Source organism: Myxococcales bacterium (assembly GCA_016703425.1).
Lineage (GTDB): Bacteria > Myxococcota_A > Polyangia > Polyangiales > Polyangiaceae > JADJCA01.
This window is the reverse complement of record JADJCA010000015.1, coordinates 226639-283773: the sequence shown is the minus strand read 5'-3', so window position 1 is coordinate 283773 and position 57135 is coordinate 226639. Positions and strand designations below refer to the sequence as shown.

The window sequence follows — 57135 nt, the reverse complement described above, 5'->3', positions numbered from 1 at the left end:
GCAATGGTGCAACGCTGGCGGCTGCACGATGAGCCCGTCGGCAGGAGCGTGGCTCCAAAGCTCGCAGTACCGCGCGAACGGTGGATGGTCGCCGGTGCACAACAGCCAGCTCCACGACGCGCGCTGTGATTTTGCCGTCCCGGCAGGGAGCGACTGCCATGGGAACCAATACGTCGCGTACGTGGGCATGGTGCGCGCGGTGCACTGCTACGCGCCCGCGACGCCCATTCCGGCCGACGTGAACGGCGACGGCCTCCTCGACGTCATCGAGGTCGACGCCAGCGGAAGCTTCTGGGTCAACGTCGCCCAGGGCCGCGCCAGTGACGTCGTCGTCAAGATCAACGACGGCATCGGCCAAGAGCACCAGCTCGACTACGCGGTCATCACCGATGGCGATCCGCTCTACTCACGCGCGACCGAGTACGCGCTCAGCCCCGTCGGCCGTGACATCGAGGTCGTCAAGCAGGTGCGATCGAGCAACGGCGTCGGTGGGCTTCGCGCCGTCTCGTACAACTACGAGGGCGGCAACATCGACCCGAACGGGCGGGGCTTCTTGGGCTTCCACAAGGTCACCTCCACCGATCACTCGACCGGGCACGTGACGGTCAAGACGTTCCATGGAGGCTTTCCCGTCACGGGGACCGAAGCGTGGGAGGGCCTCTACGTCGGTGGCGTGCTCGTCCGCGCGACCGAGCACCAGACCGCATGGACCGGCGCTGCGCCGTTCGTCCTCACGCGCACACAGACCCAAGAGTGGGTCAGCGAACTCGATGGGAGCCCCGCGCGATACGTGCGCACGTCTTACGGTGGTTACGCATTCGGGTTCCCCGGCACGGTCTCCGTCGAGACGCGCCGCGCCTCGGGTGACACGAGCGAGGTCGTGGCCTCGACCACGACCAACACCTACGTGCACGACACCGCGAGCTGGATCTTGGGTCGCCTCACGCGCGCGACCGTGACCAAGTCGCGAACCGGCGCTCCGACCGAAACACGTACCTCGGCGTTCACCTATCAGGTGGGCAACGGATTGCTAGCGTCGGAGACCATCGAGCCCGACGACGCGTCGCTTCGTCAGGTCACCACGCACGGCTACGATCTGTTCGGTAATCGCGTGTCATCCACCGAGACCGCGGGCGCGCTCTCGCGCACCCAGTCGCGGAAGTTCGATGCGAACGGTCGCTTTGTCGTCGAGGAGACCAACGCGCTCGGCCATCTCACGACCTACGTGAACGATGCGCGCTTCGGAACGCCGACGCGCCTGACCGATCCGAACGGCGCGGTCCGGACGTTCGTCTACGATCCGCTCGGTCGCAAGATCGGCGAGTCCACGGCCGACGGCCATGTCAGCGCGATCTACATCGAAGGTCCGGGCGCAGGTGATGCGGCCGGCGCGGCGCTCGTCACGCGTACGGTCACGAGCCACAGCGGCACGACGCGCGCCGTGACCGACGCCCTCGGTCGCACGCTCCGCAAGACCACCGACGGGTTCGGCGGGCGCCTCGTGCACGTAGACACGGCGTACGGCGCGAGTGGCCTAAAACTGCGTGAGTCCCGGCCGTACTTCACGGGCGAGACCCGATACGATCACGTGTTCACGTACGACGCGCTCGGTCGCGAGCTCTCCGCGACGTCCCCCGACGGCAAGGTGGTGCTGTTCGCGCACCAAGGGCGAACCGTCGCCGAGACCGATCCGCTCGGCCGCGTGAAGACCAAGACCGAGACCGTCGACGGCAAGTCGCGCACCGTCGCCGAGGTCACCGGCGGCCGGACGCTCACGCTCACCCATGCGTACGACGCGCACGGCCAGCTCGTCTCCTCCACCGATCCGACGGGCATACGCACGACGATCGCGTACGACCGCCGCGGCCGCCGCACCTCGATCACGGAGCCGAACGCGGGCACCCGCACGTTCATGGTCGACGGCTTCGGTCGTGTCACGCGCGAGGTCGACGCCAAAGGCCAGCGCATCGACTTCGTGCTCGACGCGCTCGATCGCGTCACGAACCGCAAGGAGTACAACGCGGCGGGCACGCTGGTGCGCGAGAGCTCGTTCACGTTCGACACGGCCGTTTCGGGCGCCAAGACCATCAAAGGCGCCCTCGCCAGCGCATCGGTCAGCGAGCTCAAGGCCGGCGCGATGGCCGCCTCGACGAGCCGCGTGCTTGGCTACGACAGCCTCGGTCGGGTCACCAGCGAGACCAAGACGGCCGAGGGGACCTCGCTCCGTTGGGCGCGGACGTATAGCGGCCCGCGCGTCTCGCTGTTCGTCTACCCAGGCACGCTTTCGACCGAGGGCATCAAGCTCTTCCCGGTGTACGACGCGCAGGGACGGGTCGTTGAGGCGCGCCTGTCGACCGCGACCGGGCGTCTCTTCTGGCGCGCCGACGCCGCCGACGCGTCGGGCAACATCCTTCAAGAGCGCCTCGACAACGGCCTCACGACGTACCGCACGTTCGATCCAACGAGCGGTCAGCTCCGGAGCATCAAGACCCCGCGCGCCGACGGGCTCGCCTGCGTGCCGGCGGTGTGCACGCCCGACATGGCGACGTGGAATATGTCGACCAAGCGCGACGCGAGCGGCTGCTTCGCCAACGCCGACAGCGGGCGCAACGAGCGCCTTCCCGCCGGCTGCTCGGGCGAGACGCCGCAAGACATGGAGTTCGTGTTCGACGCGCTGGGAAACCTCACGTCGCGCAAGGACAACGTCACCGGTCTCTCGGAGAGCTTCCAATACGACGCGCTCGACCGGCTCACACGCGTCAGCGGCCCCTCGGTCAAGACGCTCGCCTACGACGACGCGGGCAACATCATCTCCAAGAGCGACTTCGGCGACTACTCGTACGACGCCACGCGAGGTCACCTCGTGACGAGCGTCAAGAAGGGCGCGACCACCGTCGCGACGTATGCGTACGACGCCAACGGCAACGTGACGTCGGGTGGCGGACGGACGTTCACTTGGAACGGGTTCGACAAGCCCTCGCGCATCGATCAGGGCACGCGCTACGTCGAGTTCGTCTACGACGACACGAACGGTCTCGCGGTCCAGCGGTCGAACGCAGGTCTGCGGTTCTTCGGCGACGACTTCGAGCTCCTCGTCAACGCCAACGGCTCGCGCGAACGGCGGACGTTCATCAAGGTCGGCGGCCTCGTCCGCGCTGTCCACACCGGCACCGTTGCCGCGGGAGCGACCACCGAGACGAGCAGCACCACGACACTCCTCCACGATCACCTCGGCTCGACCAGTGTCGTCCTGAGCAGCTCGCAGGTCGTTCGGCAGCGTCTCTCTTACGACGCGCACGGAAAGCGCCGCTTCACGATCGGAACCGACGACCCGGGCAACCTCCTCGCGGGAAAGGTCATCGACAAGGGCTTCACCGGGCACCAGATGCTCGACGATCTCGACCTCGTCTTCATGGGCGCTCGCGTCTACGACCCCATGCTCGGGCGATTCTTGTCGGCCGACCTCATCGTGCAGTCGACGAGCGACGTGAACGGCATCAACCGCTACGTCTACGGAGGCAACAATCCGATCAGCGTCATCGATCCGAGCGGGCACTTCTTCAAGAAGATGTGGAAGGCCATTCGCACCATCGTGAAGATCGTCGTCGCGGTCGTCGTGACTGCCGTGGTGGCGTGGGTGGCTCCGTATCTGTTGCCCGCCATCGCCGGCACGATATGGCAGCCCGTCGTAGTGGCTGCGGCGAGCGGCGCCATCATGGGCGGTATCACCGGCGGCGTGAAAGGAGCGTTGATAGGTGCACTGACTGGCGCGATCACCGCCGGCATCGGCGTCGCTGGTACTGGCATCGAGGACAGCTTCGTGCGAACCGCGTTCAAGTCGGTCACCCACGGGCTCGTCTCCGGCGCACGCGACGCCCTCTCCGGCGGAAGCTTCGTGCACGGGTTCATCTCCGGCTTCGTGCACGGCGGTACCGAGCGTCTCATCGATGTGGGCGATAGCGTCTTCGAGCGGGTCGCGCTGTCGGCGGCGATCTCGGGAGCCGCGAGCAAGGTCTCTGGCGGAAGCTTCGAGAACGGCGCGATGTCGGGCGCGTTCGCGCAGCTGTTCAACCATGAGATGACCCGCATGTTCCAGGATGGCGAACCGTTCTTCCGCCAGTGGCAGACGCCCGCGGGGACGATCAACGTCGCGGTCATGTCCGTTCGCGCGGATGGCACCACGCTCGTTCTCCACAACCTCATGGTGTATCGCGCTGGTGAGGAGACGCACCCCCTCGCGACGCGAGAGGGGATGCGGGTGCTGCGGGACATCCAAGGGATGGCCCGTGGCCAAGGATTTACGGAAATCCACATCACCGGAACGCAGCGGATGAGCGGTGCGCGGGCTGGGCTTTCCGAACAGGCTCAGCGCGTCGACATGCGCATCTCCACCAGCGCCCGCAGCGTCTACGACCTCAGCACGGGCCGACCCATCTCCGCGAACAGCTTGATGCGCGCAGGCGCCGCGGGGGCCATCATCGGCATCGCTCCCGGTCGAGAGTGAGCGTAGTGATAACGCCGCATGCATCCCGACAAGTTCAGGAACATCCTCGCGTTCGACGCGCCAGGTCGTTACGACTACTTCGTCCGAAAGGTTTGCGACTTCGAGGCGATTTGGGGCTTGTACAAAGAAGGCTGGGCGACCGGCATGACGGAGCATCAGGCGTCCGCGATACCCGTCTGGCCCGAGCGGGAATTTGCAGCATGTTGCGCCACCGGCGAATGGGACGGCTTCACTCCGAAGGCGATCGCGCTCCACGACTTCCTGGATTCGTGGCTTCCCGGAGCCACCGCCGAAGGCAGAGCGTTCGCGATCTTTCCGACGCCGAGCGAGAAGGCGGTGACGGTCGAGAGTGACAGGCTCCTCAGCGACCTCCGATCCGAAATGGCGTCTTACACTTGAGTGACGGCCTCCAGATCCTTGCCGCCCCGAGTCTCGTGCGCCGCTCGCCGGGCGCGGATTCGATCCCCCGTCCGACCCACGCTCCAGCCGCCGCGTGTGGTGCGAGCACCACACATCGTGCCTTCCTGTTCACGAGGTCGACGTGCGAGCCACCTTCTCACGCAAAATCGGCGCCGGGCTGGCTGGCATCGCGCGTGCTCTGCCAGCGTCGATGCATCCTTCATCGTCGCCCGCCCCGCGGCTCCGCGCCGCGCGCTCGGAGGCGCTCCGCGGCCTTCTCCTCGTGGCTACGCTCTGTGGACCGCTCGCATGCTCCGTCGGCGAGACGCGCGACTCCTGCAGTTGCGGGACCCTGCATGGATCGGGGTCCCCCGGCGGTTCCTACACGACGGCGGGCGACCATGTCGATGCGGAGCTCGCGCTGCTCGATGGCACGCTCCTCGATAACGGATACGGCTTGCGGAATGCCGACGTGTCGCCCGACGAGACGATCCTGGTTGCGGCCCACCTCGCGGACCGATCCATCACCTTGACCTTCGCTCCGACGAGTGGTGTCGACGCGGGACGTGACGCCGCTCCTGATGGGGGGCGAGATGCCCGCCCAGATCCCGAGGTCGACGCCGGCGCCGACGGCGGTGACGCCGGGCCGGGTGTCGTCGACGCTGCCCAAGGAACGGACGCCGCCATCGACGCCGAGGCGGGCCCCGGAGCGGCCGGCGAGGCGGGCACGCTCGGAGATGCCGCGATCACCGCCCGCGACGAGGCCGGAGCGGATGGCGACGCCGCCGTGGACGGCGATGGCGACAGCGCTTCGGTGCCACCGGAGCTCGCCGCGCTGATCACTTGGGATTCGTCGACCGCGACCGATGCCCAGCACCCGTTCCAGGTCCTGACGTGTCCGCGGCGATCGATGCGGCTCGTGGCGGTCGCGTCCTCCGTCGAGGCCGACGCTCTCTGCCGCGGCCGCGCCGGCGAGCTCGAGCCGGCAGTCTCCTTCGTCGTCGAAGGGAGCGTGGAGGCCCAAGGTTCGTTTGGCGGAAAGCTGCTCTTCGAAGTCAAGATCGACTCGCCACGCGTCCGGCTGCGCGCGTCTCGGAAGACCTACACCGGGTACAGTCCGGCGCACGGACCGGAATGTTATTGAGCGCTGGCGGGCGGAGGTGGATGTGGTGCGCTATTCGCAGTGCCGAGGCGAGCTGCGTGCTCGTGCCGCACGCCGGAGACTCGTGCAGCTTGCCGACGGAGGGAAGTCGTCGCGTGTCCCGTGGATGACACCGCCGTCTCGGCGCCCCTCCGCCCGCCATCGTGGAGCGCGGCAAGCTCCGCGACACGCTCATCATCGAGGCGCTCCGCGACAAGTTCATTGAGCGTTCGCCCATCGAGCGGCAATGCACGCGCCTCGAGCGCTCCGGCGGCAATCGTCCGGGCTGCTGGCACACGGGCGTAGACGCTTCGTCGAAGCCGCTCGCGCCGGCGACACCATCGCTTCGAAGGCCACTGCCGGTCGAGGTGACCGTGGAGGGGTTACCCAAGAGCCGGTGGTCCGTGTAGGACGCACGCTCTAGTCGACAATCATGAGCCGAAAAGCCCGAGCGTCGCGCGCCGCCTCAGCCAGGATTCGCTCGCAGAATGTCAGTTCGTCCAAGAGTGACTCGGGCCAATGCTGCTGGGACGCGTCCGGCGTCCAGCGGAGGCTTCCAAAATCCTCCCGGAGGACCGCGTGTAGGGTCGTCATGGACTCAAGCCCCCGGTTCGCATCGAACCACGTCGGGTTGGCGTGCTCCTCCACGGGGAGCAGCGGGGAGTAGTCGTAGAACGCGGATGGTTGCGTGACACCCAGCCTCTTGGCCAGCGCGTCGAGCTGATCAGTGAGAGCATGAAGGACGGACAAGTCTTCATGCGTCTCAGCCCCTGGGCGGTCCCGAACCTCGATCCAGATCGTGTTGCCCACAAGCTACCTTCGCGAGGACAAGAGCCCGTGTCGAGTCGATATCGACGATACACACGACCCTACCACCGCACTCGCAATGGTGCCTAGCGCCCGCGTGTGTCGCACGATTCGAGCGCACCTGACGAGGGCGGGGAGCTGCCCCGCGGCCGACTGGGCTTTCCGAACAGGCTCAGCGCGTCGACATGCGCATCTCCACCAGCGCCCGCAGCGTCTACGACCTCAGCACAGGCCGACCCATCTCCGCGAACAGCTTGATGCGCGCAGGCGCCGCGGGGCCATCATCGGCATCGCTCCCGGTCGAGAGTGAGCGTGGTGATTCAGCGCTCAGCCGGTGGGCGAGCTCGGACGCGCTCCAGATCGCAGGCGGCTTCCTCGGCCAGGAAGCCATCGCGACCATGCGGCCCAACCTGGACCTTGGCAAAACAGCAAGGGCAACCTGTACGTCGCCGACACTCGCTCGAACCACCGAGTCTTCATCCGCGTGCTCAGGGGAGCGTGCGTGGGTATGGCTTCTCGGCGAATGGAATCGCGCCGCGCCTGTAGAGGATCGGCTTGTCGAGGGGAGGAACGACTAACTCGGTGACGCCACCGGGGCCCGTCCTCTCCGTGAGCATGAGCGTGTTCGTCGGGTTGGTTAGTGGGGTTAGTCGATCGATGAGGCTCACCAGCCGGAAGTCGTCGGAAGACTCGACGCGAAAGGTCGACGGCGTGAACGGCCCAAGCCCCGCGGGATAGCTCCCGTCCCTCGGCGGCGGATGGATGAGCCCGCCGGTCCCGAACACGCTGATGCCGTGCGAGTTCTTGATCCAGAGCGGCGTCGCCTCGTCTCCTTCGGCCTTGAAGCCGAAGATCGCCACGTTGTCGGCGTTGGCGATCTCCACGAAGGCATTCGTCAGGTCTGCGTGCTCCGGGTCGAGGTGATAGAAGCGCAGCGGGCGGGTGGTGCCGCGCACCGCAAGGATTCGATAGTCGGGTGAAAGGGCGGTGGTGGTCCCCTCCTCGAACGCATACCAGCGGCCGCCGCCGTGCGCCGACACCTGCACCAGTGGCACTGGCCGAGGCAACAGGTCCTGCTTGCCGTACCCGTTGATCGGAAATAGCCGTGCTTCGGTCTGTCGCCAGATCGAGCCGTCGCCGACGCGCCAGTCGACCGCGAAGGCGCCTTGAAAGGCGAATGGGACGTAGACTCCGATCCCCGAGAGCACCGTCTTCCCGTCCTCGTCGTCGGCAGTCTTCACGACGGGCTTCGGAAGGGTGGCGTCGTTGAAGTCGCTTCCGCTGCCCCCGAGGGCGACCAGTACCGAGAGCTGTCGAGCGACACCGACGAGTTTGGTGTGGGGGCGGAGCATCAGCGTCTTCGAGAGGCGGTAGTAGCCCTTGGGAAGAAACACGACGTCGTTGTCGTCTACTGCCTTCTGCAAGGCTGCGCTGTCGTCGGTCGTTCCGTCCCCCTTGGCCCCGTAGGCCGTCTTGACGTTGACGGCACCAGGCGACTCGGGTCCAGGGAGTGAAGCTCCCCAGACGTGTCTGCTCTGCAGGTCTGCGGGCGGAGCCGCGCCGGCAGGTCCCGCCAACAGACGTGCGGTGTCTGTCAGGCGCACGCCCTCTTCGTAGATCGGGGATTCGATCTGGACCGGTGTCCCGTTGATGTTCTTCGGTGGGGGACGGACGCTTAGCGTGTATTCCTTGACCCAGGACCATTCGGTGATCGGCTGTTGTGCCTGGAGCTTGCCGGCGCCGCCCGCGTCGACCAGCGTCGCCGCACCCTTGATGAAGACGTTCGACAGGTGAAGGCTACGACCGGTCGTGAGGGCCGTCGCAGCACCAGCGAGCTCGATCCGACTGTCGATGATCGTCGTGAGCCCGCTGTTGGCGCCAACGGCCGAGCTGACGATGGCGGGGTCGCTTCCTGCCGCTGTGCGAATGTTCGCGCCCACGAGAACAAGGGTCTCGGCCACGTCCCTGCCCTGGAAGATGGCGGAGCGCTTCTGGTCGGTGAGCGTGAGTCCGGTCAGCGTGGGTACGGGCCGGCCAGCGGCGTGCGCGTCCGCGTAGACGCCATAGTCACCACCGTCCACGGACAGGTTCACGATGCTGCCGCCGGACGCGAGCACACCGCTGACCCCCGCGAAGGCGCCGTGTGCGTCGACAGAGACATCGTGGATGAACGTTCCCTGGGCGCCGACGAGATCGAGGCCGACTGCGGCAGGGTTGTTGCCAAGCACGACGTCGAGGTTCTCGACGCCGTTGTTGTACGTCGAACAGAAGTCAGGGGTACCCGGAGCTCCCGTCGTTCCGTAGCCCCAGAAGTAGACGACGGCCTTCGGACTCGAGGGATCGCCAAACCCGACCGCCCCGTCGACGAGAACGAGCCGTGGACGTGCGCCGATTCTCGAACCGATGAGCATGCAGGCGCCCTGACGGTCGCCTCCCACGGTGCCCGTGTTCCTGCGGTAGCTCCCCTCGGCGCACGAGATCGTCCTGCTCACGCGAAAGGTGCCGGACGGGACGAACACGGCGAGAAAGTTCTTGCGCGCGTAGTCCAGGGCGTCGGTGAACGCCGTGGTCGCGTCCGCCACTCCTGTCGGGTCAGCGCCGAAGGGCGCCCGGGTCACATCGAGGTAGCCACACCTGGCCAGGGGCTGATCGGAGAGCTCCGGGACGTACAAGGAGACGCCGTTCACGATGGGCGACTGGATGGTCGTGCGAATCACCCCGCCGTCCTCGAACGCGCTAACGCCAACGTTGAAGGGGCTCGCGTCGCGCCCGATCGACGCACACGTCGAAAGTCCGTGTGTGGGTGGTGGGGCGCTGGCATCGAGCGACGCGTCGACAGTGGCATCGATGTCGGAATCGGCGTCTGCATCGGCGGGCCCAGCGTCCGTGGTCCCACCATCGGTAGCGGGGTCGGTCGCAGGACCGGGAGCGCACGCAGCAGCGCTCGAGAGCAAGATGGCTGCCCAGCGGAAGAGCGGCGAAGTGCGGAACATGGAAGCTCTCCTGTCTGAGGAGCTCGACGACGCGAGCGGGCCACTCGTGGGTGGCCAGCCCCGACCGATCCCGTGAAAAAATCGTCGCGGTCGGTTCGCCTCCCGATCTTGATGTAGGCCCGCCTCGAGGCGGTGGAGCGCGCGCACGCGAACGCGGTGGAGAACCTGGTAGCCTGGACCGCGGTCATGAACGGGGAGAGGCCACGCACGGAGGAGGCGTTCCCGGCGCAGCTCCTGATCACTCACGTCTCGGTCGCCCGCGGGCGCGTCGCCGCACCTCTCCTCGGCGCGATTGCCGTCCTACCAATCTTGCACTTCGTCGTCGCGCTCCTCCGCGGACCGATCTCGGACATCGGCCCGTACGCCGCGGCGCTCCCCATCTCGGCGATGACCGGCGTGCTGTCCGCAACCATCGCGAAGCGGCGCGTTCGGATCATGACGATCGAACGTCGCCGCGACGAGGTGATTCTCGAAATCGCGGGGACGGAGGTCCGCCTGAGATTCCCCCCCTCCTCGCAAGACCCCCTCCCCGCGCGTGAGCGCCACGACGGCCGTCATCCGCAGCGAGTCTCCGTCCAGTCCGTGCGGTCGTCAATCGAGCAGCGATTCGATAGCGTTCGCGAACGGGACCGTACGGAACCAGCCTGATCTGGCGCCGGTGCGCCTACGCCGTCGCGGCGGTCGCCGAGCGCTCGTGCAACGGGCTCTCACGTCCGGCTCCGACGAAGTCGATGATCGCGTCCGCAGCACCGGCGGCGCCGTCGGTGCCCGCGTAGAGCTCGCGCATCCGCGCGGCGTCCTCGCGGAAGCTGGGCTCCTCGAGCAGGCGCCGCACGGCGGCCGTCATGTCGCTCTCGCCCGCCAGCTTCGGCGAGATGCGGATCGCCATGCCCTTGCGTTCGGCGAGCGCGACGTTCAGCTCCTGCTCGCCGTGGTACGGCATGCCGACGAACGGCGTGCCGCTCGCCATCGCCGTCTGTACGCTGCCCTGTCCGCCCATGATCACCGCCGCGGCGACTCTTGGCATGACCAGATGGTTCGGAAGCACGTCGGCGACGACCACACCGTCTGCCGTGAGGTCCCCGACGTCGTGGATCGTCGCGGCGACAAGGACGCGCGCCCCGGCGGCACGCACCGCGGGGACGAGCGTGCGCAGGAACGACGCGGAGACGCTCGTCGGTGCGACGAGCACCACCTTCCCCGGCTCCCCGAGGAACCGCTCGACATGCTCGGGCACCGGACGATCGAGCTTTGCGTAGAGCGGACCGACGTATCGCATGCGCGTCGACGGCCAGAGCTTGCGCGAGCGCGGACGCCACGCGGCCATCTCGTCGCGCGGGATGCCGAGCACCTCGGGGATCTCGGTCACCAGCGTCAGGTCAGCGCACATCATGGCCATGAAGCTCGCGAGCTTTGGCACGCCTAGCTCTTCGGCGATGCGGTTCAGGTGGCGCGTTGGCCCTTTCAGCAGGTAGGGCGCGTTGTGGACGAGCCAGCGCTGCACGAACTTGGGTAAGCGAGCCATCTCGGGCTTCGACGGATTCACCGGGAGCGGACACAACCCTCGCTCGAGGACCGGCGGGAGGAACGAGCCGCCGTGCGAGGCGGCAAGCGGGATGCCCGCCACGCGCGTCGAGAAGTACGTCGTGAGGTTGAAACCGATGACCGCGAGCTTCGCGCCGACCTCGCGGAAGTGGTCAGCCTCCGCCCGGATTGCCCTGCGCATGAACGCGTCCTCGTAGAACGGCCTGTCATCGACACCGATCGAGAGCAACGCGTCGAGGAAGGCTCGATGCTCGGCCTCCGTCATCGTGGGCTCGAGCGCCGTCCACGCGATCCCGGCCTCGTCGAGCAAGTGAGCGTACGGACCGCCGTGCGAGGCGACGGAGGTTTGAATCCCGCGCGCCGCGAGCGCGCGCGCGATCGCAATCATCCGCGATGTCTCCGAGAGGAACCCGCAGTGGGGGACGAGCACGATCATGCTGTGACGCTCCTTCGGAGATGGGTAATATATTACCTATGAGCGTCACGCGCGCAAGCGTGCTCGGGGCCGATCTCGAGGGAGTCCGTGAGTCGGTCCGAACGCGGATCATGCTGTTTCGCCTCCTCATCGGCCTCGCCGGTCGCCTCCGGACGCTCATGGACCGCCAGCTCGAGCCCACGGGAATCACCACGCAGCAGGCGGCCTGCCTCATGATCGTAGGAGCCGCGGAGACGCCGCTCGCTCAGGGTGAGCTCGCGCGGCTGCTCGGCGTCTCGCACCAAAACGTCCGGCAGCTGACCACTGCGCTCGAGCGAAAAGGGCTCGTCCACGTCGACGTCGACCCGCAGGATCGGCGCACGAAGCGCATCCGCGCGGCGAAGGCGGCGAAAAAAATCTTCGAGCGGAGGAACGCCACGGACTACGAGGTCGTCGCCGGATGGTTCGGCTCGGTCGACGACCGGGACGCCGACGAGCTCCTCCGGCTCTTGCTACGTGTCGCGGGTGGTCTCCCGGATCGCGACCGAGCGCCGTGACGCACGCCGGCGACGCTCAGGTGTACTGCCAGAACGCTATCGCGCTCTTCTCGTCGTCCCGGACGAAGACGTAGACGCAGCCCGAGAGACCGGCGTCGGGCCACTCCTTCGCGGTCGGGATGGCGTCGAAGTCGAGCTGGGCGACGAGCTTGTGGCCCTTCATCGGCACATCGCCTTGGAGGAATCGCGGGAGGCCGCCGAGCTTGTCGTGCACGTTCGTGGCCTGCAGTCCCTTCGCGCTGCCTAGTCGCTCCAAGGCGGCGCCGAGCTCGGGATCGCTCGCGCCCAACGCTTGCGCGCGCTCTTCGTCGATCTCGCTCTTGGGAGCCTCCGCGCGAAGCGGTCGCATCGGGAGCGTGGGCACGCCGTCGGGCGGCTCGTGCGTCTTCGCGAGCGCGGCGCTATCGAGGAGCACGACGACGTTGTCGTCCGGCTCGTTCGTCGCTTCGCCGTCAAGGGCGCAGAAGACCGCGATGCCGGCGTGCTTCTTCAAGAGCTCCCCGGTCTCGAGCTGAAAGAGAAAGCCCATGGGCTTCTTTCGAAGCTTCGGCCACTTCGCCGTCGGCACCGACGGGGTTCCGCCGATGCGGCTCGCGGGCGGCGAGCCGGCGCGCGTCGGCTTTCCCACCACGAGCTCGCAGCTCGGCAGGCCCACGAGCGCGACGAGGTCGTCGCGAGAGAGGTCCGCCGCGCGAACGAAGCCCTTTCGTTCGCTCGTCGCGACTTCGAGCTTGGCGAGCGCTCCGGGTTTGACCCGATAGAAGCGCGAGGGCACCGCCGCCTTCGACGTTCCCCCCTTTGGGAGCGTGCGAGGTCCAAGGGCCTTCGCCTTGTCGAAGAGCGGACCGAGATCGAGTCGGTAGGTCCCGGACGCATCCTCTTTCACTTGCGCGTAGAGCGCGCGGGTCTTGGCGTCGTAGCTGAAGGTCTGCGCGAGTGCGTGGAAGGCGGCGGGGTCGTGTTGCTTCTTCGGCGCGAGCTCGGCCGGGTATTCGATCGTCGCGAGCGGCACGCAGCGCCCCAGATCGAAGCGGAGCACCTGCGCCGGCCGCGACGCGGGCTTGTCCCATGGGCTCGTGCCCTGGAAGTCGATGAGGAGCGTCTCACCGCTCTCGGCGTCGTGAACCGGGACGTGCCCCCAGCGTCGCGGTCCGACGTTCTCCTTGTAGCCCTTCGGTGCGATCGGCTCCCAGGTCTCGTCGGCGCCGAGCACCGCCACGTCCTCGAAGCCGAAGCGAACGAACGTCCCGAGCGCGCTGTCGAAGATCGCGTGCGTGTCGACGTAAATGTCGTCCTTCTTTCCGTGCTTGAAGTCGGCCGGTTGGGGCGATGCCTTCTTCACGGCGCGCCACCGGCCCTTCTCGAACAACAGCGAGTCATTGAGCTTCCGCCCCTTCGCCTCGCCGCCCCACACCAGGATTCGGCCGTCCGGTGCCGCCGCGAGCGCGAAATCCGTCCGGTCCTTGAACGCGGCGTCCTTGTTCGCCACCGCCGCCCACTGGCTCCCGTCGAAGGAGAAGACCGCACCCGTCGCCATGACCGCGTGGAGGCGTCCCTTCGCGTCGACGAGCTCGGAGAGCTCCCAGCCGCCGATCTTCTCGCCGTCCTCCTTCGACGTTACCGTCGCCCATTCGCCGCCCGTGTACCGCCAGGTCTGGAGCGAGTGGGTGCCGAGCGCGTACCAATCCCCGTTCGCGTGGACGACACGCGGGTTGCCGTAGGAAGCCTTTGCGATCGGGGAGTGGACGACGGAGACGCCCTGCGTCGTCCATGCGTCGCCCTGAAGGACGAAGAAGACGGCGTTGTAGTCGCTGCCGCCTGCGCCCTCGTGCTTCCCAGGTCCCAGCACGAGCGCATCGTGCTTCGGGTCGAACGCGATGTGCGCCTTCGTCATCTTCGGGGGCGAGTCGCGGGTTTCGGCGAGCGGCTTCCAACCGGAGTCGGTCGACGCGAAGAGCGTGTTGCCGCCGGCGTGGAGCACGGTCCCGTGCTTCGGGTGTCCCGTGATCGCGACGATCGGATCGAACAAGCCGATCGTCAGCTTGGGGAGGCCGGCCATCGACAGCTTCTCGAGCGTTGTCCCGTTCCACGCGAGGACGACGAGCGCGTACTTGTCGGCCTTGCCCTGCACCAAGAAGACGGTGCGATCGTTCAGCGGATCGTAGACGCCCACGCCGCTCTCGTGCTGCCACTCTTGGGGGATCGGTCCGGTGTCGGCGCGCTTCGTCCACGCTCCGTCGCCATCGAGCTCCCAGACGCCGCGTCGCGTGACGCACACCCAGACCTCCCGCCGTCGATCGAACGCGAGCATCGCGTGCTTGTCGAAGGTGCCGAGGGCATCGCTCTCGCTCTCGGGCTCGATCAGCGGATCGTCTCCGTGCGTCGCCACCGGATTCGCGCCGCCCGCAGCGAATGAGATCCCGTGGACGCGCCAGCGATCGGCCTTTCGATCGTACGTGGCCGTCCAACCGACGACCGCTCGGCGGCACGAGTCGTAGGCGCCGCCGAGGAAGCTGTGCTCCATGCGGTGGGCGTCCTTGGTCTCGCGGTGCCATGCCGCACCATCGAAGGTGTAGAGCACGGCGGCGTACGAACCGTCGTCTGGCTTGCAGAGATAGAAGATGCGCTCGAGCGCCTCGTCGTAACCGAGGGCGTAGGACTCGATGAGGCTTGGCCGGGGAGGAACTTCGATGGAAGTCGCGCGCTCTGGCCCGTGGTGCGTCCAGCGGAGTTGCATGGCCGAATGTTATCCGCGTCGCGGACGCGCCTGTGTGTGCCTCAGCGACGTCGCCCTCGATCCTCGATGAGCTTCAGTCCACGGGGCCCGGCGGGCCAGGGGCGGAAGATCGCCGGTGGCGAGTTCGCCTGGCGCGCCGAAAGCCCTGTCGTCAGGTGTCGCGCGCCGGCGGGAGGAGCTCTCGGGAAGTCACTTGAACGTCGCGTATCCGGTCGCGCCCATGCCGTCGGGGCCGACGAGGGCGCGGCTGGCTGTAAAGAGGATCGACCAGCCGTCGGTGGCGGCGGGCGCCGATTGTCTTACGTAAAAGTCGAAGGTGCCTTCCCCCGCGGGGAACTCCGCGAAGGCCGCTGCGGGAACGGAGGCCGTCGTGTCGGCAGCGGGAAACGTGCACGTCGCCGTGAACGCATTGGAGCCGGTCGCGGCTTCGAAGTAGAGGACCACCGAGCCCGTGGAGACGCCGGCCCACGTGGCGGTGAACGGAGCGCTGCGCGTCACCGCGAGCGAACCGGCGGCTGCCGGCAGGGCCGGCGCGGTGACGGTGAGCTTCGAGGGAGCGACCAACGAGGTCGCGAAGGCGGGTACGTCTTGGCCTTGGGCCGAGACCTCTAGCGTTTCACCGCCCGACCACAAGGGGGTCGCGCCGCTCACCGGCTCGTACGTCTTGTCGCTGGCGGGAACGATGTTGATGGCCTTGCTGCCGCCGGTGATCCGAACGGTGCCGGCCGAGAGCGCGGTCTCGGTGGGCTCGTCGCCGCTGCCGATCGTCTCGACGAGACACGGGCCAACGGTCTTCGCTTTCGTCGTGGTGGCCGGTCCCGTCAGCCGCGCGAAGAAGGCGCCGGCGCGATGGGTCGCGCGCACGCCCCCGTCGACCGTCGTTGAGTCGCTGACGGCGAAGACGCGGCCGACGTTGCCCGAGTCGCCGCCGCCGGAGGGCGCGTCGCTTGAACCTGCCGCGTCGTCGGTTCCGGCTTCGGCGCGTGCGCCGGCGTCGACCGCATCAGGCGCCGCTGTTTGCGAGTCGCTGCTGCACGCCAGGAAGGAAGACGGTACCGCGGCCACGGTGGTCGCAAGGGCGAGGGCAAGGGGCATCCACGGTTAATAGCGCAAGGCTCGCGCGAGGTCCGGGGCGTGATCCGCGCCTCAACGACGGCGCGTTCGACGGAGGTCGCTCAGAGGCCGGGGCACGCAGCTGCGATCCGCGTGACGCGGTTGCTCACCACGACCGAGTCACTCGCGCGGACGAGGCTGTCTCCGTTCTTCTTGGTCCGCCCCGGCGCCCGCCTCGTGCGAGTGCTCTCGGGCGCGGCAGGTCGTCATCGTCGGTTGGCGCGAGGCTTCGCTGGGGGTAGCGCCCACGGGACCCAGGCGTGCTTCTTCGGCGCGCGCTCGAGCGGGCGGAAGACCAGCACGTAGTGATCGCCCTTCGGGAGCTTCGCGTCGGCAAACTGCGCGCCCGCTCGGTGTGCGAAGCGGCGGTGCACCTCCACGCGGTACTTCCCTTCGGGCAGCTGGAAGAGTGGGTCAGAAGGTTCGGGGAAGTTGTCTCCGTCGGCCGCCATCGTGAGCGACGTGTACGTGACGACGGACAGGGCGCCGGTCACCGCGAGCGTTGCCGTGGTCGTCGCGTCAGCGAACCCCCGGTATGGCTTCGTGGTGAGCCGGAGACGGACTTGGTCTTCCGGCGTGCCGAAGGCCACGAGGTGACCCGCGTTCATCTCCGACGTGATCTTGCGGGTGAGTGAGTCGAAGGACCACCCCGGCAGCGTGGGACGGTATGTCCCGAGATCGACAACCGCGAGATACGCGGGGTCGTCGGCGTTGATCACGAACACCGCATCCTTCCGGAGAATCGACGGTCCGCCCGGCGGTCGGGCCGGAGCGAGGGTCTTTGCCGCGGTCTTTGGTCGCGTGCGGACGGCGGCGACCCGTCGGCGAGAGTCGGCGACCTGCTTCGCTCGGAGGTCGTCAACGGCACCCTTCACCGGGCCGGATTCGTGCTCGAAGAACGCACCGAGCGCGAGCGCGTCGACACCCTCGAGCCTGGCCAACCGGGTGAACAGGCGCCGACGGAGCTGTGTGGTGGTGCCACCCTCGTGCGCCCGGGCGAGGAGCAGGGCCGCCAGCCCGGCGACCGACGTGTCAAGACCCGGGAACTTGCCCGGCAGCGCGCGGAGCGCCTCGCCGAGAACACGATCATCGGAGCTCGACAAGCGCTCGAGCCAGTCGAGCGGCGGGGATGCTGAGACCGCCTTGGGCGTGATGATCCGAAAGCCCGCGCCGCGGAAGCGCTCTCGGAGTTCGGCGCGGGTCGCGGACCAATGAAAGCCGCCGGCGAGCCCGACCTTCACCCACTGAGAACCTCGCTTGGCGGGCGAGAGACCAAGCGCCTTGCGTGCGACCTCTGCAACGGCGGCGCTGGCGGCCAGCAGAGCAGGCTCGAGACGTGGCCGTGCACCGTGCTCATCGAGGCCGTCGAGGGCGTCGTCGGGCGCCTCTGCGGAGTGCGCGAAGTGGATGAGTCGTAGGGCGGCGCGGTTGACGTCTAGCCTCTCGAGCAGAGCAGCCAGCCGCGACGAGAACGGCCACTCGTCGAGAGATGCGAGCAGGACGCGGTCAACCATCCCTGCGAGCCTAAACGGGTACGTTGAGGAGGGGTAGACGCCCGGATCACGTCGCGAGCGCGCGTCGGAGCATTTCGCTAGAAGAGGATTCGGTGGCTTCAGGCCCAGCGCTTGGTCCACCGCACGTACCGAGCGACGTAGGGCGAGTCGCCGTTGAGCCGCTTCAACATCCGGATCTCGTCCTCCTCCAGAGGGTCGGTGTCGCTGACCGCGAAGAGGATGAGGAGCCCAGGATACGCGTCGAACGCGCCGTCCGCCCGAAGTCGCTCCAACGTCCGCACGCACGTCTCGAACAGCTCCGCGCGAAACGCGAGGAAGGCGTCCCCATAGCGGTCGAGGTGCAGGCCGCACGCGAGCTCGAGGAGTCCGACGCTGCCGCCGCAGACCTCTTCGAGGACGTGCGTGCGCACGGCCGTACAGATGTCGTTGAACGCCGCAGCGCCAAAGCCCTCGAGCGCCCACTCCGCCGGCGAAAAGGTCTCGGCATCCGCCTCGTTCTCGTCGGCGGCAGCCGCGTCGCGCGCGGCGCGGTGCGATTGGAGGTCAAACGCCGGACACACGGTCACGGCGCCGTCGTCGCTATAGAGTGCGAACGCGCACACGGACTCATCCGGGTATGCACGCGCCACGTCACGGAACACCTGGAGGGTCGCGGTCGCGATCTTCCGTTCGAGTGCGGCGAAGTCGAAGGGAACAACCTTGCCGTTCCTCTCCAGCGTCTCCGGCGATGCCACGAGGGCATCCTATCCTTCGAGAGAACTTCGAGGCTCGAGAACCCGAATCTCCAAGGCGGCCATGCTGCGGTGCGGCGCCGCTCCGGTCGCCCGAAGAGGTCGCCCGAAGACGTCGTGATGCCCGAGGAGTGAGCTGAAGACGAGTTCCGGTGAGGCGGCCGGTCGCTACTTCGGGAGCTGCTCTAGAATGGCGGCGAAACTCTCTTTGACGGTGGCAGGCCTCTGCGGTGCGCGGGGTTTGACCTAGACACCCAAAGCCGTATCCGGCGAGCAACCCATCACCGCCACTTCCTCGATTTCACGTCGGCTACTGCGACTGCAGACTTCGCGGCAAGGACAAACGCCTCGCCCTCGCCGTAATCCAGGGCTGTTATGGCAACGCGGAGGCGATTCCCTTCTGGATTCGCGCGCTGGGTGGCACCGAGCCGAGCGTGGTGAAGGTCGCCATAGGGGACGCGTGCCAATTGAAGGGGCACGCAACGCGCTCAGGTCCGCGCTGAACTGGAAGGGGCTCTTCAAGTTCGTTCCGAAGGCCGATCGTGCGTTCATTTCCACGAAGACGAACCCCATCGACGGCGTGCTCGGGTTTCCCCCGGAAGACTTCGTCACGTACCGGAACGGCGTCCGCGCCGGTGCCTTCTCCGAATACCTCTTCGGAGGCGGGCGCGAGACGTGCGTGACGGAATGGAAGAATGGCGCACAGCAGTGAACCCGGCTGGTCGGTCGCGCCGTGGCCGTCGTGGCGAATTCTTCTCGCAGCAGCAATCCCGTCGAACGCGTAGATGACTCCTTCCATCCGCTCGAGCACGCCACGAGCAGATACGTCGCTGCGGGCCGAATGCTGGGATTAGGAAAACGTGCGGAGGCGCTCGCGCTGCAACCCTGAAGTTCGCAACCTCGCTCCTCGTCACGGTCGTCGGAGCGAGACGGTTGATGCTTTGATAGACTCGCGACGCAATCGGCTTTTCCCGTGACGCCAAGCTGGCCGCGAAGAGCTCGATCGAGGGGATCTGGCCGTGGCCGATGCGAAGCTGGGGGGACACCGGCACGGTGGTGCAGACCATCGACGAGCGGATCTGACGTCGGTGGGCCCGGGAAAGGGTCGGCCGATGAGGCCCAATGGACGCAACACGACCTCGGCTCAGCGCATGACCCACTTGTAGCGAACCGTCGCGGTGCCCGAGTCATGCGTGTAGAGGATGACCGGCTTGCCCGCTTCGGTCGAGACCGAGTACTGCCAGCTTGCCGAAGCGATCTTCGCGCCGCACGTTTGAGTGACCTTGAGGGCGGTGGAGTCCGTCGTCACCTTGAACGACTTGTTTGGGAGGAGCGCGAGACCGCCCGCTTTGACGATGCGTTCGCCGAAGACGAACCCGCCTTGGCCGTCGCTCGCGACGTCGAGGCGGCCCGAGTAGGTGCTCGCCTTGTACGCCGCGCAATAGGCCTGCGTGCCCAGCAGGACGAAGCCCGCCAGGTCGTACGTGCCCGGCTGGACGACACCGCCGAGAGAGAAGGTGAGGCCCGACGAGCAGGCCGACGCCAAGCTCGCGCCATTGCCGGAGGCTGGCCCGCACGCGCCGCCCCCGTCCGCGCCTGCGTCCACGGTCACGACGGCCGCGTCGGGCTCGTCGTCCGGGTTGCCGCCACCGCCGTCGGTGATGAGGCCAGCGTCCTGCTCGACCTCAACGGGTGCGCCCGCGTCCGAGCTCGCGCCCGGCGGCGTTCCGGTGGCCTCGCCGCTCGCGTTCGGGGCGGCTGGCGTCCCGGGTTGCTCGGCCGCCCCCGGCGCCGCGCTGCTCGAACCCTCCTGGCTGGGGCTGGACGAACAGGCGACGAGGGAGAAGAGGGCGGCGGTGGAGGCGGCAGCGACGAGCGAGAGCTTCATGAATACTCCTTTGTGGAAAGCGACCCTGGCGTTCTTGCCGGGCACGTTGTCCCTTCCGTCGCAAGGCCGGTGCCATGCGTTCTCGTCCCAACCTCGCGTACTTACGCGCGGTCGGGTGTTGCGCCGCACGCAACGCCGTTGCGGCCTGCGCAGCAACCCACCCGGTGCGACAGTCGGCTCCCGCGGTGTGCGCGACCAGGGCCGAGGCAGGTTTAGTGGGCGCGGGCCCGAGCGGCGCGGATGCGGGCGAGCGCCTCTTTGGCGTCGACCTCGGCGCTGCCGGCCCAAAACGACGCGCGCCGCTGGACGACGACCTCGATGCGCTCGGCGAGAGGGAGGGCGAAGAACTGCTCCGGCGTCATCTCACGCGTCGCGCCATCCCGCGCGATCAAGATGCGGTCGAAGGGCCACCCCACGGCGGGCGGGCCCGGGGCCGCAGGAGGCAACGCAGCCCGATCGTCGCTCGAGGGCGTCATCGGCCGAGCACGTCCGCGCGCGTGCCCTCGACGATGACGCGCACCTCATTCGCCGTTTCCTCATCGATGCCCATGCCGCGAAGGGTGTCGGCTAGATGGGCGATGATCGCGTCGAAGTGCGCGTCGCCCAAGCCGGTCGCGACGAGCTTCGCATGGGCCGTCCGGAGGTCGCGGCCGGAGTAGCGGTTTGGGCCGCCGAAGGCCATCGTCATGAATGCGATCTGCTTGTCGATTTGCGCGCGCAGATCCAAGTGCACGAAGAACGGCGCGAGCTGCTCGTCGGCCATGACACTCTCGTAGAACGTCACGACCGCGGCCTCGATGGCCGACTCGCCACCGAGCCGCTCGTAAAGGGACCGCGCTGCTTGGGCGACGTCGTTCACCAGGGTAGCCTACCGGCAAGTCAGCGCGCGCGCACCGCTGCTGTCCACCTGCGTCGGCCAAGTGGTGTCCGTGGCGCCGCTCCTAGGCCCGCCCGAGCCCGGCGCTCGCGAAATCAGTGGGCACGAACCTCATCCGCTCGCCTCGTCGAAGGCGCTCGCTGCCAGCGAATGCGAAGGTCGTCCCAAACTGTGCCTCTTGCACTAGAAAGGCAGGCATGACCCACGGCTCCGACGAGACGGTCGAGCTCGCGCGCTCGGCCTTACACATGCCCGTGCAGGGCTACCGCCTCGCGGTCACGGCGGGGCCCGACGCGTCCGCCTCATTTGCACCGACGAGCGCAAAGACAGTGGTCGGCTCGGGAGAGGCGGCCGAGCTTCGCCTCGCCGATCCGACGGTCTCCCGCTTTCACGCCGAGCTCGAGGCCCACGACGGGGCGGTGCGCATCCGCGATCTCGGTAGCCGCAACGGACTCTTCGTCGACGGCGTGCGTATCTTCGACGCGGCTCTGCACAACGGGGCGGTCATCTCCCTAGGTCAGACGCGCGTCGTCTTCACGCTCGACGCGGAACCGGTCCGCGTGCCGATCTCCGCACGCGATCGCTTCGGCGTGATGGTTGGCCGGTCGCTTGCCATGCGGCGAGCGTTCTCCGTGCTCGAGCGGGCCGCGGCCTCCGAGGCCACGGTGTTGCTGGGCGGAGAGACGGGCACCGGCAAAGAGGCCGCCGCCGAGTCGATCCACCGCGAAAGCCAACGCCGTGACGGTCCGTTCGTGGTCGTTGACTGCGGAGCGGTGCCGGCGAATCTCCTCGAAAGCGAGCTCTTCGGTCACGAAAAGGGGGCCTTCACGGGCGCCGACCGGGCGCGCTCCGGAGCCTTCGAGGAGGCAAGCGGTGGGACCCTGTTCCTCGACGAGATCGGCGAGCTCGAGTCGGACCTTCAACCGAAGCTGCTCCGGGTCCTCGAGAAGCGAGAGATCAAGCGCGTCGGCAGCTCAAAATACGCGCCCGTAGACGTACGCATCGTGGCCGCAACGAATCGCAACCTCCGCGTCGAAGTGAACGACAAGCGCTTTCGGTCCGACCTCTACTATCGGCTCGCGGTCATCGAGGTGACCCTCCCGCCGCTGCGCGAGCGCGCGGAGGATTTGCCGCCGCTCGTAGAGAGCATCCTCGAACGGCTGGGTCAGGGGAGCTCTCCACAGGTGTCGCTCGTCCGCGCGCCGGAGTTCCAGGCGTCGCTCGCACGACACCAATGGCGCGGGAACGTGCGCGAGCTCCGCAACTACGTCGAGCGATGCCTCGCGCTCGGCGAAGAAATGCCGCTCGACGGCGCCGTAACCCCGCCAAGCTTAGTGCCCGAGCGGGGCGCCGTCGTCGACACTCGAGTTCCGCTCAAGGAGGCGCGCGACCGGTGGGTGCTCGGCTTCGAGCGCGCCTACCTGAGCGCCATCCTCGCCGAGAACGAGGGCAACGTCAGCGCTGCGGCCCGCGCTGCCGGTGTCGATCGAATTCACTTCTACCGACTGCTCTGGCGCGCCGGCCTACGCTGAGCGCGAGCCACCGTCGGCGGCGGCCCGCGCCGGCCACGCGCCGGGGGCGAAGACACGCACCATGCGGCTCGGGTCCCGGATGCCCTCGTCGCGAAACCCTTGGAGCCCGAGCTCGAGGGCCCGGTGGCCGCTTGCCGTACCCTCCAGCGCGCCGCGTTGCACCTGGGCCGCGTTGGCGTAGAGCGCCGCGCCCCGAGCGCGCAGCTCGAACTCGGCATCGCGAAGCAGCGGCAGGGCCCCCTCGCCATCACCCTCGGCCACAAGCCGCGCCGCCCCGAGGAGGCGCGCGAACCCGCGGGCCAGCGGCCAACGTTCACGCGCGATGCGTCCCTCGAGAGCGCGCGCCTCGGCGAGCAGTCGACCGCGCGCCGCACCGTCGACCGTTGCGGCCAACGCGAGCGCGGCCCGAGCGCGCGCGTTCATGGCCCGAACGCGCATCGTCTCCGCGCGCAAGTAGAGCTGCCTCTCGAGCTGGCGCCAGACGTCGCGCATCGTCTTGTAGGCGCGCTCCGCATCGCCGACGTATAGCTCGACCTCCGTCAAGTTGAGGGCGTGCCAGGCGTGCTGAATGAGGAACTTCTTTGCACTCCAGCGTTCAGTGAGCACGTCGAGCTCGCGTCGCGCCGCCGCCGTGTCGTCGTCGGCGAGGCGGACGAACCACGACACCTGCACGCGCAGGAGGACCTCTGCATACAAATCGCCGCGCGCGCTAGCGTCGTCTAGCGCCTCGGGGAGGCGCGATCGAATCTCGTTGATGCGGCCGAGCCCGAGCCGTGCGTAGAGACCGAAGATCGTGGCGTTGTCGAGCTCCCACCAGACCCCCGTGCAGTGATCGCGGAGTTCCTCGGCGGCTGCGTCACACGCGGCGGCGCCGTCGGCGAAGTCGCCGAGGAGCGTAGCAGCGACACCGCGCATGAGGCTCGTCACGCCGCGCGCGCGCGCGTCTCGTGTAGCGTCCGCGAGTGCGCCGGCACGGCGCAGGAGTTGCTCGATAGCCGGGCGTGCGGGAAAGCCGTCGGCCGCGCGATAGGCGGCCTCGAGGGCAAGACCCATGGCGATTCGACTCGGCTCGCCGGCGGCGAGCGCGCTGAGGACGAAGCGCGACTGAAACTCCATACCGCGCCACGGGTCGAGGATGCCGAAGCCGCGTGCGAGGCTGAAGAACGTGTCGATGCGGACGAGCGTCTGCTGCGCAACGGTGTCGGGCGTCGAGGGGCGGAATCGCATGCCGCGCAGGCGGAGCAGGAGTCGACGAAACAAGAGGGCGACGAGCGAGCCGAGCGGCGAGCGGGACGAGGCGATGGCGAGGGTCTCGAGGATTGACTCGACGACGCTTCCGCCTTCCTCGAGGTGGCCCGCGAAGAGGAGCTGTTCGGCGCCTCGCCGTCGAAGCTCGAGTTGCCTCGCGCCCGAGGCGGTCCGCGAAGCATGGAGAAATCGCTCGGCGGCTTCGGGGCCTCGGCCTGCGCTTGCGAGCGCCTCGGCGAGCTTGAGCACGAGCTCGTCGTTGCTGGCTCCGCTGCTCGCGTCGAGCTCGAGTGCGAGCGCGTACATGCGGGCGGCGCGGTCGAAGGCGAGCGCCCGGCCCGCGCGATCGGCCGCGTCTTCGGCGAAGCGACGCGCGAGCGCTGGTTCGTTAGCGGCGAGGTAGTGCTCGGTCAGCGCCTCCGGATCGCTCTGTGATACGGCCAACACGCGCGCGATGCGGAGGTGGAGCGCGGCGAGCACGCCCCCGTCCATCGCGCCCACGACGATCTCGCGGATGCGGTCGTGGTAGACCTCGACCTCGGAGCGACCAGCGCGCGTGTGGGTGCGTACGAGCGAATGGCCACGGAGTTCGTGCACGATCGCGTCGCGGTCGCCACGGACATCGGCTGCGCCTGCCGCGAGCGAGACCTCCGTCGGCTTGCCAAAGAGGGCGAGTGCTTCAAGGAGTGCGCGGCTCTCTGGTGAAAGGCCGTGCACGCGAAAGAGGATCGCTTCGGCGAGGTCGGTGGCTCGGCCGTGGCCCGCCCCGAGCGCCGCCAGCTGACGCAAGAAGAGTGGGCTGCCCGCCGACTCGCTGGCGAGCGAAGCGACGGCAGACGCGTCGGCCATTGGGAGCAGCGTCTTCGCGAGCTCGCGTGCGGCGTCTTCGGGAAGCTCAGCGACCGGGATCTCGCAGACGAGCGGCCCATCGGCCTCCCGACCGAGATCGTGGAGGGTGGCGACGAGCGGAGCCGACGCCGCATCCTCGCTCCGGTAAGCGGTTAGGAACAGAAGCGGTGGCGGCTCGGGGCCGCGCAGCAATGCGGCGAGCAGCGGCTCGCTGTCGGCGTCGCCCCACTGAAGGTCGTCGACGAAGAGGACGAGGAGGCTCTTCGTCGACATGCGATGGAGCAGCTCGCGAAGCGCCATGAAGGCACGACGGCGCTGCTCGACCACGTCGTTGGGTTGGGCGCGCTTGCCGAGCGCGCCGCGGAGCTGAACGAGCACCGGGAAGACGCGCGCAAGCGCCGCTAGGTCGCGCGGTAGGACGGCTGCGAGGTCGGCTTCGGGGAGGCGGAGGAGGTGACGGCAAATGGCGTCGACCAAGCTGTCGAGGGCCTTGTAGGGCACGGCCTCCCGCTCGTAGCACCGCCCCTCGAAGACGAGCGCGTCGCGGCGCTCCTTCCGTGTCACGCTCAAGAAGTGGCGGACGAGCGAGGTCTTGCCCATGCCCGCCGCGCCGGGGACCATCGCGATGACCGAGTGACCGGCCTCGACTTCGTCCAGCGCCTCATCGAGGGCCCAGAGGTGCGGCTCGCGGCCCACGAGGCTCGCGGCAAGCTCTACGTCTGTCGCCTTGGCGGCGGCGGGCGTCGACCCAACGGAGGCGCCCGCGCCGAACGGGAGGGCGCCGCGGAGTCGCTCGAGCAGCTCGGGGCCGGTGGGTCGCCGCTCCGGCGTCCGCGAGAGCAGGTCCATGCACAGCTCGGAGAGTTTGGGTGGCACGCCGCGCACGAGATCGAGAGGTGCCGTTGGGTCGACGAGGCCCTTCTGCACGAGGATCTGCCCGCTGGCGCCCTCGAAGGGCGTCCGGCCGGTGAGCGCCTCGTACAGCACCACCCCGACCGCATACCAGTCGGTTGCCGCCGTCAGGTGACCGCCGAGCCCTTGCTCTGGAGACATGTACGCTGGCGTCCCGACGATGTGCTCCGTCATCGTGATGGCCGCGCCGTGGTCGTCGAGCTCGGCGACCAGCCCGAAGTCGAGGAGCACGACGCGCCCATCGTGGCGGACAAGCACGTTCGACGGCTTCACGTCGCGGTGAAGCAGCCCCGCGTCGTGGAGCGCCACGAGACCGCGCGCGAGCTGCTCGAGCACCAGACGAAGGCGGGGCAGGTCGCCGGCGCAGAGAGGTCGGCGAGAGTCGGGGACGCGAGAGCGCGGTCCGAGGCTCGCGGCGAGCGGCGACGCCAGCGGCGGCAAGGGCGGCAAGGGCGGCAACGGCGGGAGCGACGCGGTCGTGCGGGCGCCTGCGGCGACGGGTGCCGCCTCGGCGGTCGCCACGCTGGCCCGCCGCGGCACGCCGTGCTGCGGGCGCACGTAGTGGAGGAGGTCGACGCCGTCGACCAAGTCCATTGTGAAAAACCAGTCGTCGTCGAGGGCAACCAGGTCGCGTAGGCGAATGAGGTTCGGATGGTCCACCTCGGCGAGCGCTCGGAACTCGCGCTTGAAGCGCGCGATGAGGCTCGGGTCGGCGCGCCGGAGCCACTTCAGCGCAACCTCCGCGTTGCGCTCGCGATCGAAGGCCGAGTAGACGACGCCGAATCCGCCCACGCCGAGGCACTCGCGGATCTGAAATCGCGGAGATTCGCGCAACACTCGCGGCGGTTCGGGACCCACTACGGGCCGCTCATACCATCCTTGCGCGGCGCGCTCCAACGGGGCTGCCGCTACACGTTCAGCGCCGCGGCCGCGTTCTCAACGTCTTCAATCCCGAGGTCTGACACCGGGAGCGTTCGTCCAGGTCGCCACCGCCGGGGCTCTGGGCGAGACGCTCTACCATCGACGAGCTGATGGCGCCGCTTCGCCCACCCGGTCTCGCGTCGGACGCAGGGAACTCCGCCGAGACGGGGCGCGCTGACACGAGGGAGGCGGCCCTCCCTGCGGGGCGTGAGCATGTCCGGGTGGCGTGTCGGACGGAACGAAGCGTTAACCCCCGCGCACGGACCATTCATCCACGTTTCCTCCGAGAACATACGACACAGCGGCGTTCGCGACGGCGCGATCGGGTCTCTACGCACGCGCTCGAGGCGCGCGCGAGCGTTGGCGCGTCGGCTGCAATGCCGACTGCATGGCGAACAAGTCTCACGCAACGAAAGGTATCCGGCTCGCGGGGAGCGCGCTCGAACGCGTGCACGGCGGCGAGGGCGAGGACTACTCTGACTACGGTGGAGGCTTCGACACGTCGACGTCGAGCGACAGTAGCTACGGCGCCGAGTTTCCGTCGGGGGAGACGAGCGGTGGCGGAGGAGGCGGAGACAGCGTCGACAACTACGCGGGGTTCGGCAGCGGCTTCGACACGCCGAGCGCGGCCACGTCGAATGAGAACAACTACGGCGCCGAGTTTCCGTCGGGGGAGACGAGCGGTGGCGGAGGAGGCGGAGACAGCGTCGACAACTACGCGGGGTTCGGCAGCGGCTTCGACACGCCGAGCGCGGCCACGTCGAATGAGAACAACTACGGCGCCGAGTTTCCGACGGGGAGACGAGCGGTGGCGGAGGAGGGGGAGACAGCGTCGACAACTATGCCGGGTTCGGCAGCGGCTTCGACACGCCGAGCGCGGCCACGTCGAATGAGAACAACTATGGCGCCGAGTTTCCGTCGGGAGAGGTGGACGGCGGCCTCGTCGGCAGCAACACGACCGCGGGTCGCGCGGAGTGGGGCGGTGTGCCCGATGCAGGCCAGGGCGCCGAGGTCCTTGGCAACGCGGCCCCCCATCAAGGCGACTGGTTCACGACGGCGGAGACGCTCGGCCAGGCGAACGCGTCCGGATCGGGCGCACCGGCGGACATGGCCGATTGGTCCTTGCCGAACGGGTCGGCAGCCGGAAACGACCCGAGTGCGACGTTCAATCCGTTCCTCAAGACGCCGATCGCCGAGCAACCAGCGCCGCTCTTCCGCGGCGAACGACCGTCGATGGGGCCCGAGACAGTCTTCAACGACGGCCTGGTCCCGAAGGGAACGAACAACGACCTCTTCGCCCACGTATCGAACAACGGAGCGGGATCGAGCTTCGTGTCGACCTCGAGCAGCATGGACGTGGCGAGGGACTTCGCGCTCAGCAACGGCGAACGAGCAAGCGGGTGGATCTATCGCATCAACGGACAGGGCGCGATCGACGCCGCCGCCGCGACGAACAACTTCCGCTACACCGCCGACCAGCAGGAGCATGTCTTCCGCGGGCCCGTCGAAATGTCGCGGGTCGAGGCCGTCGCTCCGGTAACGCGCGAGGGTGGCATCGGCGAGTTCGCGCCGAACCCGGGCTTCGAGGCACCGTCTACGCTTCCGGCCACGGCGGCGAACGCGGCGCGAGCAACGGCGGGCGGCGCCGCCGCCGGAGCAGCGTTTGCCGCGGCCGACCTCGCGCTCGAACGCGCGGCTGCCGCGAACTTCCCCGGCGCGCAGATGGCGCAACACGCGCTGCGAAGCGACCTCGCACAGACGGCGGCGGCGATCGCCTTCCCGGCATCGACGATCGCATCAGGCTTGTCGCAACAGGCGCTCGACTCCATGTGGCCGAGTACGCCGGGCAGTTGGCAAGACAGCGCGAAGCGCATCGTCAGCGGCGCCGCAGGCGGCATCGGGACGGTGGCCGACAGCGCGGCGGGATTCTGGACGCGGCCGTTCACGACCGGCCCCGCGGTCTCCATGGTTGCGCCGAGCGGAGCGGCGGCCCGCGCCAACGCCGCGGCTAACGGGAATGAATCGCTCGCGCTCGGCGCCCCATGAGACCTCGCTCGGCAGCGACGCCGCTCCAACTTGGCGAGGCTGACCGTCGCCTTCCTCTGCGCGCGACAGCCAAGCGGTTGTGCCTGGCTCGCGGTAACGAGAACCTCGAACCTCGTCCCAATCGGCTACTCCGGTGACGCCAACCGGGCCCTGAAGCGCCGGAAGGTGCACTTGGTGTGCAGCGGAGGCCGCTAGCGCTCTGAGAAGTCAGCGGCATGGCGTCGGTACATCGCTTGCGATTGGTGGAAGCGAGGTGCTTCATGAACCAACAGGACGAATCCAAACGATGCAACGACGACCGGCTGGAGCAGGTTCTCGAGCAAGCGCTTGAAGCCGTGACCGGAGGCCTTCGCACCGACCAAATGCGCCCGTCGGAAAACGTCATCGATGTCTCGATGTCTTGTCACATCGACCACTGGGCCTTCTGACAGGCGCCCGCACGCCGCGGCGGTTCCACCACGCCCCTTGTGGCCGCACGTTGCTTGTCCCGTGTTGCGGAACATTCCCGACCCACGCGCTCGCGCCCGTGAAACCAGCACGGAAGGGGCACCGTTCTGCAAGTTCGCCGAGTACAAGGACTGGGTGCGCGAATCGATCGCCTCGCTTCGCAGGCCCTGATTTAGCCGCGCGACCGGCGAATGTTCTGTCTCACGGCGCGGGTGCGAGGCGTTGTCAGCCCTCCACCGAGACTTCGGTGATCGGATGGCTTCGATGCAGCGGAACGAGGAACTTCTCGACGACTGCATGCACGTGCGCAGGGAGCCGATGATTGCGATAGACCGGGACGCGGTTGGATGAGATCCCCGTGTGGCCCGACACCGGGCCCGACACGATCGTCGCGCCGGTCTCGTCGCACGACCGAACCCGCGCGCCAGGATCGATCGCGCCAATCGCTCCATGAATCAGCGAGTAGTCGGGCGGCCGTCCGCCGGGTTGCCACTGGAGTCGAAAGGTCAGCGAGCGCTGGAAGAGAGGGGTCAACGCAAGGACTTCGAGGTAGCCGACGAGTCGGAACGGTTGCGAGCCCACCCACCGCTCCTCGGCCGACACTGTCGCTCGCGAGGCAAACGGCGGGACGAAGACCCACAGCATGAAGGTGCACATCGTGGCGCCGAAGGCCATCGCCACGACGCCGCCACGCGACGGGCCCTTCTCCGTCATGACGACCGCGGCGACGCCGGTCACCGCCGCGGCGATGACCACGCCGAGGAGCACTCGCTTCAGCGTCGAGCCGCGAAAGCCTCCGATCGCGACGCGCAGGTTTCTGTCGCCAGCACGGTTGCGGCCGCGGTCGGCCTCGACCGCCGCCTGCACGCGCCGGCGCTCGCCCTGCGCGGCGAGCCGTGCGAGTTCGGGGTCGGGGCGAGGGGCGTCGGGTCGATAGGGCGGGCCCATGGAAGATCCTTACCTCGCCTCCGGCGAAAAGCGGAAGCAGCGTCCGATGGGCGCGATCGGCGGAGCCAGCCTCGGGCGCATCGGTGGCGCTATCGCCGGCAGCTCGTGCTCGGCTGCCACTGGCGGGTCGCCGTTCGCCATCGGAGCTCCTTAGCCGGAACTCTCCCCGGCGCAAACTTGGCTCCGGATCGCGTCGAGTCGTGAAAGCGAGAATGTTGTTGCACTACGATTGAACAATGCACGCATGCTCTCGGGAGCGCAAGATCGCCGAGTTCGACGACGCACGCTTCGATGAAGCCACTCCCTTCGAAGCCGACGTCGTGCTCAGTGTGGGCCAGCTCGCGTCGCATGCCGCAAGCCTGGTGAACGACGCACGCGTGGCCTCCGCGCGTTCCAAGGTGGGGGCGGCTCCCAGAGAGGTCTTGGGCGAGATCGTCCTCGACGTACTCGTCGATCTCGAGGCCGCTTTCCCATCGGCGTTCCGCGCGCTCAGCGCCGACGACGAAGCGCAGCTCCGCGCCGAGATTGAGCAGCTAGCGACCGAGAGGCTCGCGCTTTTGGCCCTGCGCTAGTCGCGGAGACTCCCGCGAGCGCGCTCGGATCGGGCGTCGGAAAGGCGCCGCTGGCCGAGGAGCACGAACGCGCGACGCGACCGGTCGCGCGCGGGCTACCATCGACGCGATGAGAAGCGGCCGAACGGCAGCGGTCGTGGTCGTGCTCTTCGTCGTCCTCGGGGGCGCCGGTGCGTACGCGTGGAATCAGTGGTCGCTCGCGCACACCGACGAACACGTATGTCGATAGTGGCCTCCCTTCCGACGCGTCCACAGACGCCGGTCGCGGCAAGGGCAGGTCCGGCAAGAAGAAGGGTGGACCAGGCAAACCACGCGGCGGCAACGGCCCCAAGCCGAGCCATCGTGGTGGCGCCTCAGGCGTCGGCCTCGCCAACACAAACGAGAGCCGCAGCAAGACCAACGACGAGAGCGACGACGACGACAGCGACGAATTCAGGCCCCCCTTTCGCGGGCGCGGCCCCGCGGGGCCCACCTACGAAGCCGCCCTGGCGTCGAACAAACAAGAGATCACCATCGGTGGGCGCCAAGTGCCGGACCTCACCGATGCGCAGCTCTCCCGTCCCATGCGCAGCGGCGCCTTCGTCGGCGAGTGCGGCGCGCCCGACAGCATGAAGGTGCAAGTCAGGGTCGCGATTCGCAACGGCCGCCCAGCCGGAGTCAGCGTGTCCACCACGCCGCCTCATCCTGACATCGCGGGCTGCATCCGGGGCGCAAGGCTCGGTCACTTCTCGTTTCTGGGGCATCGTGAACACCTTCCATGGCTACTGGGTTGGTGTCACCGAACCGGGCGACTTCGTTCTCCGTAGCCAAGGCCTGCCGCCACATCGCCTATGTTCCTCTGCATGTCGTGGCTCGCCGACAACCTTCCTCCTTCTGCCGAGATCGCGAAGGCGCACGCGCATCAACTGACGCCCGAGGGCCTCGCACGACTTCGCGTTCTCGTGAAGGGATTCATCGGTTCGTCCAAGGATCCTCCCGAGGCGAAGAGGAACCGCCTGCTTGCGGAGGCGGACGAGGTGGCACGCGAGCTCGTCGGCGCTTCGGCGGAAGGCACGTATCGCGCGTATTGCATCAGGCTCTGGGAGGAGGAGGCTGCGGAGGAGAAGAAATGGAGCCACCGAACGATGAACGACGCGCTCGACTCAGCGTTCGATGCGCTCGACCGCGCCGGCATCGTGGCCGTCCAGAACGCAGGCGGGACCCAGACCCTCGGGTGGGCGGCCGTGAACGAAGAGATTGCCAAGCGTGAGTCGAAGAACAAGAAGGTGCTGGGCGCGACCTTCTACCATTCACAGGATCTCGAGCGCGCCGTGAGCGGCGAAGGACTCTGGCTCACGTTCGGAGCGCGTGACGGAAGCGATACCGCGGCGCGCGCCGTCGCAGAAAAAGTCACGCAGGCTCTCGAGGCAGAAGGCCTCGCGTGTATGTGGGACGGCGACGCGGGGTCGCGGATCCGCGTGACTGCCTTTGCATGGCAGAAGCGCCGAACCACGAAGGCCCCGCGGAGACTGCCGTCGGTACCCTGGCGGACCTTTGCCCATGAGGACGGGCGCGAATGGCGAATCGCGGGCCTCAACAACGCGGTCTGTCTTCGGATCAAGGACCAAGACGGCGAAGTCGTTGAGCGTCGGACACCGGCGAAGGAGCTCGATGCGGAGATCGAGCGCTTGGTGAAGGAGCAGCTCGTCGACGGATTCGCCGAGCGCTAGAAGCTTCGGCGGGCGGCGGGACCGTCGAGCCGGCGGCGGTCACGTCGCGCTTTGGGTGCGCGCAGGGGGCGCGGTCTCGACGTCGACCACGCCAACGCAACGGCCTCTCGGTCGGCTAGTACGCAGCCTTCACCAAAGTCGCACCACTGTCGTCGTGGGCGGTCGCGAAATCGACGTTGCGACCGCAGGCCTCGAGCAGGTTGGAGCAGACAAACTCGGCCTCTTCCCGGGACGCGACGTCGATCCAGCAAGTCGGCCGCTCGTCAAAGTCGACGTGCCAGCCGCACACCCGCACCTTGCCAGGCGGGGCCGTGATCACACCGGAGAGCGTACGGTCGAAGGTGAGCCCGTGGCTCTGGAGCAAGGGATCGTTCACCCAGCTGGCCCACCGGTCGCGATAGGTCTTCGCGTCGAACGACATCCGCGCATCGTGCACGGTCGCCGCTGCCGCGCCAAGACCGACGGCGGTCGCTCCTTCAGCGTGCGAGGGGAGGCTTGGCAGCGCCGACCCACGACACGGTGTCGAAGAGCTTCGTCGCCTTGCCGACGATCGAGGGCAACGTGGCTGAGGGGCTGGTCTTAAGCCTGACGTCCGTGCTGCGCCCAGCAACCGCTTCGTCGTCAAGCGCAAGATCGTCGAGTTCGACGACGTCGGGGCGGCACCCGCGGCGGTTGTCGACGAGATCATCCTGGACGTGCTCACCGCGGAAACGAAGAGTCGTCGCCGATAGCCGACGCTTGAAGCCGCTCCTACGCCTTCTGCGCATTGCCCGCGCAAACCTCCTGGCGGACGGCGAGTGACGGAACCAAGGTGCGGTTCGCACGACGGTGCGGTTGTTCCTGGCTCGCGGTAACGAGAACCTCGGACCTTGTTCCAATCGGCGACCCCGGTGACGCCAAGGTCACCACGAAGTGCGGAACGTGCACTTGGCGTGCAGCGGAGGCCGCGAGCGCACCGAAAAGTCAGCGGCAAGGCGCAGGTACATCGCTTGCAGCCGGTGGAAGCGAGGTGATTCATGAGCCAACACGACGAATCCAAACGATGCAACGACGACCGGCTCGAGGAGGTCCTCGAGCAAGATCTCGAAACGGTGTGTGGTGGCCTTCGCACCGACCAAATGCGCCCATCGGAAAACGTCGTTGATGTGACGATGTCCTGTCACATCGACCATTGGGTCTTCTGACAGGGCGCTCGATCACGCCGCGCGCCGCGAGGCGTACCCTCGTGGGCGCGGCGGTTCTGCTGATCGGGCACGTCAACGCGGCATGTCCCGCGGAGGCTGCCGTTGGAGCCTGGCGCACGTTCGCCCACGAGGACGGGCGCGCATGCCGAATCGCGGGCGTCAACCACGCGGTCTGTCATCGAAATCCTCACCGACCTCCGAGCGCTAGACCTCCTTCGCGGGCAAGCGGAGCTCGCCCTCCGCTTGAGCTCGACGCGGGGCCTCGCGGTCCGCGGCGCATGACCATGCCGGTGCTGCGCCGCGACGAGTTGGCCGTGGAACCCGCCCCCGTCAGTAGCGCGCTCCAGCCGTCTCTCGCGGCAGGCGGCGGCGGAGCTCCTCCAGCTCTCCCGCAGTGAACGAGACCTGCCAGGCTCCGAGGTTCTCCTTCAATCGTTCGAGCCGGCGCGTACCAGGGATCGTGAAGATGTCCTCGCCCTGAGCCAGCACCCAGGCGAGCGCGACCTGCGCTTCCGTCGCGCCCTTCTGCGCGGCAATCTCTCGGATGAGCTCCACGAAGCGCGCGTTCTCCGCGAGCGCTTCGCCGCTGAAGCGCGGGTTGCTGCGCCGCCAGTCCTTCTCGTCGAGGGCCTCCCTGTTGGGGATCGCACCGGTCAGAAAGCCTCGCCCCAGCGGCGAGTAGGCGACGAAGGCGATGCCCAGATCACGGCACGCCGCGAGAACCCCGTCGTCCTCCACATTTCGGGTCCAGAGCGAGTACTCGGTCTGGAGCGCCGTGATCGGATGCACCGCGTGGGCCGCGCGGAGCTGCTCGGCGGAGAACTCGCTCACGCCGATGAAGCGCACCTTGCCTTCCTGCACCAACTGCTTCATCGCGCCGACGCTCTCCTCCACCGGCACGTTCGGGTCCGGGCGGTGCTGGTAGTAGAGGTCGATGCGCTCACGACCGAGGCGCTTGAGGCTATTTTCGCAGGCCTCCTTCACGTACTCCGGTCGAGCGCTAATGCCGAGCCATTCACCGTTGGGCCCTCGTCGCATGCCGAACTTTGTGGCCACGGTCACCTTGTTCCAGCGGTCCGAGAACGCTTTGGCGAGCAGCTCCTCGTTGTGTCCGGAGCCGTACATGTCGGCCGTGTCGAAGTGCTGGATGCCGAGGTCGACGGCGGCGTGCAGCGTCTCGATGTGGGCCGCTTCGTCGCGCGTGCCGCCGTAGAACTCCGACATACCCATGCACCCGAGGCCGATGCGGCCGATCTGGAGACTGCTGTTGCCGAGCGTCTTGGGGCTATTGGTCATGGAACAATCTCCGGCTGGGTGTCTGCGCGCGTCGCCTTGGACTGGACGTGACGAGACCCTACCTGACGCGAGCCCCGTGCGCCTGCCTGTTCCTGCAGACATATTGCCCAATCCTCTTCGCATCCGGAGAATCCATCTCCGCGTGCAGACTGGTCTACGATGGCCGATGGGGTCGCGGAATGCATCTGGAGGGGCTCATCGAACAAGCGTTGCGTCGGGTATCGAAGCTATCCGGTAGCGGCGGTAGCGCGCAGACGATGCCGGGGCTTCTCGTTCTTCGGCGAGACGCCCCCAGCGCGATCGAGGCCTCCTTGTACGAGCCGGTACTGTGCCTGATCCTCCAAGGTAGGAAACAGCTATCGCTCGGCGCCGAGACCCTTTCGTTCGGCCCGGGGGAGTGCCTCCTCGTCAGTCACGACCTCCCGGTGCGCTCCCGGATCACGAAGGCCCCCTACCTCGCGCTGGTCCTCGCAGTCGATGTCGCCACGATCAGGAAGCTCTACGACGAGGTCGCGGGGTCAGCGCTCGACGGTGCGCGCGGCCGCGCGGCGGAGACCCATCGCGCGGATCCCGGCCTGCTCGACGCCTTGCGTCGATACCTGAAGCTTGCCGACGCCCCCGCAGACGCGAAGGTGCTCGGCCCCCTCGTCCTAAAGGAGATCCACTACCGCCTGCTCACGGCTCCCTTCGGCGGAATGCTCCGGAGTCTAATTCGCTACGACAGCATCGAGAGCGCCGTCGCGCGCGCCATCGGCCACATCCGAGGCGACATCCGCGCGCGCATCGAGATCCCGGAGCTGGCGCGGCGGGTTGGCATGAGCGCGTCGTCCTTCCACAAACACTTCAGGGCGGTCACGTCGACCACGCCGCTGCAGTATCAGAAGGAGCTCCGCCTGATCGAGGCGCGGCGACTCCTGAAGAAAGGTGGCGCCTCTGTCACAGCCGCCGCGTTGGACGTCGGTTACGAGAGCGCGAGTCAGTTCAGCCGCGAGTACGCACGCAAGTTTGGAGTGCCCCCGAGCCGGGACCTCGGAGCAAGGGTGGAGAACCGAGGATTCTGAGCGTGTTCGTCTTGGGGGACCGCCTCGAACCGCGAGGCCGGCGCGCGATGCCAGTCTGCCGCGCCCTGTCCGGGGGCCTCAGCGCACGCGCCTGCGGGTGGGTCATGGCGCTCGAGCTTTGCCTTCGCGCGACGTCTACTCGGGCGTACCGCCCTGCCGCCAGCGGATGCCCAGTAGGAGCGCGCGCGCGTCTTCGCCGTCTTCCGGGCGATCGTGGTACGCGTGCACGAGCGCTCGCGTGTTCTGGCCGTCGACGTACGCCACCACGACCGACGCGCCTCCGGGCCGCTCCGCGCCGCGCTCGAAGACGAGGCGCGTCGTGCCGTCGTCCTCCGCGCGCTCCCCGCGGGTCGCATCCGCCGGAACGTCAGGAACCGCACCCGTCGCGCCGGCCGCGATCCAGAGTGTGAGGCCTGGTCGCCAGAGGACTAGCGAGCCGTCTTCGACCCGCCTGCGAAACGGAGTCGGAAGCGTGGCGACGAAGCCCGCGCCCAACGTGACCTCCCGCGACACGACGGTGACGCCGTCGGGCAGCCCCGCCTTCGAGGGCTCGGGGCTCGACTCCGGGGCCTCGGTGAAGCGGCCGGCTCTCGGGTCGCGTACAAACGCGGCGCCGGGCAGCGCGTAGAGCCACGGGACGATCGTCTTGTCCATGTTCGCGAGCTCGTTCACATGGAAGACCGCGGACCTCGAACGATCCGCGAGGTATCGCTTCGTCTCGTCGCCCGCGTAGAAGGCCCACCCGCTGTCTTCGGGCGCGACCGGCACCCCGCGCCGCATGAACCCAATCGGTGCGCCATCGACGGTAATGCGATCCGTCGCGATGCCGCCGCCCATGGCGACGTACGCGACGGGGCTTGCTGACACCCGGTACACCTTCGAGGCCTTCTTCTTCCTCGCGGCCACGCGCGGAGCATACCAGGAGGCGCGATCAGCACACGCGGACGCTTCGGCGCGCGCACGAGTTACGCGAATCCAAAGAAGGCGCGCAGATCCGCCAAGCTCGGGGGCGAATCAGTGCGCGACAACTTCTTCACCTGGCCAGCGTGGTTGCGGGCGAGCACAGCGGCCTCCTTTATCTTCTTGAAGGCTGTCGGCGCGAAACGCTTTTCCACCTCGTCGGGATCGAACACGAGGAAGGTCGGCGAATCGTCGGGCTTGTTGAGGTACGCGAGGTCGACCACGGGGTGCGGAGCCCGATCCCAGTGAGCCGACGGGATGCAGCCCCGGCCCGTCGTGCGCGCCTCCGCTACCGTCAACGTCTCGTCGCCGACAACCTCGCACGCGTACGCGGGAAAGACCTCGTAGACGCTCCGAGCGATGGCCACGTTCTCCACGTTCACATCGCGCGAGACCGTCACATTGGCGACCTGGGGCGAGAGCACGACGAGGTGTGAGAACGGCCCGATGGGCTTCCGAAGCGGGCGCTTGCGAAGCGGCGTCGCGCGGTCAGCGAAGATCGCCGCGCGGTCCGTGGTGACGAAGTCCAAGATCGCGTCTGCCATCTTTGCGCGGGCGTCCGGAGACACCTTGCTCTGCCACACGGCGCATCGAAGCAGAATGCCAAGGCGCCGATCGTCACTTGTCACCAGCCACTCGGCGACGGACACGTTCGAATGTGCATGCACGTGCGCGCGCCCCGCGACGGGCTGAAAGTCGGAGCGGCGTTCACCGTCGTAGTCGAGGTCGTTGTGAAAGACCTCGATGACATCGGCGTCGGTATCGTAGCGGCGCCCCTCGAGAGGCTTGCCTTCGACGAAGCCCTTCCGGAGAAGCGCGGTCACCTTGTCGGACGCGAAGCCTTGTGCGCTCTCTTCGTCATTGCGCGTCGCGACGTTGCGCTGACCCTTTCCCTTTGCCGCGGCAAGCGTCCACGACTCGTAGACGCGGCAGCCATCGACCTCGAGCGTGTACGTGCGCCCATCGGTGTGCTTGAAGAACCGTTGCACGCCGGGCTCGAAGGCGCCGCCGCCCGCTTCTTGGGGCGCGCTCGCGCCGGTCGGGGCTACCCTCGCTCTTGAGGCGGCGTTCGGTCCGGGGGTCTTCTTTGCGGCGGCGTTCTTCGCCGAGGATGCTGTCTTCTTCGTGGCCATCGGTACACCAGAATAGAGGCGCTGACGCGACGCCGCTAAGGGTCGAGCGGGTGCCGCAGCTCGAAGTCCCGGCCCTCGCTGGTGGCGAGGGCTGTGTCGACGAAGCGCCGCAGAGCGTACATCTGCTCGGAGCCCATCCCCTGGCCGACGAACGCCAGCGCCCACACGAAGGCCGCGAGGACCGGCGAAATGGGCAGCGCCCAAAGCGCCCACGGCGACTGGCCCACGAGGTGCTGCGAAAGGCCGAAGACGCCAGCCCCGAGCGTGCCGAAGGCCCCGACGGCGTGAATCGCCAGGTACAGCGTCCATACGTGAGGGTGGGGGGCGAACCGCGCGCGGATGTGTGTGCGTCCGTCGTCCTCGCGGAGCTCGAGGCGGAGCTGCGGCGACCAGAGATGGACCGCCGACGGGTGCGGCACGAGTTCGACGATCTGTTCGCGGATCATGACGGGCGCGACCGATTCGCTCTCACGATCGAGGTGAGCCGTGATGCGGGCCATGACCTCGCGTGCGGAAAGCGCGACGGAGAGATCGAAGGTTGGACGTGCCCGCGGCGCAGCCACGAGAGGTAGCCTAGTCCCGTTCGGTAACGGTCGCACGGCGTAAGCCCCCTTTGGCCGACGTCCATTCGACGGCCACCGTCGCTGGAGCTCGTCTCGCGAGCCGGCGGTGGGGGGCTCGTCGTCGGCTCGCGGAAAGTCTCGACGTGCCGCGCGCGATGCTGCGCTTGCCCCCGAGCGTCCGACTGTTCGTGGCGACGACGCGTCGCTAGTTTCCGACGACCAAGAGCGGCTGGCCGACCGCGGGATGCGTGTCCGCGATGTATTCGTAGGGCGGTTTCAGCCCGTAGTCGCCCCGGTGTCGGAACGCCGTCGCGCGCATCTTCGGCGTCGCCGAAGCGAACTCGGACTTGGGCACCGCAAGCGTCATGATGTTGCCTGCGAGGATGAAGCGCGCCGCGCTCGCGAACGCCGTGATCTGACTCGTCGCGTTCGCGTTGCGCGTCTTGAACTGCCATCCCCCGGCCGGCGTGTAGCCGACCTCGTACCAGCGATCGGTCCCGGCGAAGAAGTCCGCCGTATAGGGCGGCGTCGCGGGGTAGTTGTTGCTGGTGTTGTCGTCCTGATCGAACACGAACGCGTACTGGAAGTGATAGTTCGGATCGGACAGCGATATCTCGTCGCCAAAGATGGCCGAGGCATAGAGCCAGTCGCCTGCGCCGGTCGAGGCCGCGTTTGTTCCGCAGAAGGTGCGTCCGAACACGCCGTCGCCACAAGGGAAGATCGTGTTCCCGAAGGCCTTCTGGTGCTCCGCCGCATCCATCACAAACAGGCCGTACGTCATGGCGATGATATCGACGCCACCAAAGACGGGGCTGGGCGGGATGGTGGGGTCCGAGCTGCCGTGCAAGCCGCGTTCGGTGACGGGCACCGTGGACGTGGTCGCCATGGTCTTGGCCTTTGCCCCCCCGACGAGGCACGCGGTTCGCTGCTCCGGCGGGTCTGTCGGCAGGTAGCAGCCCGGCGGCGTCTCGGGCGAGGCGCACGGGACAACGTTGATGCGAACCGTCTTTGTCGCTGTCCGAGTGCCCCAGCTCGTGGTCCCGAAGATGCCATCGGCGACGACGTTGGCCGTGAGCTTGAAGACGACGTCGTACGTCTTGCCGACCTCGCTCGAGTCGGGGAAGTAGACGAACTGCTTTCGGAAGCCGAACTTGTTGAGCGCAGCGTTGAGTGGTTTGCCCGATTCGATCGTGATGTCGATGGTCGGCTTTTCAGCTCCCGTTCCGCAGGGGAAGCCATCGCAATACCAGCCTTCGGTGACGAACGTGCTGCCGGGATTCAGCGTCGGAAAGAACGACGCCGGATGAACGGTGGTCGCCGCGACGATCATCTCGAAGGTTTCGCCGGCACCGACCGTGACCTCCTCAACGGGCTTGGTGTTCCAATAGAGCTCGATGGGCGTGCCGCCGAACGCTTCGCGAACGTCACCCATGCTTCCACGCCCAATGAGGTCGTGGGCCGCTTCGGCAAGACCGACGCAACTCCAACTGCTCTCGTTGATGTTGCCCTGGCCGATGATGTTGTAGCCCTTGCCGACTTGTTGCTTGCAGAAGTCCACCACCGACGTGCGCTCGGCGGGAGAGAGCGGATTGCCTTCACCCGGTCGGCGAGCGCCAAGATAAAAGTGACCGGAGTCGGTCTTGAACCCGGGCAACGAAGCCTTGCGAACGCCGGACTGTGGGATCGGCTGCTCCGGCAGACCTTTCTTGCGAGCGTCGTCGCGACGTTTGATCGCGGACTTGATCTCCTCCTGGGAGACGGTCGTCGACTCGTAGACCTCGTCTTTCGTCCCCCCGACGCACGGTGTGCCGCCGCCTCCGAAGATTCCGACGTGGCCCGGGTTCCAGTGCGGGCCCTTGTCGTTGTCGGCGGACGTGAGCACGAACAACATGTCGCCGGGACGGAGGTTGCGCGCCGGGATGTGTGGTATGAGATAGAGCAGTTCGTCGATTTGTATGAACACGTTGAAGAACGTGAAGTGCTTTACCTCGAACGATATCTTGTTCGCCGAGGAGTCGCGCGCCGTCACGGTCATGGGCTCGCGGTCGGTGAGCTCACTGCGGGCCCCGCGCATGGGGTTGAAGTCGCCGGAGGACCAACCGCGGATCGTCGGCTGCTGCCCGTCGATGGGATCGTAAGGCACGTGCAGCGTGGCGGGAGTCGAGAAGACCGTCGCCGTGGGCTCGAAGCGAAAGCTCTGGAAGCGGCTCGCGCGCGTCTGATCTTTTGGGACCTCGATGCTGAGCTCGGTGTCTTGTGCGAGCGCACCGGGCGGAATGTCGAAGACCGCGCCGGCGGGCAGCTCGAGGCTCGCGCCGGATGCCGCGTTGACCTTCACCTTCGCGCTGAGAACGCCAGGCTTGGCTTCGACGAACGCGAGCGGAGTCTTGTTGGGAGAGGCATCGGCGGTGACGACCGCATCACCTTCGGCGTCGCCGCCCGCATCGGCGCCGGGTGTTGCGGGCGCCGGATCGTCGCTCGAGCACGCCTGGGCGAGCGAAATCATGAGCGCGAAAGCGAGGGCAAAGCTCGAGCGTCGGGGAGTGCGCATTGGGATCGAGACTCGCCGGGCGCAAGGGCCATAACCATCCCCCGGAAGGGGGATGCTATTTTGCTGCAAGATTCCGCAACTGCGGCAAATCAGCAGGCGCCTTCGATCGCAATGCGACCAGAGGCCGGGGCCCGCAAAATCGTAGGGCGGTGCCTTGGCGATGGCCGTACGCTCGCCTTGCGGTGGGGCGCGGGGGGCGAAAAGAACGGCTCGACGAGCTGGTCGATCTCTGTGAGCGAGGCATGCTCGCTGCGGAGCGTATCGACGCGCTCCTCGCGTGTTACGCAGAGGCCCTGGGCGCGAGCTCCGGGGCCATCGCCCAGGTCTTCGGGTTTCGGCCTTGGGCGCGTACGTACCGCGTTCCCCTGCCGTGGATCGAGTTTCACGAAGCCCACGCCAAACACGATCATTCCGCCGAGATCCTGTTGCCGCACCCGAGCGGCCACTCGTACAGCGTCTTTGGATCGGTGCGCGATGGCGTCACGCCCGAGGACAACCCGCTCGTACCCGCCCTCGCGAGGTTCGGCCTTGGCGACGCCTGCATCACGACGATTCACAATCCGTTCGGGCCGCGGCTGTTCATGGTCTTCTATCGCCAGCCTGGCGCGCCAGAGTTCTCCCGCGTCGAAGCGAACGTGATCCGAATGATGGAGCCGCATCTTGCGAAGGCGTTTGCGATGCGTTCGGCCCTCGCCGCGCTCCACAGCGACGGCCCGGCCAACGACGCTGAGGCGCGCCGGTCCGCCAACGCGCACGCTTGGCTCGTTGACGGCGACTTCGAGTGGAGCCCGCGCTCGCTCCCGCTCTTCGAGCGCACCCTTGGCGTCGGTCGGCGCAAGCTCCCCGAACTCGCGGCGCTCCTGCGATCCGAGGTCGAACGCACCACGCGAGAAGGCCGCGGTCGCACGTTCCGCATCGGCGGGCTGCGCGTCGATATCGCGACCTCGCTGCGCGACGGCAAGGACGAAACGCTGCTCCTCTTCTACGACGCCGGAGCGCGCCGTCCTCCGCTCAACGCAGCAGTGAAGCTCCTCTCGCCCCAGCAGCGTCGCATCGCTGCGTGTTTGGTCCGGGGCGACACGCTTGGCGAGATCGCCGCCGAGCTCTCGATTGGCCTCGAGACGGTGCGCACGCACGTGCGGGTCATCGCGCGGCGCTTTGGGGCCTCGACGCGAGCGGAGCTCGTGCTTCGCCTTTGCGACGCGTGACCTCCCCCGTTCGGGGGAGCGTAAGAGCCGAGCGCCGTCCGTAGTCTGTCGCGATGCGTAGTCGTGCACATTGGGGCGCCCTTGGCGTCTGTCTTGGTCTCTTTGCGATCGCGAACTGCAGTGACGACGAGGCCGCCGGGCCTCCTGCGGGAGACTCGGGGACCGCCGACGGAACGACGGGCGGTGGCGACTCGGGCGGTGGAGGCAGCGACGCCAACGGCGGCGCCGACACGGGCGCCGGCGGCGATACGGGAACGACCGATGCGGGCACGACCGATGCGCCGACGGATGCCCCTCCCGATGCGTCGCCGGGCGGTGGCTTCACGATCAGCGCGCCGGTCTCCGTGTTTGCGGTGCCGGTCGGATTTGCAGGAACGACGACTCAACATGTCGTCGTCGCGTCGACCTCTGGCGGTGTGACGCTCCGCGCCCTTGCCGACGGCGCGCTCCGGGGTACCTCCTTGACGGCGGCGTCACAACCGCGGGGCGCGGTGGCCTATCAGACGCGAATCAACCTCGGCGACGGCGGCACGCAGCTCGACGACATCGTCCAGTTCTTCAACAACACCACGCAGGCAAACAGCGCGTGGAACGCCGCCGCCACCGATTGGGGCCTCTCGCAGCTCCTGCCGCCGTTTCCGTGCAACGGGTGCACGTTCTCCGATCTCGCCGTGGGCCCGGCGCAGGTTCCGCCGACGGGTCACGTCATCACGGCCAACACCGGTGGCGCCGATCCGCGGGTTGGCTACAGCCATTACGATGCAGGGGCGAGCGCCATCGTCAGCAGCATCACGAGCTCCGTGCGCCTGAAGGTGGGCGGAGTGGGTCCGCATCTTCCCGTGAGCGCCGCGCAGGCGAGTGTGACGCAACAGGGCCTCGTGGTCGCCGTCCCCGCCGATGGCGGTGCCGGTGGGCAGCTCTTCGTGCATGACCGCACGGTTGCCGATGCCACCCACGTCGGCAGCGCCGGCGAGTCTCCGCGGATGATTCGCTGCTCGGAACAGGTGTGCATCGTCACCAACTCGGGCTCGAACAACGCGACGGTCTTTACGTGGAATGGCGCGGCCACGGTCGCGAACATCACCAACGTGGCGGTGGGCAACGTGCCGCAAGGTGTCGACATCAAGAAGACCGGGGCCAACTACGTCGCCGTCGTTGCGAATGCATCGGCCGGCACCGTCAACGTCGTCGTGCTCAACGCTAGCGCGGGCGTCGTGAGCAACACGACCGTAACGCTCACGGGATGCGCCAACCCACGGAGCGTTTCCCATGTCCCGGGCACGGACACCTATGCGGTCGCGTGCACGATCGACAACAAGATCGTGGTCCGCGCGCTCTAGCGCGCCGTCGGCCGTGCGCCGTGCCGTTGACCGTCAGGTCGGGTTCAACTTCTGAGCTCCGGGGCGAGCCTGACGGCGGCTAGGAAGCACGGCGCGACGATGAGGGCGTTGATCGTGCCGTGGACCGAGACCATGCCGCGGAGCCCAGCGACGGCGAGGAACGCCGGCATCGAGAGCTCGTTGTGCCACGCGAGCCCCATCGTGAAGACGAGGCCTGCGAGGCTGACGCAGCCGAGTGCGAAGGCGGTGCGATGGCGTGGCCACACGCTTCGCAAGAACGCTAGCTGCGAGGCCGGCAGCGCGAGCGAGAGGCCAACGACGCCGAGCGGCTTGAGCGCGCGGAGCTGGTCGATGCCGAACGCGAGCAAGAGGAACGAGACGAGGCACACGAGCACCGAGGCGACGTAGACGCGGCGCTCCGGACCGCCTCGCTGGGCGAGGGCCGCCAGCGCGCCGACTAGGATCCAGCCGAGCACGTTCCCGTGAAGCGCGGCGTAGTAGCTGAAGGCTGTCCCGTACCCGAGGATGCGAAGGTCGTTCGCCCCACCGACGAGCCACACCGCTGCGATGTTGCTGAAGAGGAAGGGGACGCTCGCCGCGAGCACGTCGGGGGAGCGGAGCGCCGCGGCGCCCTCTCGAGACGCACGCTCCCCGAGGAAGAGCGCGAAGCTCCCGGCGCAGAAGAGAAGCCACGCCCCACAGAGGACCGGCGCGTCCAGGAAGAGCCCGAGCGCCGCGCATGCGAGCGCCAAAACGTGCGCGCCGACGCGAAGCCGGCTTTGCTCGGCGAAGAAGAAGCGATGCGTGCCGAGCGGCCCCATGGCCATGGCCAGGAGCAAGAGAACGCGGAGCAGGGTGAGCTCGGACATCGCGCGAGCACCTCTCGGCGGGTGGGCGTGGAATACTCCCACGCCGAGGACGATGGAGATCTTCAGCTACCACCTCATAGAGGCGCCGGTCTACGGCGTCGCCGCCCGGGTGCTGAGCTCCTCCGCGCTGCGTCGCGTGCCCGGGTTGCGTCACGCGGAGTGCCTCTTGCCCATGAAGATGGGGCACGCGGTGGCGTCGCCGGGCCGATACCGCTTCGGGTCGCTCGTGATGTTCGCGTTCTGGGAGGCGGAGGCCGACCTCGAGCGCTTCCTGGAGGCGCCCGCTTATCGCGTGTTCACGCTGCCGCACTGGCACATACGCCTGCGCTTCTACCGGCGTTGGGGGAGCTACGCGGGGCTCGACGACGCCACGACTTACCCGGAGCCAAGAGAGCCCGAGGGGCCTGTGGTCGGCGTAACCTTCGCGCGCCTGAAGTTGTCCCAGACGTTTCGCTTCGCGCGCTGGGGCAAACCCGTCGAGGCTCAGGTGCGCGATCACCCCGGCGTCGTGCGCGCCGCCGTAGCTTTTCGTCCGTTCAACACCTTTTCGACCTTCAGCGTCTGGCGGAGCGAAGAGGACATGCTCGGCATGGTCCGCGGTCGCCAACCGGAGATCGACGGCACAGGCCACCGCGACGCGATGAAAGAGCGCGTCCGGCGGGACTTCCACTACGAGTTCACGACGATGCGCTTCGTGCCGCTCTCGGAGCACGGCCAGTGGCCCGAGCCCACGCCCCTCTTGCGCGCGTGAGCGCCGCGCGGTCACTCGGGCACCGAGCCCGCGCCCCTCACAGGATGGAATCGCCGTGTTTCGCGAACCAAGTCGTCAGCGCCGAACCAACGTACTTGGACACCTTGCTCGACCGAAAGCGCGCCGCGACCTCCGAGAAGCCGGGGATCGACGCCTCGTGAACGACTCGCAAGAGGGCCAGCGCCGCCCCGGCTTCACGCTCCTTTTTGGGATCGAGCTGTGCGAGGAGGGCCTTCGCCGCGGCGAGGGCTGACGCGTCATCCCGGCGCGCCGTGAGGAGCCCCGCAAGCGTGGCGGCCCTTGCGGGCGGAGCATCATCGGTGCGCGCTTCGAACAACCGAGAGGCACGGGCGGGCGCAGCCGCAGCGAACCGCGCCGCATATACGACGGGTTCCCCGTCAGCGTCTCGTCCGAAATTTCGCTCGACCAGGGCCTCGAGCGCGCCAGCGAAGGCCACCTCTCCCGCCATGATCTTGAGCATCGCGCGCGTCGTGCCGGCGTGGAGACTCGGCGCCTCCCGGAGCGTTCGCTCGAGCTCGGCGATCGCCGCCGCATCGCGACGCCGAAGCAGCGCCAGCGCCGCGAGCTCCGTCGTCGCCGTGTTCGTCTCGGGGAGCTGCGAGAAAAAGCGAACCGCCTCCGCGTGCAGAAAGGCCGTCGCGCCTTCATCGCCCTTCGCGAAGAGCGCCGCCGCCGAGAGCGCGTGGCGCATCCAGCGCCCCGCGTTGACGGCCGGACCGAAGGCTTCCATTCGCCCGCGGATGCGAGACCACGGCTCGCTCGCGCAGAGGACGGTGGCGACGGCGAGCTGCTCTTCGCCGCCTTCGCCCGTAGCGACCAACGCCAACACCAGCTCGGCGAGCTTTGCCGATGAGGCATCGGCGTCCAGAGCAACCTGCTCGAACAAGATCGCTGCGCCGGGGCGTTGCCGCGCTTCGCGAGCAGCAGCTCTTCGAGGTTGGCGTCGGGATCGGCGGGCCCCGCGTCGCGCACGACCTCGGCGTCGATCTGTTCGAGCGTTGAGCCATCGAGCACCGCTCGCACCAGCATGGCTCCCGCCGATTCGCCCCGCGTGGCCAGCGCTGCCGCGATGCCCGCTCGCAGCGCCCCGCGCTCTTGTCGAAGCGATGCCGTCCGTGCCATCGCCGCCGGTTCGAAGAGCGCTGGCCTCGTGCGAAGGGCGTCAGCGCGAAGGCGCGTCACTCCTGCTTCGTCCCACCATGAAGGTGTCACCGGCGCGCGCGCGTCTCGCTTGGCTTGGAGAACCTCGTTGGCGAGCGCCGCGAGTTCACGCGCCGGCGGATACGCGGATTCGAGGCCCACCGAGATCAGCTCGGCGAGCGCCTCGTGATTCCCGAAGACCAGGTGATGAAGCAGCCAATAGGACACGAGGTGCGGCGCGCGCTCGAGGATCGCGCGTTCGTCCTCGAAGCGCGCGAACGTGGCCGCGGCACCTATGCCGTCTCCGATCCCGTACCAGTCACCCTCGGGGAAGAGCAGCGCGACGATCCAATCGAGTCGCGGGGCGACCTCCGTCGGATCGAAGCCAACGGGAAGCTTCGCGCCTTCGAGTCGGCTGGGTTCGGCGGCGAAGGGGGCGGCAATGGAAGGCTCTCTGGCGAAGTAGCTGTCGGTTCGCAGCTCCTCGAGGACGAAGTCCGCGATCGACGGGGCGACGGGCCACAGGTCGCGCTCATCTTGATGGGAGGCGAACACGACGCTCTTGCCTTCGTCGGTGGCGCCCCAGCTCGCAAACCAGAGCTCTTCACGATCGAAGAGGATGGCGCTCGTTCCAAGGAACAGGCCGCGTATGCGTGCCGCGCGGGCCGCGTCGTGTTTCACGGCGAGCGCCTCAGCGAGCGTAGGGCAGGTCGCTGCGAAGAAGGTGTTGTGATAGCCCGCGCGAAGCTTCCGTCCGAGGATCGCCTGGTTCCACGCGGTCAGCTCCGGGCTCGCCGAGGCGTCGAGCCACGCGAAGAAGCGGGCGCGATCGGCGCGCCGCTGCGCGCCGACTTCAGCCTCTGGCCCGTGGTCTCGGCTCCTTCGTCGGCAGTCCCGCTCAGCGTGATCGCGTCGAGGAGCCGCGCGAGGTCGATCATGGGAGAACGATACGTGTCGAGCCGCCTCCTGAGAACATCCGCGGCGGGCGCCTCTGCGCTCGCCGGGCCGCGTCGCGCGTGCGTTCGCGTCAGCCGCCTGCGCCGGCATCCAAGCTAAGGCCCGTGCCGCCGAGGATGCAGGCGAAGTACTCCGAGAACGCCTGTTTGCACTCGTCCTTCACCTGCGTGCTTGAGGTCGAAGACGACGAGGACTTGCCGCTCGCGTCGCACGAGGCGGCTCCCGCGGAGCTCGACGACCCCTGGCACTTCGCGAGGGTGCTCGCTTGTCCGCTGCACTTGTTGCAGAGGTCGACCACAGCCTGCGTCGCCGCCGGGTCGTTGGGACACGCTTTGTCGCCCACCTTGGGGCACGTGACGGCGCCGCTCCCGCTGCTCGAGCTGTCGCTCGAGCTGGAGCACGCGATGAGCGCGCCGATGAACACGAACGAGCCGAGGCTGACGAGGGCGTTGCGCAATTGCATGAAGATCTCCTCTGCGACAAGCCATCGATGCGGGCGGCTACCGCCTCACCGTCGCCGTTTGAACTGGCGAACGTCGCGTGGGCACAGGTCTAACCCAAGTCGGCGGCCTTGGGCCACTCAAGACGAAAGACCGCTCCCGCGCGGCAAGGAGCGCGGCGCTGAAAGAGCGACGCGGCCCTACGGCGCCAAGAATGGAAGCCGAACCGCCAGCTCCGACGACGAGGTGATGCTGTCGGCGAGGTCGGCCCGGTCGCCGACTTCGCGCTCAGCGATGTGGTCCACTGGGTTCGCTCCCGTCGGGCTCGGCAGGCGCCGCAAGAAGAGCTCGTAGAGCAGGAAGACGTAGGCCTCGTCGTTCAGGCTGCCGACCTTCCAGCGGGCCGCGAAGTCCGCACTGTCGAGGAGTCCCCGAAGAATCGACCGCAACGTCGTCGCCTGAGACGTCACCGCCTGCGTCTCGCTGGCGATCGTCGCCGCACTGGGGACCGCGTCCACCGCGAGGCAGTGGACCGCCTCGACCCGCGCCGCCACGTTCGTCGACGAGAGCGTCAGGGGAGGCGGACCGAGCACGGGGCGGCGGGGCCGGCCGCGACGTGTGTGGCCCAGCCGAGGCGGACACGCTTGCTGGCCGCGGCGAAGGTCCCCGTCGGTGACGACGTGGCGTAGTACATCCACCACTGCCCCGCGATCTTCGCCAGCGTCGGATACGCGATGGAGCAGTAGTCCTTCACGGGGGCGGAGATGATGGCGCGCTCGCCTCCCACGGCCCGATGGGCGACGGCGCGCGCGCGAGCGCGAGATGCCAATCGTTGGAGCCATAGTCGAACCCGACGCGCTCGCATCGGTAGTAGTTGCCGCCGTTGTACGCCGCGTAGACGACCCCACCCTCGACGGCCCAATCCTGGATGTCGCGGTTGTTGCAGTCCCATCGATCGGTGCAGAAGGGGCCGCCGTCGGCTGTGAAGACGCCCAGCCCTGCGCTGCCCGCGCCGCTAAGGGGCGTCTGGAAGTCCGCGACCTGGGCAACCCGCACGGAGGTCGATTCGGTGCCTTCGATCCAAGGCTGCTGCCCGTCGTCGACGACGGTCCACTTCACGAACCTCACGCCGCCGAAGACGAGCGCGAGCCCCGTCGAAGCGGAGCGCGCGGGCGCCGCCTCTGCCGTCACCAAGCGAACGGGTGGACTCCAACTCGACGTGACTAGCGGAGTCGATGACCGCGAGACGCAGAGCGACGGCCCGTGGACGCCGTCGTCGCACTCCATCGTCAACAACCAGCCCCCGCTCTCGTCCTTCGTCAGGTGTGCGTCGTAGAGGTTCCAATCGCTCTGCGCTTGGAACAGCGCCCCGTCCTCGGTGAACAGAACGCCGTCGTTCGAGCGCAGTCGAAAGAGCGCAAAGCGCTCGCCGCCAGCGTCGTCGCTCACGATGCCACGGGTCACGGTGAAGAGACCGCCCGCGCCGTCGGGGGCGACCACGACCTTCTTTGATCCCACACCTTGGGTCGATTGCTTGAAAGTCGAAGACGATGGTTTCAGCCTCGCTATCCGGCTGAAAGCGAGCGGCCCCGGAGAACAGATCGGCCAGGCCTGGCTCGCCGGTCACGGCCGCGTCGATCCCGCCGTCGTCTTGAAGCGGCGCGTCGCCTCCGGCGAACGCGTCCGCGTCGGCCGTGGCCGCGTCGGCTCCCTTCGGTGGAGGGTCGACGGCGAAGGAGCGCTCGGGGTGAGACGCGCCGGACAGGCCACGCCCGAGAGGGCGACGCCCACGGCGGCCATCGTCCAGCGGCGCCTCATGCCCATCCGACGTTATCACGTGCGCCGCGCCGCCTGTTCCTGCCCCCCGCGGATCCGCTAGCCTCGTGCGCTGTGCGGCGCGCGGCGGCGTGGGGGATGGTGGTCTCGATGGTCCTGCCCGGGTGCCGCGACCCGGGCCTTTCCCGCGGCGACCGGCACCTCGCCGAGGGGAAGTTCCAGGAGGCGATGGGCGCCTACCGCACCACCCTCGACGGCGACGACGCCGAGGCGTGGGACAAGGCAGCCGCCAAGGAAGCGTTCCTCGACGCGTGGCGCAAGGAGCGGCGGCGAGAGAGAGCCTCGCGGAGGAGAGGTCCGCGCGCTCGAGCGTCAGCCGCTCGATCCGAGGCGACGCAGCTACGCGTCCAGGCGCTCCGCACGAGGCTCGGCGCCTTCGGTGATGTCGGACGCGAGCTCGCGATGCTTAGCTCGCTCGTCGAGCGCGCCTCCGAGCTTCGCTGGCAGCGCGTCGAGAGCCTCGCGCGCGCGCGGGAAGTTTGTGGCCGCCGACGAGCTCGCGTCGAGCATCCTCGCGAGCCCGGGCCTGCCGCCAGCGTTCGCGTCACGCACCAGGCGCTCCGCGAGCGAAGCCCGCGCCCACTACCGCGAGCGTTCACGCCTCGCGGAGGGCCAGCCCCTCACGTCGGCGCTCTACCGCGCGCTCGCCGAGCACTTCGCCCTTAGCCCGATCACGCCGGCGAAGGCCCTCGCCGCCGCCGCGACCCCGCGAGTCACCCTCGCGCTCGAGGGCCCGCCCGAATGCCGACCCGTCGCCGCGGCCCTCGACAAGGCCCTCGCGCCACCGGACGGCACCTTGCCGCTCTCCGTGACGCTCAGCGCGTCCTGCGCGTCGAGCGCGAAGGACGACGTGCGCGAGAGTCGGCCACGTACTGGGTCACCGAGCCGGCCGGGACGAAGCTCGAGACGGTCTACGTCGAGGAGACAAAGTGCGACTCGTACCCGTTCTGCGCGCCTGCGGTCGTGACCGCCGCAGGCGGCACGCAGTACGTCGTCAACCAGTGCCGCAACGAGGTTCGCTGCACGCCCACCATGGTCCCACGCACGCGCGAGGTGCCGGCCTTCAAAGACACGCCGCGCGTCGAAGCCGTACAAGCACACGTTCCGCACGTTCGAGGCGTCGGTCCGCGGCGCGCTCGTCGCGCGCCTCGATGGCGTCGGCGAAGAGCGAGCAGCGTTGACGCTCGCGACCTCGGCGAAGGACGAAGCGTACGACCGCGCGCAAGGGAGACGCGAGACGCGCGACCGGCGGAGCTTCGATGCGAAGCTTTCGACGGCGGCCGTCCTCGCGCGCTTCGACGAGGACATCGCGAAGTCCGGGCGCCGCGTCGTGGCGAAGCTACTCGAGCGTCGTGGTGACGCTCTCCTCGCGGCGTTGAGCCCGAGCGACGCCGGCTCCGCCCGTGACGAGGTCGTCGCGAGCGCGGCGCTGCTCGGTTCGCAGCGGGCGACCGCGCTGACGAGAGAGAGCGATGGCCTCGACCGCGACCGGATGCTCGCCTTCCTGCGCGGCATGGACCCGCTGCCACGCAACGCGGACTCTCCTCCCGGTCCGACGAGCGATCCGGCGCGGGACACGCCGCCGTCGCCGGCGTCGCGGGGCGGGTACGCCAGGTACGAGAGCACGCTCAAGGGCGAGCTGCTCCTCGGCACATTGGCCTCGGCGGACATTCCCAGCGGGCGGGCGCCCTCAAGGGGAGTCGACGTTCATGGTCGCAGCGAGGCTCGAAGGCTCGCTCCTCGGCGACGACGCCCCTCGGGGCTCCAGTTCCTGGACTCGGCGAGCGGGACCCTCGGTCTCGGGAGCCGAACTTCGGATGACGTGGTCGGTCCCGATCAGAGCGGCTTCGGCTTCCGGCTCGACGTCGACTACACGGCGCTGCTCGGCGCGCGAATCCGGCAGGTCGGGCTGTTCGCCGGCGCGCGCGCGGGGAATCTTCGCGTTCACCGGCGAGATCAACACGGGCTTCGCGTACCAGGTGCCGTTTTGCGCTCGCGCAGAAAGCGCGACTCGTCAAGAACCTGATGCCGACCCTGACGGGATGCGCGGTCTCGCTCGTCGGCGGCGACCACACGTCGGTCGAGCTCTTCGCGCCCTTGTCGAAGGAAGGCGACCACGCGTTCGGTCGGTGGGAGCGCATCACGGCGGACGCGAGCCTCGGCGGCTATCGGCCCGGCTTTAGCGATCCCGAAGCTCGGTTTCACCACGCTGCTCGTCGGCATCACAGCTTCGGTCGATGAATCACGCGAGGCACTCGTGCGGGCCGGCGGGTGTCCTCGCGAGCGCGGGCTCGCGACCGGTTGACGGAGGACGTGGGGCGTCGTCCGCCGGCCGCTCAGGCCAGACCCGCTGGCCCGTGTCCAGCGCCGATCGCCCGTAACATGGAGGATCGCTGAGGGCGGACGCACCCGCGCATGGCGCCCAGCCGGTACGCCCCCCCGCGCCCAAACGCTTTACAGCATACACTTGTGCCTCCGCGCACCCGGTCAGTGAACCGGCAACCTACGCGTCCCGTCGCCGCTCGCGTCTTCGCCCCCTTGGCCGCGGCCCGAGGGCTTGAGTGCGTCGCTTCCGAGTGCTACATGGCGGCCGAAATGAACAACATCCACGACTACGTCACGTTCGCGGACAGCACGCTCGCCCAGGCCTGGACCGGTAAGAAGGTCCCGATGTCCGACGTCTACGAAGCCTACATCGATGGCAAGCTCGACATCCCGAGCGACAAGTGGAACGCGTTCTTCGACGCGCGCAACGAGACGATGTCGTTCCGCATCACCGACTCGCACTTGAAGTGGGCGGTGACGAACTTCATCCCCGAAGTGTTCATTCACTCGAAGGACCAGGACAAGCGCGTCGTCGGCGACAACTACAACCGCGGCAACGACTTCTACAACTGGTTCCTCGGCGAATCGATGGTCTACACGTCGGCTTGGTTCCAGACGCCCGAGACCAAGCTGGAGCAGGCGCAGTACGCGAAGATCGACCACTGCTGCGACAAACTCATGCTGAAGCCGGGCGAGACGCTCCTCGACATCGGCTGCGGCTGGGGAACTTTCGTCGCTCGCGCCGCGAAGGAGCGCGGAGTCCAGTCGCTCGGCGTCTGCCTCGCGGAGGAGCAGGTCGCCTTCGGCCGCGAGCGCATCAAGGCCTACGGTGTCGAGGACAAGGCGCGCGTCGAAGTGCGCGACTACCGCAACGTGACGGGCAAGTTCGACAAGATCGTCTCGCTCGAGATGGTCGAGCACGTCGGCATCAAGAACCTCGACACCTACTTCGAGAAGGTGCACGACCTCCTCGCGAACGACGGCTTGTTCGTCCTGCGGTGGACGGGCATCCGCAACCTCTACAACCCGCAGAACCCGATCTCGGCGCTCACGCTGGCGCCCGAGGACCTGATCTGGGGCCTCTTCATGAACCGCTACATCTTCCCCGGCGCTGACGCGAGCCTGCCGCTCTCGTCGATGCTCCGCGCCGCTGAGAAGGCGGGCTTCGAGATCGCGGACGTCGAGAACATGAGCCCTCACTACGTCCGCACGCTTTCTGACGGCCCACCATCGCGAGGGTGCTTCTCGCGAGCTCGCCTCTTTGGAACGCGCGGCGACGACCCGGTCCAGCGTTGGAACGCGCGATGGAGGGCCGGCGAGCCGCCAAAGCCCAGGCGCGCTGCGACCTGGTCGAGGGGGAGAGGCTGTGACGTCATGAGCTCGACGGCCGTGCGATACCGAACCCCGTCGAGCACCGCGGACCAAGTGGTTCCCCGCTCGCGGAGTCGTCGCTGAAGCGAACGCACCGAGACACCTAGACGTCGAGCGAGGCTCGACAACCGAATCGGCTCGCGCCCAAGACCTGCGCCGACCTCGAGCGTCAGTCGTTCCAAATATCCGCAGCCACCCCCCGCGAGGAGCAAACCTCGGACCGCTCGCCGGGCCCGCGTGGCCGCCGCGATCACGCATCGGTCTCCGTGGTGCCTTCGAACGCTCACCCGTCAGCCGCACCATGATCGTTCCACCCACGGGATGCGCTCGCCGATCGTGAGCCGGCGGCGCGCTGTCTCAGCGGATCGATGTTGGCGCGTCCGGCCATTGTCTCGCGCGCTGCGCGGACTAGGGTCCGCGGCAAACAAAGCGAAAAATCGTCGGGCTGTCGTCGTGGGTGCTCTTGTCTGCGGTCGCGCACCTGCAGCACTGCGCCCGGTTTTGAGCCGGCGCCGACGGCGAGCGAGACGAGTGCGGACAAGGAATCCGGTTCGCCCGAGTCTTCGGACGCTCGAGGTGACGCCGGCGCGCGCCGGAAGGATGCCGGCAAGGCAGACGCCGCGAAGGGAGGCGATGCGGCCGTTGAGGGCGCCGCACCCTCCAGTGGCGGCGGAGCCGTTGGAGCGCAACTGCTCTCGGCGGCGTTCAACAAGCCGAACTTCTGCGTCCGCGTGGGCAGCGGTTGGAAGTGCGGTCTCGAGGGTGCAAGCGTGGACTCCGCGCTCGCAGACGCCGAGCAAGTGGTCTCTGGGTACGCAGACGCAATCTCCTGCAAGCGCGCGCCAAACGACGGAGCGGTCTCGTGTGGCGACGGCGACACTCGTACGCCGTCTTTCGGGTGCTTCGGCGCGTTCTGCCCCGACGCGGCGGTGCCGCGAACGTACGTGCCGACCGGACTCACCGGCGCCTCTGCCATCGCTCTTGGCGATCAAGCGTTGTGCGCGGTCCAGCCGAGCGGCGTCGCTTGCGTGCGGCTCTCGTTCAGTCTTGGGCTGGGCGCGCTTCAAGTTTCCGCTGGAAGCGTGACCCCGTGCCTTCTACGGGAGGCGCGCTCGACGTCGCGGTCGGCGGTCACTTTGGATGCGCGTTGTTCGCCAACGGCGGCTTCGTTGTTGGCGGAAGTCGCTCTACGAGGCTGACGTGACGGCCGCTCCTCGGCCGGTTGCCGCCGCCTCGCTCCGGTCCAAGGTCGTCGCGAGCCGCGCCGGCGCGCTGTGTGCTGCTCGTGGGCGGCGGCGTCGAGTGCTTCCGTATGCGCTACCAACCCAACGTGTCGCCAGGCGTTCCGATCGGCTTCTCGCCACCCGTGCGCGTCGTCGACGATGCGGTCGATCTCGACATGGCGAGCATTGGCGAGCGCGCGTCGATCGGTTCCGTGGGCGGCGGAGGCGGCGGAGGCGGCGGCGGAGTCTCTGGGGCCGTGCCCGAGCACGCCACGAAAGCCGAGGCATGCGCTGCGCTCCAGGACGGAACCGTAAAGTGCTGGAGCGACGGATTGAAGTCGTCCGGAGGTCCCGTCACCGCGCAAGGCATCTCGAATGCCACCCACGTGGCCGTCGGTGAGTTCTACGGCATGGCGCGCCTCGCGACTGGCGCCGTCGTGTCGTTCAGCAACTTCTACGGCCAGGCTGCGCTTCCGGTGCCGTCGATTCCGTAGGCGTCGGCGCGCTCAGTTCGCGCGCGCTACGGCGTCATCAGGACGCGCAGCATCAGCGCGTCGGCGGCTCGCGGCGAGCAAGCTCGAGCAGCGCTTGTTCGAGCTCGAGGCGTTCGGGACTTCCCTCACGGTGATCGATGGCCGCTCAAGCGCCGACCTCGCCTCGTCCGTGCGCCCGACGGCGGCGCGTGCGAGCGCAAGCGGATGAAGCGCGGCCGCGTGTCGAGCGCGCACGTCCCCCTTGCACCCGCCGTAGATGTCACACGCCGGCTCGAGGAACTCGATGGCCACCGTGGTCTCCTGTTGCTCGAGGGCGGCGCGTCCGACGAGACTCATCGCATCGGCGACCTCGGCGCGTCGGGCCTGCGAGAAGCGCGAGGAAGATCTCGAGCGCGCGATCGCCGAACGCACGCGCCGTCTCCGCTCGCCCGCATCGAAGGCGACGACCCCAAGCTCCGTCATCGCCATGGCCTTGTATCGCTGCTCGTGAGTCGTCGTCCCTGCGCGTTCGATGACCTCGGTGAACGCACGCACGGCGCCGGCGATGTCTCCGTCGGAGCGGCGAAAGAGGCCGTGATGGAAGAGTGCTGGCGAGGGAGCTCTCCGCCAACGCCGGCGCCTTCGAGGACCTCGAGGGCACCGCGGAAGCGGCGTCCGCGGTGTTGGGCATGCCCGCCGCCGCGGCCACCTCGGCGCCGAGCTCCAGCGCCTCCGCGTAGCGTGCGTCTGACGGACCGCAGGCCTGCCGCGCCCTCGAGATCGCCTCGTCGACCGTCATCACCGCATCGTCACGGTCACCATGGGCGAGCTGCGCGCGGGCCTCGGTGACGAGGGCTTCGGCGAGCATCGCGTCATCACCGCCGGCGCGGGCGTCAGCAAGACGCCTGCTCGCGAGAGCGAGCGCATCGTCAAAGTTGCCCTTGTCGAGGAGGAGTCTGAGCGCGTCGTCCATCGTTCGCCATTATCGGCGCACACCATCGAACGAGACAATACGCGCGCTCCGTGCCGTGAAGGTGACGCGAAGTGCGCGTCGGATCCGTTAGCATCGACGGCAAGCGCGGAGTGGAGCGCGCCGACATGGACCTGCGAATACGAAACCTCGAGCAGCTCGACGCCCGCGCCGTGACGCTCCCCCATGGAACGGAGGTCGTGACCAGGGTCGACCGCGTCCTCGGGCTGCGCCGCGTGCCCCAGGGGTCCGTAGGACGCGTCACCAAGGTCGAGGGCGACCTCGTCGAGGTTACGATCGTGGGCGTGGGCGTCGCGCGTTATGCGCGAGGCGAGCTCTCAGCGCGCCGGGTAGGGCAGGTCCGCTTCGCGCACCGGCGCGCTGATGCGTGGGAGGCGCTATCCGCCTGCGTCGTGCTCGACGCGGTGGTCGGTTCGCACGCCTGGGGCCTGTCCGATGCAAGCTCCGATGTCGATCGACGGGGCGTCTTTGCGCTGCCGTTCCAGTGGACACAGGGCCTTGTGGCTCCACCGGAAGACCTCGTGAGCGCCGACGGACGCGTTCGTGTCCGTCGGATCTACGGCACCTTCGGTCGCTATGCGCTCGGGCAGCTGCGGCGACTCGAGCAGGATCTGCGGCTCGCCGAGCACCGCGCCGTCATACTCGAGTGGCTTCGCGCCGAGCCTGCACTGAGCCTCGACGACGTTGCCGAGCGGCTGGCCCGCGTCGCGACGCGTGACGCGCCGTCAGAGGAGGACGCAGTGCTGCGCGCCAAGCAGTACGTGAAACAGCTCTATCGTTCGCTCGCCGACCAGGGCCTGCTAGCGACCAACGACTTCGCCGCGCTCGCGACCTTCGCCAGGGACAAGGCGGCGGACTTCGAGCTTCCGCGCGAGCTCCGCCCGAAAAACGCATACAACCTGATCAGGCTCCTCGCTACGGCCACGCGTTGGCTACGCGACGGGACTCCGACCTTCGAAGCCGAGGGGGCCCTGCGGGACCGGCTGGTCGCGATCAAGCGGGGAGAGGTCGCGCTCGCTGAGGTGCTCGCTGACGCG

At 68.1% G+C, this 57135-nt stretch carries 52 protein-coding genes (2 of these 52 cut by a window edge); 24 read left to right on the top strand and 28 right to left on the bottom strand.

From position 1 onward, the window contains the following. The 4 genes from IPG50_28160 to IPG50_28145 all read left to right on the top strand — a co-directional run. Window positions 1-4504: the 3' portion of a hypothetical protein gene (locus IPG50_28160; GenBank protein ID MBK6696053.1), read on the top strand. The gene continues 125 nt to the left of window position 1, outside the view; the window shows 4504 of its 4629 coding nt (coding positions 126-4629); the start codon falls outside the window, past its left edge; the stop codon is at window positions 4502-4504. Between the two features lie 18 nt (window positions 4505-4522). Continuing rightward, the gene (locus IPG50_28155) at window positions 4523-4903 is read left to right on the top strand and encodes a DUF2750 domain-containing protein (protein ID MBK6696052.1); all 381 of its coding nucleotides are present in this window, start codon (window positions 4523-4525) and stop codon (window positions 4901-4903) included. Window positions 4904-5114: 211 nt separating this feature from the next. Continuing rightward, on the top strand, window positions 5115-6047 hold the full coding sequence (locus IPG50_28150) for a hypothetical protein (protein ID MBK6696051.1): 933 nt from the start codon (window positions 5115-5117) through the stop codon (window positions 6045-6047). A 161-nt stretch (window positions 6048-6208) separates the two neighbouring features. Next, the gene (locus IPG50_28145) at window positions 6209-6454 is read left to right on the top strand and encodes a hypothetical protein (GenBank protein MBK6696050.1); all 246 of its coding nucleotides are present in this window, start codon (window positions 6209-6211) and stop codon (window positions 6452-6454) included. A gap of 10 nt (window positions 6455-6464) precedes the next feature. On the opposite strand, the gene IPG50_28140 is transcribed toward IPG50_28145, so the two are convergent. After that, complete coding sequence (locus IPG50_28140) at window positions 6465-6854, bottom strand: hypothetical protein (protein MBK6696049.1); 390 nt, start codon at window positions 6852-6854, stop codon at window positions 6465-6467. A 485-nt stretch (window positions 6855-7339) separates the two neighbouring features. Beyond that, a complete protein-coding gene (locus IPG50_28135) occupies window positions 7340-9844 on the bottom strand; it encodes a hypothetical protein (protein ID MBK6696048.1) in 2505 nt (834 codons plus the stop codon). 132 nt (window positions 9845-9976) lie between these two features. Here IPG50_28135 and IPG50_28130 point away from each other — a divergent pair, with 132 nt between their 5' ends. After that, window positions 9977-10492, top strand: coding sequence for a hypothetical protein (locus IPG50_28130; protein MBK6696047.1), 516 nt, complete (start codon window positions 9977-9979; stop codon window positions 10490-10492). A 16-nt stretch (window positions 10493-10508) separates the two neighbouring features. On the opposite strand, the gene IPG50_28125 is transcribed toward IPG50_28130, so the two are convergent. Next, window positions 10509-11825 (bottom strand): hypothetical protein, encoded by a 1317-nt coding sequence (locus tag IPG50_28125; GenBank protein ID MBK6696046.1) that lies wholly within the window; start codon window positions 11823-11825, stop codon window positions 10509-10511. Window positions 11826-11863: 38 nt separating this feature from the next. On the opposite strand from IPG50_28125, the gene IPG50_28120 reads away from it, so the two are divergent. Next, the gene (locus IPG50_28120; GenBank protein MBK6696045.1) at window positions 11864-12361 is read left to right on the top strand and encodes a MarR family transcriptional regulator; all 498 of its coding nucleotides are present in this window, start codon (window positions 11864-11866) and stop codon (window positions 12359-12361) included. Between the two features lie 16 nt (window positions 12362-12377). Here IPG50_28120 and IPG50_28115 read toward each other — a convergent pair whose 3' ends face one another. The 4 genes from IPG50_28115 to IPG50_28100 form a co-directional block, all read right to left on the bottom strand. Then, window positions 12378-15098, bottom strand: coding sequence for a DUF1963 domain-containing protein (locus IPG50_28115; GenBank protein ID MBK6696044.1), 2721 nt, complete (start codon window positions 15096-15098; stop codon window positions 12378-12380). Window positions 15099-15287: 189 nt separating this feature from the next. Beyond that, window positions 15288-16193 carry a hypothetical protein gene (locus IPG50_28110; GenBank protein ID MBK6696043.1) on the bottom strand — a complete coding sequence of 302 codons (906 nt, stop codon included), beginning with the start codon at window positions 16191-16193 and terminating at the stop codon, window positions 15288-15290. Between the two features lie 224 nt (window positions 16194-16417). Further along, a complete protein-coding gene (locus IPG50_28105; GenBank protein ID MBK6696042.1) occupies window positions 16418-17725 on the bottom strand; it encodes a hypothetical protein in 1308 nt (435 codons plus the stop codon). A gap of 98 nt (window positions 17726-17823) precedes the next feature. After that, complete coding sequence (locus IPG50_28100; protein MBK6696041.1) at window positions 17824-18459, bottom strand: DUF4303 domain-containing protein; 636 nt, start codon at window positions 18457-18459, stop codon at window positions 17824-17826. 457 nt (window positions 18460-18916) lie between these two features. Here IPG50_28100 and IPG50_28095 point away from each other — a divergent pair, with 457 nt between their 5' ends. Further along, complete coding sequence (locus tag IPG50_28095) at window positions 18917-19168, top strand: hypothetical protein (GenBank protein MBK6696040.1); 252 nt, start codon at window positions 18917-18919, stop codon at window positions 19166-19168. Between the two features lie 432 nt (window positions 19169-19600). Here the strand turns inward: IPG50_28095 and IPG50_28090 are convergent, their stop codons facing one another. The 3 genes from IPG50_28090 to IPG50_28080 form a co-directional block, all read right to left on the bottom strand. Further along, a complete protein-coding gene (locus tag IPG50_28090) occupies window positions 19601-20344 on the bottom strand; it encodes a hypothetical protein (GenBank protein MBK6696039.1) in 744 nt (247 codons plus the stop codon). Between the two features lie 212 nt (window positions 20345-20556). Beyond that, the gene (locus IPG50_28085; protein MBK6696038.1) at window positions 20557-20820 is read right to left on the bottom strand and encodes a hypothetical protein; all 264 of its coding nucleotides are present in this window, start codon (window positions 20818-20820) and stop codon (window positions 20557-20559) included. Beyond that, window positions 20817-21203, bottom strand: coding sequence for a group 1 truncated hemoglobin (locus IPG50_28080; protein MBK6696037.1), 387 nt, complete (start codon window positions 21201-21203; stop codon window positions 20817-20819). Before IPG50_28080 ends, IPG50_28085 begins: the two co-directional genes overlap by 4 nt. 215 nt (window positions 21204-21418) lie before the next feature. Between IPG50_28080 and IPG50_28075 the strand changes: the two genes are divergently transcribed. Continuing rightward, window positions 21419-22753, top strand: a complete 1335-nt coding sequence (locus IPG50_28075; GenBank protein ID MBK6696036.1) for a sigma 54-dependent Fis family transcriptional regulator — start codon at window positions 21419-21421, stop codon at window positions 22751-22753. On the opposite strand, the gene IPG50_28070 is transcribed toward IPG50_28075, so the two are convergent. Then, on the bottom strand, window positions 22745-26599 hold the full coding sequence (locus IPG50_28070) for a protein kinase (protein ID MBK6696035.1): 3855 nt from the start codon (window positions 26597-26599) through the stop codon (window positions 22745-22747). The genes IPG50_28075 and IPG50_28070 overlap by 9 nt on opposite strands. A 1011-nt stretch (window positions 26600-27610) precedes the next feature. On the opposite strand from IPG50_28070, the gene IPG50_28065 reads away from it, so the two are divergent. Further along, window positions 27611-28729, top strand: a complete 1119-nt coding sequence (locus tag IPG50_28065) for a hypothetical protein (protein ID MBK6696034.1) — start codon at window positions 27611-27613, stop codon at window positions 28727-28729. 260 nt (window positions 28730-28989) lie between these two features. After that, complete coding sequence (locus IPG50_28060) at window positions 28990-29157, top strand: hypothetical protein (protein MBK6696033.1); 168 nt, start codon at window positions 28990-28992, stop codon at window positions 29155-29157. Between the two features lie 244 nt (window positions 29158-29401). On the opposite strand, the gene IPG50_28055 is transcribed toward IPG50_28060, so the two are convergent. After that, window positions 29402-30124 (bottom strand): hypothetical protein, encoded by a 723-nt coding sequence (locus IPG50_28055; protein ID MBK6696032.1) that lies wholly within the window; start codon window positions 30122-30124, stop codon window positions 29402-29404. Between the two features lie 236 nt (window positions 30125-30360). On the opposite strand from IPG50_28055, the gene IPG50_28050 reads away from it, so the two are divergent. The 3 genes from IPG50_28050 to IPG50_28040 all read left to right on the top strand — a co-directional run bounded on the left by IPG50_28050 (window position 30361) and on the right by IPG50_28040 (window position 32405). Continuing rightward, window positions 30361-30696 (top strand): hypothetical protein, encoded by a 336-nt coding sequence (locus IPG50_28050; GenBank protein MBK6696031.1) that lies wholly within the window; start codon window positions 30361-30363, stop codon window positions 30694-30696. Window positions 30697-30866: 170 nt separating this feature from the next. Further along, window positions 30867-31502 (top strand): hypothetical protein, encoded by a 636-nt coding sequence (locus IPG50_28045; GenBank protein ID MBK6696030.1) that lies wholly within the window; start codon window positions 30867-30869, stop codon window positions 31500-31502. Between the two features lie 36 nt (window positions 31503-31538). Continuing rightward, a complete protein-coding gene (locus tag IPG50_28040) occupies window positions 31539-32405 on the top strand; it encodes a hypothetical protein (GenBank protein MBK6696029.1) in 867 nt (288 codons plus the stop codon). Window positions 32406-32520: 115 nt separating this feature from the next. On the opposite strand, the gene IPG50_28035 is transcribed toward IPG50_28040, so the two are convergent. Beyond that, window positions 32521-32826 (bottom strand): hypothetical protein, encoded by a 306-nt coding sequence (locus tag IPG50_28035; protein ID MBK6696028.1) that lies wholly within the window; start codon window positions 32824-32826, stop codon window positions 32521-32523. A 55-nt stretch (window positions 32827-32881) separates the two neighbouring features. Then, the gene (locus IPG50_28030) at window positions 32882-33172 is read right to left on the bottom strand and encodes a hypothetical protein (protein MBK6696027.1); all 291 of its coding nucleotides are present in this window, start codon (window positions 33170-33172) and stop codon (window positions 32882-32884) included. A gap of 249 nt (window positions 33173-33421) precedes the next feature. On the opposite strand from IPG50_28030, the gene IPG50_28025 reads away from it, so the two are divergent. After that, window positions 33422-33589, top strand: a complete 168-nt coding sequence (locus tag IPG50_28025; GenBank protein MBK6696026.1) for a hypothetical protein — start codon at window positions 33422-33424, stop codon at window positions 33587-33589. A gap of 330 nt (window positions 33590-33919) precedes the next feature. On the opposite strand, the gene IPG50_28020 is transcribed toward IPG50_28025, so the two are convergent. Continuing rightward, window positions 33920-34885, bottom strand: a complete 966-nt coding sequence (locus tag IPG50_28020; protein ID MBK6696025.1) for an aldo/keto reductase — start codon at window positions 34883-34885, stop codon at window positions 33920-33922. Window positions 34886-35064: 179 nt separating this feature from the next. Here IPG50_28020 and IPG50_28015 point away from each other — a divergent pair, with 179 nt between their 5' ends. Next, window positions 35065-35946: an AraC family transcriptional regulator gene (locus IPG50_28015; GenBank protein ID MBK6696024.1), complete on the top strand. Its 882-nt coding sequence runs from the start codon at window positions 35065-35067 to the stop codon at window positions 35944-35946. A gap of 135 nt (window positions 35947-36081) precedes the next feature. Here the strand turns inward: IPG50_28015 and IPG50_28010 are convergent, their stop codons facing one another. From IPG50_28010 to IPG50_27995, 4 genes are all read right to left on the bottom strand, one after another. Continuing rightward, complete coding sequence (locus tag IPG50_28010; GenBank protein MBK6696023.1) at window positions 36082-36852, bottom strand: DUF2185 domain-containing protein; 771 nt, start codon at window positions 36850-36852, stop codon at window positions 36082-36084. 59 nt (window positions 36853-36911) lie between these two features. Beyond that, a complete protein-coding gene (locus IPG50_28005; GenBank protein ID MBK6696022.1) occupies window positions 36912-38039 on the bottom strand; it encodes a hypothetical protein in 1128 nt (375 codons plus the stop codon). A 35-nt stretch (window positions 38040-38074) separates the two neighbouring features. Beyond that, window positions 38075-38602, bottom strand: a complete 528-nt coding sequence (locus IPG50_28000) for a hypothetical protein (GenBank protein ID MBK6696021.1) — start codon at window positions 38600-38602, stop codon at window positions 38075-38077. A gap of 205 nt (window positions 38603-38807) precedes the next feature. Beyond that, window positions 38808-41108 (bottom strand): hypothetical protein, encoded by a 2301-nt coding sequence (locus IPG50_27995; GenBank protein MBK6696020.1) that lies wholly within the window; start codon window positions 41106-41108, stop codon window positions 38808-38810. Between the two features lie 287 nt (window positions 41109-41395). Between IPG50_27995 and IPG50_27990 the strand changes: the two genes are divergently transcribed. Beyond that, complete coding sequence (locus IPG50_27990; GenBank protein ID MBK6696019.1) at window positions 41396-42361, top strand: hypothetical protein; 966 nt, start codon at window positions 41396-41398, stop codon at window positions 42359-42361. A 53-nt stretch (window positions 42362-42414) separates the two neighbouring features. Continuing rightward, window positions 42415-43701 (top strand): hypothetical protein, encoded by a 1287-nt coding sequence (locus IPG50_27985; protein ID MBK6696018.1) that lies wholly within the window; start codon window positions 42415-42417, stop codon window positions 43699-43701. 44 nt (window positions 43702-43745) lie between these two features. Here the strand turns inward: IPG50_27985 and yndJ are convergent, their stop codons facing one another. Continuing rightward, the gene (gene yndJ, locus IPG50_27980; protein ID MBK6696017.1) at window positions 43746-44570 is read right to left on the bottom strand and encodes a YndJ family transporter; all 825 of its coding nucleotides are present in this window, start codon (window positions 44568-44570) and stop codon (window positions 43746-43748) included. A gap of 52 nt (window positions 44571-44622) precedes the next feature. Here yndJ and IPG50_27975 point away from each other — a divergent pair, with 52 nt between their 5' ends. Further along, window positions 44623-45321 (top strand): hypothetical protein, encoded by a 699-nt coding sequence (locus tag IPG50_27975; GenBank protein MBK6696016.1) that lies wholly within the window; start codon window positions 44623-44625, stop codon window positions 45319-45321. 37 nt (window positions 45322-45358) lie between these two features. Here IPG50_27975 and IPG50_27970 read toward each other — a convergent pair whose 3' ends face one another. The 7 genes from IPG50_27970 to IPG50_27940 all read right to left on the bottom strand — a co-directional run bounded on the left by IPG50_27970 (window position 45359) and on the right by IPG50_27940 (window position 50267). Continuing rightward, window positions 45359-46228 (bottom strand): hypothetical protein, encoded by an 870-nt coding sequence (locus tag IPG50_27970; GenBank protein ID MBK6696015.1) that lies wholly within the window; start codon window positions 46226-46228, stop codon window positions 45359-45361. A 1033-nt stretch (window positions 46229-47261) separates the two neighbouring features. Beyond that, window positions 47262-47420: a hypothetical protein gene (locus IPG50_27965; protein MBK6696014.1), complete on the bottom strand. Its 159-nt coding sequence runs from the start codon at window positions 47418-47420 to the stop codon at window positions 47262-47264. Window positions 47421-47509: 89 nt separating this feature from the next. After that, window positions 47510-47902, bottom strand: coding sequence for a hypothetical protein (locus IPG50_27960; GenBank protein ID MBK6696013.1), 393 nt, complete (start codon window positions 47900-47902; stop codon window positions 47510-47512). Window positions 47903-48079: 177 nt separating this feature from the next. After that, window positions 48080-48472, bottom strand: coding sequence for a DUF4214 domain-containing protein (locus IPG50_27955; protein ID MBK6696012.1), 393 nt, complete (start codon window positions 48470-48472; stop codon window positions 48080-48082). Then, entirely contained in the window at window positions 48451-48633 is a 183-nt protein-coding gene (locus tag IPG50_27950) for a hypothetical protein (protein MBK6696011.1), read from the bottom strand. Before IPG50_27950 ends, IPG50_27955 begins: the two co-directional genes overlap by 22 nt. Further along, entirely contained in the window at window positions 48630-49397 is a 768-nt protein-coding gene (locus IPG50_27945; protein ID MBK6696010.1) for a hypothetical protein, read from the bottom strand. Before IPG50_27945 ends, IPG50_27950 begins: the two co-directional genes overlap by 4 nt. Window positions 49398-50054: 657 nt before the next feature. Beyond that, window positions 50055-50267 carry a hypothetical protein gene (locus IPG50_27940; protein ID MBK6696009.1) on the bottom strand — a complete coding sequence of 71 codons (213 nt, stop codon included), beginning with the start codon at window positions 50265-50267 and terminating at the stop codon, window positions 50055-50057. A gap of 625 nt (window positions 50268-50892) precedes the next feature. Between IPG50_27940 and IPG50_27935 the strand changes: the two genes are divergently transcribed. The 4 genes from IPG50_27935 (at window position 50893) to IPG50_27920 (ending at window position 55128) form a co-directional block, all read left to right on the top strand. Continuing rightward, window positions 50893-51741, top strand: a complete 849-nt coding sequence (locus tag IPG50_27935) for a hypothetical protein (protein ID MBK6696008.1) — start codon at window positions 50893-50895, stop codon at window positions 51739-51741. Further along, window positions 51741-51956: a hypothetical protein gene (locus IPG50_27930; protein MBK6696007.1), complete on the top strand. Its 216-nt coding sequence runs from the start codon at window positions 51741-51743 to the stop codon at window positions 51954-51956. Before IPG50_27935 ends, IPG50_27930 begins: the two co-directional genes overlap by 1 nt. Window positions 51957-52310: 354 nt before the next feature. Next, a complete protein-coding gene (locus IPG50_27925; GenBank protein MBK6696006.1) occupies window positions 52311-53495 on the top strand; it encodes a class I SAM-dependent methyltransferase in 1185 nt (394 codons plus the stop codon). Window positions 53496-54723: 1228 nt separating this feature from the next. Further along, window positions 54724-55128, top strand: coding sequence for a hypothetical protein (locus IPG50_27920; protein ID MBK6696005.1), 405 nt, complete (start codon window positions 54724-54726; stop codon window positions 55126-55128). Window positions 55129-55140: 12 nt separating this feature from the next. Here IPG50_27920 and IPG50_27915 read toward each other — a convergent pair whose 3' ends face one another. Beyond that, window positions 55141-55662, bottom strand: a complete 522-nt coding sequence (locus tag IPG50_27915; protein MBK6696004.1) for a hypothetical protein — start codon at window positions 55660-55662, stop codon at window positions 55141-55143. 265 nt (window positions 55663-55927) lie between these two features. Here IPG50_27915 and IPG50_27910 point away from each other — a divergent pair, with 265 nt between their 5' ends. Then, the gene (locus tag IPG50_27910; GenBank protein MBK6696003.1) at window positions 55928-56254 is read left to right on the top strand and encodes a hypothetical protein; all 327 of its coding nucleotides are present in this window, start codon (window positions 55928-55930) and stop codon (window positions 56252-56254) included. Further along, window positions 56206-57135 carry the 5' portion of a nucleotidyltransferase domain-containing protein gene (locus IPG50_27905; protein ID MBK6696002.1) on the top strand. The gene runs 189 nt beyond the window's last position, so the window shows 930 of its 1119 coding nt (coding positions 1-930); its start codon is at window positions 56206-56208; its stop codon lies off the right edge, out of view. The genes IPG50_27910 and IPG50_27905 overlap by 49 nt, the downstream gene beginning before the upstream one ends.

Excerpts from the sequence above, each read along its gene's own strand:
- IPG50_28155 (MBK6696052.1), top strand. The coding sequence starts at position 4,523 with ATGCATCCCGACAAGTTCAGGAACATCCTCGCGTTCGACGCGCCAGGT.
- IPG50_28150 (MBK6696051.1), top strand. The coding sequence starts at position 5,115 with ATGCATCCTTCATCGTCGCCCGCCCCGCGGCTCCGCGCCGCGCGCTCG.
- IPG50_28135 (MBK6696048.1), bottom strand. The coding sequence starts at position 9,844 with ATGTTCCGCACTTCGCCGCTCTTCCGCTGGGCAGCCATCTTGCTCTCG.
- IPG50_28125 (MBK6696046.1), bottom strand. The coding sequence starts at position 11,825 with ATGATCGTGCTCGTCCCCCACTGCGGGTTCCTCTCGGAGACATCGCGG.
- IPG50_28120 (MBK6696045.1), top strand. The coding sequence starts at position 11,864 with ATGAGCGTCACGCGCGCAAGCGTGCTCGGGGCCGATCTCGAGGGAGTC.
- IPG50_28115 (MBK6696044.1), bottom strand. The coding sequence starts at position 15,098 with ATGCAACTCCGCTGGACGCACCACGGGCCAGAGCGCGCGACTTCCATC.
- IPG50_28110 (MBK6696043.1), bottom strand. The coding sequence starts at position 16,193 with ATGCCCCTTGCCCTCGCCCTTGCGACCACCGTGGCCGCGGTACCGTCT.
- IPG50_28105 (MBK6696042.1), bottom strand. The coding sequence starts at position 17,725 with ATGGTTGACCGCGTCCTGCTCGCATCTCTCGACGAGTGGCCGTTCTCG.
- IPG50_28090 (MBK6696039.1), bottom strand. The coding sequence starts at position 20,344 with ATGAAGCTCTCGCTCGTCGCTGCCGCCTCCACCGCCGCCCTCTTCTCC.
- IPG50_28085 (MBK6696038.1), bottom strand. The coding sequence starts at position 20,820 with ATGACGCCCTCGAGCGACGATCGGGCTGCGTTGCCTCCTGCGGCCCCG.
- IPG50_28075 (MBK6696036.1), top strand. The coding sequence starts at position 21,419 with ATGACCCACGGCTCCGACGAGACGGTCGAGCTCGCGCGCTCGGCCTTA.
- IPG50_28060 (MBK6696033.1), top strand. The coding sequence starts at position 28,990 with ATGAACCAACAGGACGAATCCAAACGATGCAACGACGACCGGCTGGAG.
- IPG50_28055 (MBK6696032.1), bottom strand. The coding sequence starts at position 30,124 with ATGGGCCCGCCCTATCGACCCGACGCCCCTCGCCCCGACCCCGAACTC.
- IPG50_28050 (MBK6696031.1), top strand. The coding sequence starts at position 30,361 with ATGCACGCATGCTCTCGGGAGCGCAAGATCGCCGAGTTCGACGACGCA.
- IPG50_28040 (MBK6696029.1), top strand. The coding sequence starts at position 31,539 with ATGTCGTGGCTCGCCGACAACCTTCCTCCTTCTGCCGAGATCGCGAAG.
- IPG50_28035 (MBK6696028.1), bottom strand. The coding sequence starts at position 32,826 with ATGTCGTTCGACGCGAAGACCTATCGCGACCGGTGGGCCAGCTGGGTG.
- IPG50_28030 (MBK6696027.1), bottom strand. The coding sequence starts at position 33,172 with ATGCGCAGAAGGCGTAGGAGCGGCTTCAAGCGTCGGCTATCGGCGACG.
- IPG50_28025 (MBK6696026.1), top strand. The coding sequence starts at position 33,422 with ATGAGCCAACACGACGAATCCAAACGATGCAACGACGACCGGCTCGAG.
- IPG50_28020 (MBK6696025.1), bottom strand. The coding sequence starts at position 34,885 with ATGACCAATAGCCCCAAGACGCTCGGCAACAGCAGTCTCCAGATCGGC.
- IPG50_28015 (MBK6696024.1), top strand. The coding sequence starts at position 35,065 with ATGCATCTGGAGGGGCTCATCGAACAAGCGTTGCGTCGGGTATCGAAG.
- IPG50_28005 (MBK6696022.1), bottom strand. The coding sequence starts at position 38,039 with ATGGCCACGAAGAAGACAGCATCCTCGGCGAAGAACGCCGCCGCAAAG.
- IPG50_27995 (MBK6696020.1), bottom strand. The coding sequence starts at position 41,108 with ATGATTTCGCTCGCCCAGGCGTGCTCGAGCGACGATCCGGCGCCCGCA.
- IPG50_27990 (MBK6696019.1), top strand. The coding sequence starts at position 41,396 with ATGCTCGCTGCGGAGCGTATCGACGCGCTCCTCGCGTGTTACGCAGAG.
- IPG50_27985 (MBK6696018.1), top strand. The coding sequence starts at position 42,415 with ATGCGTAGTCGTGCACATTGGGGCGCCCTTGGCGTCTGTCTTGGTCTC.
- yndJ (MBK6696017.1), bottom strand. The coding sequence starts at position 44,570 with ATGTCCGAGCTCACCCTGCTCCGCGTTCTCTTGCTCCTGGCCATGGCC.
- IPG50_27975 (MBK6696016.1), top strand. The coding sequence starts at position 44,623 with ATGGAGATCTTCAGCTACCACCTCATAGAGGCGCCGGTCTACGGCGTC.
- IPG50_27965 (MBK6696014.1), bottom strand. The coding sequence starts at position 47,420 with ATGATCGACCTCGCGCGGCTCCTCGACGCGATCACGCTGAGCGGGACT.
- IPG50_27960 (MBK6696013.1), bottom strand. The coding sequence starts at position 47,902 with ATGCAATTGCGCAACGCCCTCGTCAGCCTCGGCTCGTTCGTGTTCATC.
- IPG50_27930 (MBK6696007.1), top strand. The coding sequence starts at position 51,741 with ATGCCGACCCTGACGGGATGCGCGGTCTCGCTCGTCGGCGGCGACCAC.
- IPG50_27925 (MBK6696006.1), top strand. The coding sequence starts at position 52,311 with ATGAACAACATCCACGACTACGTCACGTTCGCGGACAGCACGCTCGCC.
- IPG50_27920 (MBK6696005.1), top strand. The coding sequence starts at position 54,724 with ATGCGCTACCAACCCAACGTGTCGCCAGGCGTTCCGATCGGCTTCTCG.
- IPG50_27910 (MBK6696003.1), top strand. The coding sequence starts at position 55,928 with ATGGGCGAGCTGCGCGCGGGCCTCGGTGACGAGGGCTTCGGCGAGCAT.